At 63.3% G+C, this 55,338-nt stretch carries 54 protein-coding genes and 1 other RNA gene (2 of these 55 cut by a window edge); 22 read left to right on the top strand and 33 right to left on the bottom strand.

Features of this window, described 5'->3' with window-relative positions; all coding sequences use genetic code 11:
* Nucleotides 1-937, top strand: the 3' portion of a protein-coding gene (locus EN818_RS14770; RefSeq protein WP_095808185.1) for a cystathionine gamma-lyase. The gene continues 179 nt to the left of window position 1, outside the view; only the last 937 of its 1,116 coding nucleotides appear in the window; its start codon lies off the left edge, out of view; its stop codon occupies nucleotides 935-937.
* A gap of 5 nt (nucleotides 938-942) precedes the next feature.
* Here the strand turns inward: EN818_RS14770 and EN818_RS14765 are convergent, their stop codons facing one another.
* From EN818_RS14765 to EN818_RS14740, 6 genes are all read right to left on the bottom strand, one after another.
* Entirely contained in the window at nucleotides 943-1,122 is a 180-nt protein-coding gene (locus EN818_RS14765) for a type II toxin-antitoxin system RelE/ParE family toxin (protein ID WP_095808186.1), read from the bottom strand.
* 37 nt (nucleotides 1,123-1,159) lie between these two features.
* Nucleotides 1,160-1,559, bottom strand: an RNA gene (gene rnpB, locus EN818_RS14760) — RNase P RNA component class A.
* Nucleotides 1,560-1,615: 56 nt separating this feature from the next.
* Nucleotides 1,616-2,356, bottom strand: a complete 741-nt coding sequence (locus EN818_RS14755) for a transglycosylase SLT domain-containing protein (protein ID WP_095808252.1) — start codon at nucleotides 2,354-2,356, stop codon at nucleotides 1,616-1,618.
* A gap of 186 nt (nucleotides 2,357-2,542) precedes the next feature.
* Entirely contained in the window at nucleotides 2,543-3,310 is a 768-nt protein-coding gene (locus tag EN818_RS14750) for an N-acetylmuramoyl-L-alanine amidase (protein ID WP_095808187.1), read from the bottom strand.
* A complete protein-coding gene (locus tag EN818_RS14745) occupies nucleotides 3,307-4,026 on the bottom strand; it encodes a DnaJ family molecular chaperone (RefSeq protein WP_095808188.1) in 720 nt (239 codons plus the stop codon). The genes EN818_RS14750 and EN818_RS14745 overlap by 4 nt, the downstream gene beginning before the upstream one ends.
* 131 nt (nucleotides 4,027-4,157) lie before the next feature.
* Complete coding sequence (locus EN818_RS14740; protein WP_095808189.1) at nucleotides 4,158-4,358, bottom strand: hypothetical protein; 201 nt, start codon at nucleotides 4,356-4,358, stop codon at nucleotides 4,158-4,160.
* A 190-nt stretch (nucleotides 4,359-4,548) separates the two neighbouring features.
* Here EN818_RS14740 and EN818_RS14735 point away from each other — a divergent pair, with 190 nt between their 5' ends.
* From EN818_RS14735 to EN818_RS14725, 3 genes are all read left to right on the top strand, one after another.
* Entirely contained in the window at nucleotides 4,549-8,160 is a 3,612-nt protein-coding gene (locus EN818_RS14735; RefSeq protein WP_095808253.1) for a hydantoinase B/oxoprolinase family protein, read from the top strand.
* A gap of 84 nt (nucleotides 8,161-8,244) precedes the next feature.
* Complete coding sequence (locus tag EN818_RS14730) at nucleotides 8,245-9,492, top strand: DUF3419 family protein (protein WP_176478435.1); 1,248 nt, start codon at nucleotides 8,245-8,247, stop codon at nucleotides 9,490-9,492.
* Nucleotides 9,489-10,154, top strand: coding sequence for a class I SAM-dependent methyltransferase (locus EN818_RS14725; protein ID WP_095808191.1), 666 nt, complete (start codon nucleotides 9,489-9,491; stop codon nucleotides 10,152-10,154). Before EN818_RS14730 ends, EN818_RS14725 begins: the two co-directional genes overlap by 4 nt.
* A 6-nt stretch (nucleotides 10,155-10,160) precedes the next feature.
* On the opposite strand, the gene EN818_RS14720 is transcribed toward EN818_RS14725, so the two are convergent.
* Nucleotides 10,161-11,546, bottom strand: a complete 1,386-nt coding sequence (locus EN818_RS14720) for a serine hydrolase (RefSeq protein ID WP_095808254.1) — start codon at nucleotides 11,544-11,546, stop codon at nucleotides 10,161-10,163.
* 293 nt (nucleotides 11,547-11,839) lie between these two features.
* On the opposite strand from EN818_RS14720, the gene EN818_RS14715 reads away from it, so the two are divergent.
* Nucleotides 11,840-12,634, top strand: a complete 795-nt coding sequence (locus EN818_RS14715; protein WP_095808192.1) for a GH25 family lysozyme — start codon at nucleotides 11,840-11,842, stop codon at nucleotides 12,632-12,634.
* 184 nt (nucleotides 12,635-12,818) lie between these two features.
* Nucleotides 12,819-13,997 (top strand): lytic murein transglycosylase, encoded by a 1,179-nt coding sequence (locus EN818_RS14710; RefSeq protein WP_095808193.1) that lies wholly within the window; start codon nucleotides 12,819-12,821, stop codon nucleotides 13,995-13,997.
* 157 nt (nucleotides 13,998-14,154) lie between these two features.
* Here the strand turns inward: EN818_RS14710 and EN818_RS14705 are convergent, their stop codons facing one another.
* The gene (locus EN818_RS14705) at nucleotides 14,155-15,375 is read right to left on the bottom strand and encodes an alanine racemase (protein WP_095808194.1); all 1,221 of its coding nucleotides are present in this window, start codon (nucleotides 15,373-15,375) and stop codon (nucleotides 14,155-14,157) included.
* A gap of 205 nt (nucleotides 15,376-15,580) precedes the next feature.
* On the opposite strand from EN818_RS14705, the gene EN818_RS14700 reads away from it, so the two are divergent.
* On the top strand, nucleotides 15,581-16,501 hold the full coding sequence (locus EN818_RS14700; RefSeq protein WP_095808195.1) for a DMT family transporter: 921 nt from the start codon (nucleotides 15,581-15,583) through the stop codon (nucleotides 16,499-16,501).
* A 370-nt stretch (nucleotides 16,502-16,871) separates the two neighbouring features.
* On the opposite strand, the gene metF is transcribed toward EN818_RS14700, so the two are convergent.
* Nucleotides 16,872-17,789, bottom strand: coding sequence for a methylenetetrahydrofolate reductase [NAD(P)H] (metF, locus tag EN818_RS14695; protein ID WP_095808196.1), 918 nt, complete (start codon nucleotides 17,787-17,789; stop codon nucleotides 16,872-16,874).
* The gene (locus EN818_RS14690; RefSeq protein ID WP_095808197.1) at nucleotides 17,789-18,796 is read right to left on the bottom strand and encodes a metalloregulator ArsR/SmtB family transcription factor; all 1,008 of its coding nucleotides are present in this window, start codon (nucleotides 18,794-18,796) and stop codon (nucleotides 17,789-17,791) included. Before EN818_RS14690 ends, metF begins: the two co-directional genes overlap by 1 nt.
* Nucleotides 18,797-18,945: 149 nt before the next feature.
* Between EN818_RS14690 and tsaA the strand changes: the two genes are divergently transcribed.
* The 3 genes from tsaA (at nucleotide 18,946) to EN818_RS14675 (ending at nucleotide 20,849) form a co-directional block, all read left to right on the top strand.
* Nucleotides 18,946-19,452 carry a tRNA (N6-threonylcarbamoyladenosine(37)-N6)-methyltransferase TrmO gene (gene tsaA / locus EN818_RS14685; RefSeq protein ID WP_129553867.1) on the top strand — a complete coding sequence of 169 codons (507 nt, stop codon included), beginning with the start codon at nucleotides 18,946-18,948 and terminating at the stop codon, nucleotides 19,450-19,452.
* Nucleotides 19,449-19,763 carry a DUF2293 domain-containing protein gene (locus tag EN818_RS14680; RefSeq protein WP_095808199.1) on the top strand — a complete coding sequence of 105 codons (315 nt, stop codon included), beginning with the start codon at nucleotides 19,449-19,451 and terminating at the stop codon, nucleotides 19,761-19,763. The genes tsaA and EN818_RS14680 overlap by 4 nt, the downstream gene beginning before the upstream one ends.
* Before the next feature lie 123 nt (nucleotides 19,764-19,886).
* Complete coding sequence (locus tag EN818_RS14675) at nucleotides 19,887-20,849, top strand: D-amino acid aminotransferase (protein ID WP_095808200.1); 963 nt, start codon at nucleotides 19,887-19,889, stop codon at nucleotides 20,847-20,849.
* Here the strand turns inward: EN818_RS14675 and EN818_RS14670 are convergent.
* Entirely contained in the window at nucleotides 20,837-21,472 is a 636-nt protein-coding gene (locus EN818_RS14670; protein WP_095808201.1) for an MOSC domain-containing protein, read from the bottom strand. The genes EN818_RS14675 and EN818_RS14670 overlap by 13 nt on opposite strands.
* A gap of 167 nt (nucleotides 21,473-21,639) precedes the next feature.
* Here EN818_RS14670 and EN818_RS14665 point away from each other — a divergent pair, with 167 nt between their 5' ends.
* Nucleotides 21,640-22,206 carry an isoprenylcysteine carboxylmethyltransferase family protein gene (locus tag EN818_RS14665; RefSeq protein WP_095808202.1) on the top strand — a complete coding sequence of 189 codons (567 nt, stop codon included), beginning with the start codon at nucleotides 21,640-21,642 and terminating at the stop codon, nucleotides 22,204-22,206.
* 108 nt (nucleotides 22,207-22,314) lie between these two features.
* Here the strand turns inward: EN818_RS14665 and EN818_RS14660 are convergent, their stop codons facing one another.
* From EN818_RS14660 to ettA, 3 genes are all read right to left on the bottom strand, one after another.
* A complete protein-coding gene (locus EN818_RS14660; protein ID WP_095808255.1) occupies nucleotides 22,315-23,436 on the bottom strand; it encodes a beta-ketoacyl-ACP synthase III in 1,122 nt (373 codons plus the stop codon).
* Between the two features lie 129 nt (nucleotides 23,437-23,565).
* Nucleotides 23,566-24,333, bottom strand: a complete 768-nt coding sequence (gene tam, locus EN818_RS14655) for a trans-aconitate 2-methyltransferase (protein ID WP_095808203.1) — start codon at nucleotides 24,331-24,333, stop codon at nucleotides 23,566-23,568.
* Between the two features lie 38 nt (nucleotides 24,334-24,371).
* The gene (gene ettA / locus EN818_RS14650) at nucleotides 24,372-26,021 is read right to left on the bottom strand and encodes an energy-dependent translational throttle protein EttA (protein WP_095808204.1); all 1,650 of its coding nucleotides are present in this window, start codon (nucleotides 26,019-26,021) and stop codon (nucleotides 24,372-24,374) included.
* 263 nt (nucleotides 26,022-26,284) lie between these two features.
* Between ettA and EN818_RS14645 the strand changes: the two genes are divergently transcribed.
* Complete coding sequence (locus EN818_RS14645; RefSeq protein ID WP_095808206.1) at nucleotides 26,285-27,553, top strand: GGDEF domain-containing protein; 1,269 nt, start codon at nucleotides 26,285-26,287, stop codon at nucleotides 27,551-27,553.
* A gap of 40 nt (nucleotides 27,554-27,593) precedes the next feature.
* Here the strand turns inward: EN818_RS14645 and EN818_RS14640 are convergent, their stop codons facing one another.
* Nucleotides 27,594-28,598 carry a ribonuclease gene (locus tag EN818_RS14640; RefSeq protein ID WP_095808207.1) on the bottom strand — a complete coding sequence of 335 codons (1,005 nt, stop codon included), beginning with the start codon at nucleotides 28,596-28,598 and terminating at the stop codon, nucleotides 27,594-27,596.
* 195 nt (nucleotides 28,599-28,793) lie between these two features.
* Between EN818_RS14640 and EN818_RS14635 the strand changes: the two genes are divergently transcribed.
* The 3 genes from EN818_RS14635 (at nucleotide 28,794) to EN818_RS14625 (ending at nucleotide 32,698) form a co-directional block, all read left to right on the top strand.
* A complete protein-coding gene (locus tag EN818_RS14635) occupies nucleotides 28,794-29,726 on the top strand; it encodes an alpha/beta hydrolase (protein ID WP_095808208.1) in 933 nt (310 codons plus the stop codon).
* A gap of 150 nt (nucleotides 29,727-29,876) precedes the next feature.
* Nucleotides 29,877-31,052, top strand: coding sequence for a CaiB/BaiF CoA-transferase family protein (locus EN818_RS14630; protein ID WP_095808209.1), 1,176 nt, complete (start codon nucleotides 29,877-29,879; stop codon nucleotides 31,050-31,052).
* On the top strand, nucleotides 31,049-32,698 hold the full coding sequence (locus tag EN818_RS14625; RefSeq protein ID WP_095808210.1) for a thiamine pyrophosphate-binding protein: 1,650 nt from the start codon (nucleotides 31,049-31,051) through the stop codon (nucleotides 32,696-32,698). Before EN818_RS14630 ends, EN818_RS14625 begins: the two co-directional genes overlap by 4 nt.
* A 51-nt stretch (nucleotides 32,699-32,749) precedes the next feature.
* Here the strand turns inward: EN818_RS14625 and EN818_RS14620 are convergent, their stop codons facing one another.
* Together EN818_RS14620 and EN818_RS14615 are read right to left on the bottom strand one after the other, a co-directional pair.
* Nucleotides 32,750-33,196, bottom strand: a complete 447-nt coding sequence (locus EN818_RS14620) for a CHRD domain-containing protein (RefSeq protein ID WP_095808211.1) — start codon at nucleotides 33,194-33,196, stop codon at nucleotides 32,750-32,752.
* 190 nt (nucleotides 33,197-33,386) lie between these two features.
* The gene (locus EN818_RS14615; protein ID WP_095808212.1) at nucleotides 33,387-34,670 is read right to left on the bottom strand and encodes a cystathionine gamma-synthase family protein; all 1,284 of its coding nucleotides are present in this window, start codon (nucleotides 34,668-34,670) and stop codon (nucleotides 33,387-33,389) included.
* Between the two features lie 124 nt (nucleotides 34,671-34,794).
* On the opposite strand from EN818_RS14615, the gene EN818_RS14610 reads away from it, so the two are divergent.
* Nucleotides 34,795-35,253, top strand: coding sequence for an Lrp/AsnC family transcriptional regulator (locus EN818_RS14610; protein WP_095808213.1), 459 nt, complete (start codon nucleotides 34,795-34,797; stop codon nucleotides 35,251-35,253).
* 128 nt (nucleotides 35,254-35,381) lie between these two features.
* Here the strand turns inward: EN818_RS14610 and EN818_RS14605 are convergent, their stop codons facing one another.
* The 4 genes from EN818_RS14605 to EN818_RS14590 form a co-directional block, all read right to left on the bottom strand.
* Nucleotides 35,382-36,353 (bottom strand): ABC transporter substrate-binding protein, encoded by a 972-nt coding sequence (locus EN818_RS14605; protein ID WP_095808214.1) that lies wholly within the window; start codon nucleotides 36,351-36,353, stop codon nucleotides 35,382-35,384.
* A gap of 41 nt (nucleotides 36,354-36,394) precedes the next feature.
* On the bottom strand, nucleotides 36,395-37,549 hold the full coding sequence (locus tag EN818_RS14600) for an ABC transporter permease (protein WP_095808215.1): 1,155 nt from the start codon (nucleotides 37,547-37,549) through the stop codon (nucleotides 36,395-36,397).
* Nucleotides 37,546-38,424 (bottom strand): ABC transporter permease, encoded by an 879-nt coding sequence (locus EN818_RS14595; protein WP_095808216.1) that lies wholly within the window; start codon nucleotides 38,422-38,424, stop codon nucleotides 37,546-37,548. The genes EN818_RS14600 and EN818_RS14595 overlap by 4 nt, the downstream gene beginning before the upstream one ends.
* Before the next feature lie 192 nt (nucleotides 38,425-38,616).
* Nucleotides 38,617-39,408, bottom strand: coding sequence for an ABC transporter ATP-binding protein (locus tag EN818_RS14590; protein ID WP_095808217.1), 792 nt, complete (start codon nucleotides 39,406-39,408; stop codon nucleotides 38,617-38,619).
* 113 nt (nucleotides 39,409-39,521) lie between these two features.
* On the opposite strand from EN818_RS14590, the gene EN818_RS14585 reads away from it, so the two are divergent.
* Complete coding sequence (locus EN818_RS14585; RefSeq protein WP_176478436.1) at nucleotides 39,522-39,932, top strand: cupin domain-containing protein; 411 nt, start codon at nucleotides 39,522-39,524, stop codon at nucleotides 39,930-39,932.
* Nucleotides 39,933-40,069: 137 nt separating this feature from the next.
* Here EN818_RS14585 and EN818_RS14580 read toward each other — a convergent pair whose 3' ends face one another.
* The 5 genes from EN818_RS14580 to EN818_RS14560 form a co-directional block, all read right to left on the bottom strand.
* Nucleotides 40,070-40,444, bottom strand: coding sequence for a hypothetical protein (locus EN818_RS14580; RefSeq protein WP_176478437.1), 375 nt, complete (start codon nucleotides 40,442-40,444; stop codon nucleotides 40,070-40,072).
* 2 nt (nucleotides 40,445-40,446) lie between these two features.
* Nucleotides 40,447-41,898: a dihydropyrimidinase gene (gene hydA / locus EN818_RS14575; protein ID WP_095808219.1), complete on the bottom strand. Its 1,452-nt coding sequence runs from the start codon at nucleotides 41,896-41,898 to the stop codon at nucleotides 40,447-40,449.
* Between the two features lie 79 nt (nucleotides 41,899-41,977).
* Nucleotides 41,978-42,157, bottom strand: coding sequence for a DUF559 domain-containing protein (locus tag EN818_RS14570; protein WP_245420525.1), 180 nt, complete (start codon nucleotides 42,155-42,157; stop codon nucleotides 41,978-41,980).
* 258 nt (nucleotides 42,158-42,415) lie between these two features.
* Nucleotides 42,416-43,666 (bottom strand): Zn-dependent hydrolase, encoded by a 1,251-nt coding sequence (locus EN818_RS14565; protein ID WP_095808220.1) that lies wholly within the window; start codon nucleotides 43,664-43,666, stop codon nucleotides 42,416-42,418.
* 69 nt (nucleotides 43,667-43,735) lie between these two features.
* Nucleotides 43,736-45,064: an aspartate aminotransferase family protein gene (locus EN818_RS14560; RefSeq protein ID WP_095808221.1), complete on the bottom strand. Its 1,329-nt coding sequence runs from the start codon at nucleotides 45,062-45,064 to the stop codon at nucleotides 43,736-43,738.
* Nucleotides 45,065-45,318: 254 nt separating this feature from the next.
* Between EN818_RS14560 and EN818_RS14555 the strand changes: the two genes are divergently transcribed.
* Nucleotides 45,319-45,948 (top strand): TetR family transcriptional regulator C-terminal domain-containing protein, encoded by a 630-nt coding sequence (locus EN818_RS14555; RefSeq protein WP_095808257.1) that lies wholly within the window; start codon nucleotides 45,319-45,321, stop codon nucleotides 45,946-45,948.
* Nucleotides 45,949-46,216: 268 nt separating this feature from the next.
* Here the strand turns inward: EN818_RS14555 and EN818_RS14545 are convergent, their stop codons facing one another.
* A complete protein-coding gene (locus EN818_RS14545; protein WP_129553864.1) occupies nucleotides 46,217-47,089 on the bottom strand; it encodes a helix-turn-helix transcriptional regulator in 873 nt (290 codons plus the stop codon).
* A gap of 103 nt (nucleotides 47,090-47,192) precedes the next feature.
* On the opposite strand from EN818_RS14545, the gene EN818_RS14540 reads away from it, so the two are divergent.
* Together EN818_RS14540 and EN818_RS14535 are read left to right on the top strand one after the other, a co-directional pair.
* Complete coding sequence (locus EN818_RS14540) at nucleotides 47,193-48,038, top strand: SDR family NAD(P)-dependent oxidoreductase (RefSeq protein ID WP_095808222.1); 846 nt, start codon at nucleotides 47,193-47,195, stop codon at nucleotides 48,036-48,038.
* Complete coding sequence (locus EN818_RS14535; protein WP_095808223.1) at nucleotides 48,035-48,751, top strand: SDR family oxidoreductase; 717 nt, start codon at nucleotides 48,035-48,037, stop codon at nucleotides 48,749-48,751. Before EN818_RS14540 ends, EN818_RS14535 begins: the two co-directional genes overlap by 4 nt.
* Nucleotides 48,752-48,797: 46 nt before the next feature.
* On the opposite strand, the gene EN818_RS14530 is transcribed toward EN818_RS14535, so the two are convergent.
* From EN818_RS14530 to EN818_RS14510, 5 genes are all read right to left on the bottom strand, one after another.
* Nucleotides 48,798-49,256, bottom strand: a complete 459-nt coding sequence (locus EN818_RS14530) for a carboxymuconolactone decarboxylase family protein (protein WP_095808224.1) — start codon at nucleotides 49,254-49,256, stop codon at nucleotides 48,798-48,800.
* A gap of 11 nt (nucleotides 49,257-49,267) precedes the next feature.
* Entirely contained in the window at nucleotides 49,268-49,795 is a 528-nt protein-coding gene (locus tag EN818_RS14525; RefSeq protein WP_135904662.1) for an Rrf2 family transcriptional regulator, read from the bottom strand.
* Between the two features lie 111 nt (nucleotides 49,796-49,906).
* Nucleotides 49,907-51,220 (bottom strand): NAD-dependent dihydropyrimidine dehydrogenase subunit PreA, encoded by a 1,314-nt coding sequence (gene preA, locus EN818_RS14520; RefSeq protein WP_095808226.1) that lies wholly within the window; start codon nucleotides 51,218-51,220, stop codon nucleotides 49,907-49,909.
* A gap of 2 nt (nucleotides 51,221-51,222) precedes the next feature.
* The gene (locus EN818_RS14515; RefSeq protein ID WP_095808227.1) at nucleotides 51,223-52,587 is read right to left on the bottom strand and encodes an NAD(P)-dependent oxidoreductase; all 1,365 of its coding nucleotides are present in this window, start codon (nucleotides 52,585-52,587) and stop codon (nucleotides 51,223-51,225) included.
* Nucleotides 52,588-52,703: 116 nt separating this feature from the next.
* Nucleotides 52,704-53,438 carry a gamma-glutamylcyclotransferase gene (locus EN818_RS14510; RefSeq protein ID WP_095808228.1) on the bottom strand — a complete coding sequence of 245 codons (735 nt, stop codon included), beginning with the start codon at nucleotides 53,436-53,438 and terminating at the stop codon, nucleotides 52,704-52,706.
* 176 nt (nucleotides 53,439-53,614) lie between these two features.
* On the opposite strand from EN818_RS14510, the gene EN818_RS14505 reads away from it, so the two are divergent.
* A complete protein-coding gene (locus tag EN818_RS14505) occupies nucleotides 53,615-54,391 on the top strand; it encodes a VOC family protein (RefSeq protein WP_095808229.1) in 777 nt (258 codons plus the stop codon).
* A gap of 34 nt (nucleotides 54,392-54,425) precedes the next feature.
* Here the strand turns inward: EN818_RS14505 and EN818_RS14500 are convergent, their stop codons facing one another.
* Nucleotides 54,426-54,914: a hypothetical protein gene (locus tag EN818_RS14500; protein ID WP_095808230.1), complete on the bottom strand. Its 489-nt coding sequence runs from the start codon at nucleotides 54,912-54,914 to the stop codon at nucleotides 54,426-54,428.
* 210 nt (nucleotides 54,915-55,124) lie between these two features.
* Here EN818_RS14500 and EN818_RS14495 point away from each other — a divergent pair, with 210 nt between their 5' ends.
* Nucleotides 55,125-55,338: the 5' portion of a DoxX family protein gene (locus EN818_RS14495; RefSeq protein WP_129553862.1), read on the top strand. 185 nt of this gene lie beyond the right edge of the window; only the first 214 of its 399 coding nucleotides appear in the window; the start codon lies at nucleotides 55,125-55,127; its stop codon lies off the right edge, out of view.

The raw sequence follows: 55,338 nt of genomic DNA, 5'->3' as shown, positions 1-55,338 counted from the left end.
GCATGCGCTCGGCCATCTGGAAGATGCGCAATGCGTTGCCTTTCCCTCAGGAATGGCCGCGATTTCAGCGGTCTTCTTCGCGCTGCTGAAATCGGGGGACCGCATTCTGTTGCCTTCGGACGGGTATCACACGACCCGCGCGTTGGCAGAGCGCTTCTTGAAGCCGCTCGGCGTCGCCTATGACGTGAGGGCGACGTCGAACATGCTCGATGCCGGCTTTGCCGGCTACCGCCTGGTGTTCGTGGAAACCCCCTCCAATCCGCGTCTTGATATCTGCGACATCGCCGCCGCCGCCAAGGCCGCCCATGCGCAAGGCGCGATCCTCGTCGTCGACAACACGACGATGACCCCCTTTGGCCAGCGTCCGCTCGATCTCGGCGCCGAGATTGTCGTCTCGGCCGACACCAAGGCGATCAATGGCCACTCGGACGTGCTGTTCGGCCATGTCGCGACCCGCAATCCGGACATCGTCGCGAAAATCAAGGACTGGCGCGAGACCGCTGGCGGCATCCCCGGCCCGTTCGAAGCATGGCTCGTGCATCGCGGCCTCGAAACGCTGGAAATGCGTTTCGACCGCATGTGCTCCTCGGCGGAAACGATCGCCAGGCGGCTCAAGGCACATCCCGCGGTGAGCGGCCTGCGCTTTCCTGGGCTCGAGGGCGACGCCTCGCACAACCTCGCCCGAGCCCAGATGGAGCGCTTCGGCTTCATCATCTCCTTCGAATTGACATCTGAGGAAAAAGCCGAGGATTTCATCACCAGCTGCGCGTTGATCGAATCGGCAACTTCGTTTGGCGGCGTGCACACCGTGGCAGAACGGCGTTCGAAGCGCGGCGACTCCGTGCCGCCCGGCTTCGTGCGCCTGGCGATCGGCTGCGAACCGGTCGAACAGCTGTGGCAGGCGATCGAGGCGTCGTTGAATAGTGTCGGCAGCTAAGGCGATCACGGCGCCGGAACATCGGCTCCGATCTTGCGCCGACCGTGCAGCACGCGAACAATTTCGATATCGCTGTCGCTGACCCGATAGAAGCTAAGATATTCACCTAAGACGATGCGACGAATGCCCGGCGCAATGTCGTCTCGTGGAAAGCCTGAAAATGGTGGAGGGTCAACAACTCCCATCGCCGCTGCAAGCTGTTTGAATAGCTATAAGAACGAAAATGCCAGCTGGCCTGTAAGCCGGGTTCTGTATGGCCCCGCGCCTTGCGGCGCGAGAACGTGGCGGCCATTCATCTTGGGCGCATGTTGCCATGCGCCTCACGCAACCTACCCGGGCGGTGGGCCGGAAACAGCCCTCGAAGGTTTCCCCTCGCACCGCCCCTATTCGGTTTTGCTCCCGGTGGGGTTTGCCGTGCCGCTCCTGTTGCCAGTCGCGCGGTGGGCTCTTACCCCACCCTTTCACCCTTGCCGCAGCGCATACCGCGGCGGTTTGCTTTCTGTGGCACTTTCCCTGGGGTCGCCCCCGCCGGCCATTAGCCGGCACCGTGTCTCCATGGAGCCCGGACTTTCCTCACCCGCAGCCTTTCGGCTCTTGCAGGCGCGGCCGCCCGGCCAGCTGGCAAGGCGTATAAAGGGATTCCCGACTGAAAACGCAACAGAAAAGGCTGCGAATGTCTCAGGCGGGCGAACCCAGTGCTGCCATCTGCACCTTCACCTTGCTGCAATAGGCGGCCGAGATCGGGTTCATGCGCGTCGCGCCATGACCGGCATTGTATTTGAGGATCGTGCCGCAAGTCGTGCCGCCACCCAGACCCTGCGCCATGGCAAGATACTTCATGCCAAATTTGATGTTGGTGTCGGGATCGAAGAGGCCCTTGACCGAACCGGTATAGCCCATCATCCGAGCCGTTGCCGGCTTGATCTGCATCAGACCGATCTCGCCGGCGCCGCCGACCATGTTCGGCCGGTAATTGCTTTCGATCTTGATGACCGCCTTGGCGAGCGAAACGGGCACGCCATAGCTCGCCGCATAGCGGGCGATGATCTCCGAATATTGGCTGTCGCCGGCGGCAGAGGTCGGCGCCTCGACCTTTTCGGGGTGGATGGAAGCCGTCGCTGTCAGGTCGATGACCTGCCGGCTGCGCTTGGCGTGGCGCTTTGCGGTAGACTTCGCCGACTTCAGCGCGGCAACTTTCTGCGCTTTGCCCGGGGTGGCCTTCTGGATCTTTGCTGTCTTGTTCGGGGCCGCCTTCTGGGTCTTCGCTGTTTTGGCAGTCGGCGCTGCCTTTGGCTTCGCGGGAGCTACGGCAAAGCCGCTGTCCGCACGCGGGCTGAGGGCGGCGCTGTTCGCTGGGTTGAAGGCAAAAGTGATCACTCCGGCAGCAACGGCTGCCGCTACAACGGTCAATCTCTGCATGTAGTCCTGTTCTTTTAGAACCGCGCGAAGAATTTCGCGCAGCTTGGCCAACTCAACATCGGAGCATCCTGGGAGGATAGACGTCCGACAACTTTCGGGAGATGCGTTTGGAGAGCGAATTGGCACCAAAGAAGGCGAGGCAATTCACTTTCTATGACAAACTGTAATTTGGGCAGCTCGGATAGATTATCTGGACGAAGCTGCCTTCACCGAGGCCAGCAGCCTTTGCAAGGTGCAGATCGTCGAGTCATCGGCGGCGCCGTCAACCAAACGTCGGCGGAAATGCCGCTGAAACGCAGCGACGACGACTTCGGTCTGGCGATCGAAGTCGCCTGTGATTTCGACGCCGTAGCCGTAAAGCGCCAGCATCGACTGCAGCGCCTCGACATCTGTCCCGCAATCGCCGGCTTTCAGCACCGTGCCTGGCCTGACCGGCGCGGCAGGGACGAGGTGCCCGATACCGGCGGCAAAAAGCGCTTGCCAGGGGAACTTCTCGCCCGGGTCGACCTTGCGTCCCGGCGCCACATCGGAATGCGCGAGCACCCTTTGGGGCGGAACGGAATGTCGGCCGACAATTCCCGCGCACAGGCCGATCACGGCGTCGACCTGCCGCTTCGGGAAGGCTTTGTAGCCCAGGGCATGTCCGGGGTTGACGATCTCGATACCGACCGAGCAGGAATTGATGTCAGTGCGCCCGAACCACGAGCTCTTGCCGGCATGCCAGGCACGGTCGCTCTCGCGCACCATCTGGACGACGCGGCCGTCTTCGTGAACGAGATAGTGGGACGAAACCTCGCTCGCGGGATCGCACAGCCACGCCTCGGCGGCGGGGCCAGTGTCCATGCCGGTGTAGTGGAGCACGATCATGTCGGGCCTGAGCGTCTCGCGCCGGGGGCCGAAATTGGGTGATACCCTCACCTCGGCACCAGGCTGGTCCGGCAGGAAACCGCTCATGCGTGCCTGAGGCCTCGCTCGATCATCTCATAGGCGGCATTGATGGCAGCGACTCTCGTCGTGGCTATCTTGATGAACTCCTGCGGCAGGCCGCGTGCGATCAGCCGGTCGGGGTGATTGTCCGAAATCAGCTTGCGGTAGCGCTTCCTGACCTCCTCGAACGGCTTGCCCCGCTCGATGCCGAGAACAACATAGGGATCGGCGGCGCCCAGATTGACGTGCCGGGACAGGATGGCCTGGTAGTGCACCTCGTCGATCCTGAAGATTTCGGCGATGCGATGCAGGAATTGCCCTTCCCGTTCATGGACCATGCCGTCCGCTTTGGCGATGTGGAACAGCCCGTCGAGAATGTCTTCCAGCATCATGCAATTGGCGTGGCCGGAACCGCACAGCTGAGCCATGCGCTGGGCGTAAATCTCGAACCCCGCGACGTCGCGCTTGGCGAGGTCGTAAAGGCGGGCCACATTGCGTGTTTCGCTTGGCGGCACCTCGAAGATTTCCTGGAAAGCGCGCACCTCGTCCTGAGTGACGACGCCGTCGGCCTTGGCCATCTTGGCCGCGAGTGCGATCATCGCCACCGAAAACGCCACGCGGCGCCGCAGATCCGGGTCGCCGGAGAATACAGTCCGCACAGCCTCCACGACATCGGCGACGCCCGAGGACGCCGACGACGAAACACGAGCGATGAAGTCGCCGAGGCGGTCCCAAATCGACATGCGGCTTCTTAGTGCGAACCGGGCCTCGCTATCAAGCCGGGACGATGCCGCAGGAAAACTCGTCGACGGAGGTCCCAGGCAAGAGGAAGGCCGGCACAAGGCCGGCCTTCATGATTTCATCGGATTGAATTCTACTGCGCAGGTGCAGCAGGAGGTGTTGCCGGAGCCGGTTCAGCGGGCTTCGTGGTGTCAGGAGTGGCCGGCTTCATCGGCTGTTCGTTGGCCGGCGGATTGGTGCTCTGTGTGGTGGTATTGTCGGTGCCGCTGTCGCTACAAGCCGCGACCCCCAGCAGGGCGAGCGCCGAAACAGACGCCAGAATGAGCTTTTTCATGCTATCTCTCCTTCAGCAAACGCTCACATTTCGGTGAGCGGTCGCAGGGGAAATGCATCAGTCACGGCGCCGGTTTCGTAACGTTGCGTTTCCAAATGTAACATCAACTTGTGATTGCTGCAGCTGAAACGGCGAACTAACACAGCAGTCGCTCGCATCGATTGGACGATCAGAAATGCCGAAAGCCGCAATCAACAAGAAATGGGATTTCTGGATCGATCGCGGGGGCACCTTCACCGACATCATCGGCCGCAGTCCGCAGGGACAGTTGCACCCGCGCAAGCTCCTGTCGGAAAACCCTGAAGCCTATGCCGACGCTGCCATCCAGGGCATTCGCGATCTGCTGGGGCTGGCATCGGGCGCCTCTATTCCCGCCAACGTGATCGGCGACATCAAGATGGGCACAACCGTCGCCACCAACGCGCTGCTCGAGCGCAAGGGCGACCGCGTGCTCCTCCTCATCACCAAGGGGTTTCGCGACGCGCTGCGTATCGCCTATCAGGCGCGGCCGGACATCTTCGCCAAGGAAATCATCCTGCCGGAGCAGCTTTACGAGCGGGTGATCGAGATCGACGAGCGCGTGCGCGCCGATGGTTGCGTCGAGCGGCTGCTCGACATCGCCGCATGCCGCCCGGCGATCGAACAGGCCAAGGCCGACGGCATCGATGCGGTCGCGATCGTGTTCATGCATGCCTGGAAACATCCCGACCACGAGAAGGCGGTTGCCAAGATCTGCCGCAAGATCGGCTTCAGCCAGATCTCTGTCAGCCACGAGGTCTCACCGCTGATCAAGCTGGTGGGCCGTGGCGACACCACCGTGGTCGACGCATACCTGTCGCCGATCCTGTCGCGCTACGTGCAACGGGTAGCGGGGGAACTGGGCTCCGGCCCCCGGCTGATGTTCATGATGTCCTCAGGCGGGCTCACCGCTGCCGACATGTTCCAGGGCAAGGACGCGCTGCTGTCGGGTCCGGCCGGCGGTGTCGTCGGCATGGTCGAGACGGCGAAGCTCGCCGGCTTCGACAAGGTCATCGGCTTCGATATGGGCGGCACCTCGACCGACGTCGCCCATTTTGACGGCGAATACGAGCGCGCTTTCGACACCGAAGTCGCCGGCGTGCGGATCCGCGCGCCCATGATGCGTATCAACACAGTCGCCGCTGGCGGTGGATCGATCCTGCATTACGAGGCCGGCCGCTTCCGCGTCGGCCCCGACTCCGCCGGCGCCAATCCCGGCCCCGCTGCCTACAGGCGCGGCGGGCCGCTCGCCGTCACCGACGCCAATGTCATGCTCGGCAAGCTGCAGCCCGATTTTTTCCCGGCGATCTTCGGCCCAGGCCAGGACCAGCCGCTCGATGTCGCAACGGTCCGCGAGAAGTTCGCAGCACTGGCCGCCGAAATCGGCGATGGACGAACGCCGGAGGCGGTCGCCGAGGGCTTCGTCACCATCGCCGTCGAGAACATGGCCAACGCCATCAAGAAGATCTCGGTGCAACGCGGCTACGATGTCACCGAATACCTCTTGAACTGCTTCGGCGGCGCCGGCGGCCAGCACGCCTGCCTGGTCGCCGATGCGCTCGGTATGGAAGCCGTTCTCATCCATCCCTTCTCCGGCCTGCTTTCGGCATACGGCATTGGCCTGTCGTCGATCTTCGCCTCGCGCCAGCAGGCACTGCTCAAGCCACTCGCGGACGAGTCGCGATCGTCAATCGAGGAGCTCATCGCGGCACTTCGTGAAGACGTTGTCGCCGAGCTTGCGGCGCAGGGCATTGCGGAGACCGCCATTGTCTCGAAGCCGATCCTGCAGATCCGCTATGACGGCACCGACACGGCACTGCCGGTGAATTTCGAACACGGCTCGATCTTCCGCGCCAGAAACGATTTCGAGACCGCTCACAAGGCCCAGTTCGGTTTCGTCTACGAAGACAAGCCGATGATCGTCGAGGCGGTCGACGTCGAGGGCAGCGATGCCGTGGCAATCGGCCGTGACGAAAATGAATCAAGTCTCGAAGATGAGGCGGCAACTCCCTGGCAGACCCGGCAATTCTTTGCGGACGGCGGCTGGCGCGATGCCGGCATTTTCCGTCGTGAGGACCTGAAAGCCGGTCACAAGGTCGCTGGGCCGGCGCTCGTCATCGAGCCGAACCAGACCATCATTGTCGAGCCCGGCTGGCAGGCCGAAATCACGGCGAAAAACCATGTGCTTCTGCGCCGCATCGAAAAGAAGCGTCGGCAGGCCGCACTTGGCACCGAAGCCGACCCGGTGATGCTCGAAGTTTTCAACAATCTGTTCATGTCGATCGCCGAGCAGATGGGCGTGACGCTGCAGAACACCGCCTATTCGGTCAACATCAAGGAACGGCTGGACTTTTCCTGTGCGGTGTTCGACCGCCATGGCGCGCTGGTCGCCAACGCACCGCACATGCCGGTGCATCTGGGCTCCATGGATCGCTCGGTCGAAACCATCATCCGCCTCAACTCGGGCGACATCCATCCGGGCGACGTCTTCGCGCTCAACGCGCCCTACAATGGCGGCACGCACCTGCCCGACATCACGGTCGTGACGCCGGTCTTCGACGACACGCGCACCGAAATCCTGTTCTGGGCAGCCTCGCGCGGCCATCACGCCGATGTCGGCGGCACCGCGCCCGGTTCGATGACGCCTTTAGCGACAACCGTCGATGAGGAAGGCGTGCTGTTCGACAACTTCCGCATCATCGATCGCGGCCGTTTCCGCGAGAAGGAGCTCGAGACGCTTCTCACCGATCATCCCTATCCTGCCCGCAATCCCGCCCAGAATATCGCCGACCTGAAGGCGCAGATCGCCGCCAACGAGAAGGGTGTCGCCGAACTCCGAAAAATGGTCGCGCATTTCGGTCTCGATGTCGTGGAGGCCTATATGGGCCATGTCCAGGACAATGCCGCCGAAAGCGTGCGCCGGGTGCTCGAACGGCTGCCCGATAGCTCCGACTATGAATATCCCACCGACACCGGTCAGGTGATCAAGGTAAGGATCACCGTCGACCGCGAAAAGCGTGAGGCGACGGTAGACTTCACCGGCACCTCGCGCGTCATGAAGAACAATTTCAACGCGCCGGAGCCGGTCGCCCGCGCAGCCGTGCTTTATGCGTTCCGCGTCATGGTCGAGGACATGATCCCGATGAACGCGGGCTGCCTCAGGCCGATCAACATCGTCATTCCCGATGGCTGCATGCTCAAGCCCGCCTATCCCGCGGCAGTGGTGGCCGGCAATGTCGAGACCTCGCAGCACGTCACCAACGCGCTGTTCGGCGCCATGGGCGCACTCGCCAACGCGCAAGGCACGATGAACAACCTCACTTTCGGCAACCGGCAGTACCAGTATTACGAGACGATCTGCTCAGGCTCACCCGCTGGCCGAATGAATTCGGGCCGCGGCTTTGCCGGCACATCGGCCGTCCACACGCACATGACCAATTCGCGGCTCACCGATCCCGAAGTCCTGGAACTGCGCTTTCCTGTACTGCTGGAGGATTTCCACATCCGCGAGGGGTCCGGCGGCAAGGGCAAGTGGAACGCCGGCAACGGCACCAAGCGCACGATCCGCTTCCTCGAGAGAATGGAGTGCGCGATCCTCTCCTCGCACCGCAACCGGCCGCCCCAGGGTCTCGACGGCGGCGGCGACGGCCAGGCCGGATCGACCAAGATCCGGCGCAAGGATGGATCCATCGACACGCTGAAAGCCTGCGACCAGACGACGCTCGATCCCGGCGAGGCCGTCACCGTCATCACCCCGACGCCTGGCGGATTCGGCAGGGCATAAATATCAGCGCCGACAGCCTGTCACCCGCCTGTCATAACGCTGCGCTACCCGCTTGCGGTAATGCAAACGGGGAATCGCCTTGCCATGTCGGATGTTTCGGGAGACCTCGTTTTTCGCCGTGGCAAGGAAGTCGGAAAAGCGGTCTACCAGAACCGAGCGTTATCGAAGGAAGGCATTTCCGAGCGGCTTTTCGCCTTCCTGTTTTCCGGGCTTGTCTACCCCCAGATCTGGGAAGACCCGGATGTCGATATGGACGCCATGCAGCTCGGTGCTGGGCATCGCGTCGTCACAATCGCGTCGGGCGGCTGCAACATTCTGGCGTATCTTACCCGCTCGCCGGCCCGGGTCGATGCCGTCGATCTCAACGCCGCGCACATCGCGCTGAACCGCATGAAGCTGGAAGCGGTGCGCCATCTCCCGTCGCAAGGCGATCTGTTCCGCTTCTTCGGCTCCGCCGGGACCAGCCATAATTCGCAAGCTTACGACCGCTTCATCGCGCCGCATCTCGATCCGGTCAGCCGTCACTACTGGGAGCGTCGCAATTGGCGCGGCAGGCGCCGCATCGCCGTTTTCGACCGCAACTTCTATCAGACAGGGCTGCTCGGCCTGTTCATCGCCATGGGTCATCGCGTGGCGAAACTGTTCGGCGTCGATCCGGCCGGCATCATGAAGGCGCAGACCATCGCTGATCAGCGCCGCTTCTTCAACGAGCAGCTGGCGCCGGTCTTCGACAGGAAGCTCCTGCGCTGGGCGACGTCGCGCAAAGCCTCGCTGTTCGGTCTCGGCATCCCGCCGGCCCAGTACGACTCGCTGATCACCTCCGGCGACGGCAGCATGGCGAGCGTGTTGAGGGCGCGGCTGGAAAAGCTCGCCTGCGATTTTCCGCTGAGAAACAATTATTTTGCCTGGCAGGCCTTTGCCCGGCGCTATCCACAGCCCGGCGAGGCCGCACTCCCCGCCTATCTGGAGCAGGCCAACTATAAGACGATCCGCGCCAACATCGACCGCGTTGCCATCCACCATGCCAATCTGATCCAATTCCTGGCCGGCAAGGATGCGGGCGCTATCGATCGCTTCGTTCTGCTCGACGCGCAGGACTGGATGACCGACGACCAGCTCAATGCCCTGTGGACCGAGATCACCCGCACCGCGTCGGCCGGCGCACGCGTCGTTTTCCGCACGGCCGCCGAGCCCAGCCTGCTGCCCGGCCGCCTCTCCAGCTCGCTGCTCGATCAATGGCGCTATGAGGAAGAGGCCTCGCGCGAATATTCGGCGAAGGACCGCTCAGCCATCTATGGCGGCTTCCATCTCTATGTGAAGCGCGCCGCATGAGCGCGACCGACCTGCCGGCCAGCCACGCCGAACTGATGGATGGCGTTTATCGCTGGCAGCGCCACATCTACGATGTGACCCGCAAATATTACCTGCTCGGCCGTGACCGGCTGATTGCGGGGCTGGAGGTGCCGGAAGGCGGCTCCGTGCTCGAGCTCGGTTGCGGCACTGGCCGCAATATCGTTCTCGCCGCCAGCCACTATCCGGACGCCCGCTTCTTCGGCCTCGACATCTCGACCGAGATGCTGGAAACGGCCGGCGCCGCCATCGCACGCGAGGGCCTCTCGGCCAAGGTCAGCCTCGCCCGCGGTGATGCGACCGACTTCGACGCCAAGGCGCTTTTCGGCATCGAGCGCTTCGACCGCGTATTCGTATCCTACTCGCTGTCGATGATCCCTGGTTGGGAAAAGACCGTGGCGGCCGCACTGGCCGCACTTGCCCCAGGCGGCTCGCTGCATGTCGTTGATTTCGGCCAGCAGGAGGGCCTGCCGCGCTGGTTTCGGGCTATGCTGCGCGGATGGCTGCGGAAGTTCCATGTCGAGCCCCGCGCTTCGCTGCGTGACGTGCTGGAATCGGAATCTCAGCGCAGGAGCGCAACCTTCCGTTTCAAAACGCTTTATCGCGGCTATGCCTGGCTGGCTGTGGTTGGCTTTCGGAAATAGCAGGGCCTATTGATGTAGCGCCTTGACCAGCGCCGCTACCATCGTCTGCGGCCGGTAGCCGAGCTTTGCCGGCGTCAGGCCGAGCCGCACCACGACGAGTTGCTCGGACGGAATGATGGCGACGGTCTGGCCATCATGGCCTTCCATCCAGTAGGTGTCGTTTGGCAAACCGGCTGCGATGCCCGCGCCGGGGCTTTCCTCGTCGCCCGGGCCCTCGATCCACACCTGGCCTTTGCCATAGACCTTGGAGGCCGAGGCCGGCTGCCGCATCCAGTCGACGAAGCCGGCGGGGAGGATCTGCGTGCCGTTCCAGACGCCGCCCTGCAGCAAGAACTGGCCGAAGCGCGCCCAGTCACGGGCGGTGGCATAGAGGTAGGACGAGCCGACGAATGTCCCCTGCTCGTCGGTCTCCAGCACCGCGCTATGCATGCCGAGCGGTTCGAACAGCGCCGTCCGCGGCCATGCCAGCGCCTTCGCCTTGTCGCCGAGCGCGTCCTGCCACAGCCGCGACAGAATCAGAGATGTGCCGCTCGAATAGGAAAACGCCTTGCCTACCTCGCTGGTCAGCGGCTTGGCCGCGGCAAAACCCGCCATGTTCGGCTCGAGATAGAGCATGCGCGTCACGTCGGCGACGTCGCCATAATCCTCGTTGAATTCCAGCCCGCTCGACATCGCCATCAGGTCGGAAAGACTGATCGCCGCCCGTCCATCCGCTTTCCAGCCTGCGAACAGGTCCTTGTTGTCGAGCGCCAGCTTGCCGTCCTTCACCAGCGTGCCGACGATCGCGGCATTCACCGTCTTGGTCATCGACCAGCCGAGCAGCGGCGTTTTCGCCGAAAAGCCGTCGCCATAGCGCTCGGCGACGATGCGCCCGTTCTTCACCACCACGAGCGCGCGCATGCCGGCTCCGGCCATGGCCTGATCGTCGACGATCCTTGACACTTCGGGGTTTTGCGAAGCATCCACCCGCTCGCCCTCGGGCCAGAGCGCGTCCAGTTGGACCGCCGCCGACCGCGCAGCGCGCAATGACGTCTGCCTCGCTTTGCCGGTGTTGCCGTCTGGAACTGACGCGCAGCCGACCCCGTCACGCTCGACCGCGATGCTCTTGCCCAACACCCACAACAGGCCCGCCGAGACAAGCCCCCTCTCCTTGTCGACCGACACTTTCATCAGCTTGAGCAGCGGGTGACCCGGCGCCTGGACGTCGACCGCCAGCACGTCGTTCGCGTCTCGGCCGGCGATAAAGACATTGGAGCAGACGATCTTGGCCGAATAGCCGGCACCGACGCGGATCAGATCCGGCGGCGCGAAGTAGAGCCACGCCGCCACCGCGACCACCGACAGCACTGCGAGCCCCAGCAACCCTTTGATGAACCTTACGACAGCCCGCATCTTGCGCCCCCGCATCTTGCGCCTTGGATTTTCCGGCTCGCTTTGTGTCATTGATTTGCCGCCATTGCTTCCGCAAAATCGTCGGCGCTGTCGAGCGCGGTCAATGGATTATCAACCAAGTTCGGCGATCAACAGTGGATGTCGCCCAAAAGTGCCAAGCGGTTTTGGGACAACGACATGCCGGAAGAATACGGGCGGTCCTGTGGGGCGACCGTTCGGAGGGGGCCAGCGCAAGCAACGGCCATCTGCAACGACCCATCAGCGGCCGGCTGAACCCGGCTCGGGGAACAGTGATGCGCCGTCTTGCGGCCGTATTGATGTTGACGCTGCTGGGCGCCTGCTCGACGGTAGACGATCTTTCGCCGCTGTCGCCGTCCAGTTCGGCGACCGTTGCCGTTCGCGCGCCCCGGTTCGAAGACTCCAAGCCGCATGAATGGGACAGCGGCGCGCCTTGGAACTACTCGATCCACGGTACAGACGTCTCCAAATACCAGACCTCCGTCGACTGGCCCACGGCCAAGGCCAGCGGCATCTCCTTCGCCTTCGTCAAGGCGACTGAAGGCGGCGACCGGTTCGACGATTATTTCAACGAGCACTGGGCCCGCACCAAGGCCGCGGGCATACCGCGCGCCGCCTACCATTTCTTCTATTTCTGCACGCCGGCCGCCGCCCAGGCGCGCTGGTTCATAGCCAATGTTCCGAGAGACGCATCAGCCATGCCGCCGGTTCTCGACATGGAATGGAATCCGAAGTCCCCGACCTGCAGGCTTCGTCCCGATCCGGCAACGGTGCGCAGTGAAATGAGCACCTTCCTGCAGATCGTCGAGCGCCACTACGGCAAGAAGCCGATCATCTACACCTCGCTCGATTTTTTCGACGACAACCAGCTTTCCAGCTTCCGCGGCTATCCTTACTGGCTGCGCTCGGTGGCGGGCCATCCGCGCCAGAAATACGGCAGCCACCCCTTCACCTTCTGGCAATACACCGGAACCGGCATCGTTCCCGGCATGGCGGGCAAGGCCGACATCAACGTTTTCAACGGCTCGGAAGCCGCCTGGAACAGGTGGCTACGGCAGAACACCCGTTGACATCGGGCTTTGCGCCTGCTTTTCGAGACCGCGGGGCGGCGATATATGCAACCGCTGATGATGCGGAGCGGTGCACCCAACCGGGTGCCGAACGGCGCTCCTGAACTTTGAAATCTGCGCAAGTTCCTGTCCAGACTCCGGATCGGGTCCAAGAGGGTCATGCGCCGATCTCGAGAGGAAAACGATGCGATTGCGCGTTGACGTCCTGGCGGCGCTGCTGGTTGCCGCTTTCGCCTGGCCCGCCGAGGCACAGGAATGCGGCGGCGATTTCGAAACCTGGAAGCAGGGAGTGGCGGCGGAGGCCAGGGCGGCAGGTGTCGGCAGCGTCGGGCTCGACGCCCTGGAAGCGGCCACCATCGATGAGAAGGTCCTGGCGCGCGACCGCGCCCAGGGCGTCTTTACCCAGACCTTCACCGAATTCTCGAACCGCATGATCTCGGCCTATCGCCTGAAGCAGGGCGCCGCGAATCTGAAAAAATATGCCGATGTCTTCGCGCGCGCCGACAAGGAATTCGGCGTGCAGCCAGCCGTCATTGCCGCTTTCTGGGGCCTGGAGACCGATTTCGGCGCCGTGCAGGGCGACTTCCACACGCTCAACGCTTTGGTCACGCTCTCACATGACTGCCGCCGCCCGCAGTTGTTCCGGCCGCAGGTGGTGCCGCTGCTGACGCTGGTCGACCGCGGAGTGCTGCCGGCCGACGTCAAGGGCGCCTGGGCCGGCGAGGTCGGCCAGACGCAGATCCTGCCCACCGACTATCTCGCGCGCGGCGTCGACGGCGACGGCGACGGCAAGGTCGACCTCCGCAACAGCGTGCCGGACGTGATCATGACCACGGCCAACAAGATCCTGTCGCGCGGCTGGAAGCGCGACCAGCCCTGGGTCGAGGAAGTGCGGGTTCCCGACGACATGCCCTGGGACCAGACCGGACGCACCAACAAGCTGCCATTGAGCCAATGGGCTCAGTGGGGCGTGACCAACCCCAACGGCACGCCGCTCGTCGACAACGGCCTGAAGGCCGGTCTCGCCTTGCCGATGGGCCGGAAGGGTCCCGCGTTCTTCACCTACGACAATTTCGACGTCTATTTGGAGTGGAACCAGTCCTTCACCTACGCGCTGACCGCGGCAGTGCTTGCGACGCGGCTTGCCGGCGCACCGCAATTCGACCCACGCACTCCTGAAACGGGTCTCAGCGGTGATCAGATGAAAGCGCTGCAGACCAAGCTCGAGGCCAAGGGTTACGACGTCGGCACGGTCGACGGCATTCTCGGAACGAACACCCGCGAGGCCATACGCAAGGAGCAGATGCGGCTGGGCCTGCCGGTGGATGGCTGGCCGACGCCGGATTTGCTGGCGAAATTGTGAATGGTGAATAGAGTGAATGGTGAATGGTGAATGGTGAATGGTGGATGGTGAATAGTAACGATTAAGCTTGCGATCTCGCGGTTAAGCCCACGAGCATCTCTCAATCACAGTTTCCTAATTCCCTATTCACCATTCACCATTCACTATTCACCATTCACTAATCCGCCATCGTCTCCAAACTCGCAAACCCCTCCGGCGCATCGCCTTCGTCGAACGGCGTCGTCAACTCGATGAATGTGTCGGGATAGAAGCCGTTGAAGCGCGTTCTGAGCGAGAGCGAGTAGGCGCCGATATGACCGATCTCGATCCAGTCACCGGTGTCGACCGTTTCCGGCAGCCAGAACGGCCGCGACAGTATGTCGACGGAATCGCAGGTCGCGCCGCAGACCTTGAACGGCACGATGTTCTTCTCGTCGCCATTGCGCGTGCGGATCGCGGGGTCCGGAATGAAGCGTGCCGGCAGCGTGATCTTGCCGGTCCATGAATCCGAGAGCGAGGCCCAGATGCCGTCATTGATGTAGAGCCGCTTGCCCTTTCGCAAGAGCACCCGCACGATCAGCGAAAGGCAGCGCGCCACGATGACGCGCCCTGGCTCCGCCACCAGCGGCAACTGGTCGAACTGGTACTCCTTCAGGTCGCCGGACAGCCGCGACATAAGCTGCCCAAGCGACGGCATCTCGATGTGCTTGCGATTGGGATCATGGCCATATTCGGCCGGAAAGCCGCCGCCGACATCGAGCCCGGCAATGTCGAAGGTCAGGCGATTGCGAACCCAGTCGGCCGAGGCCAGCGCCCGCTCATAGGTGTCAGGATCCTCGATCTGGCTGCCGACATGGAAGCAGAGGCCGACCTTGTAGCCGGTGCGGTTGAGCCGCTCTGCAAGCTCGACCGCATTGGCCGGACCTGCCCCGAACTTCTTCGACAACTCGTAGGCCGCATGCCCCTTCGTCTGGATGCGCACAAAGACCGTGATCGCGCCGGGATCGATGTCGAGCGCCCGCACCACGCGCGTCAACTTGGTGATCTCGTCCTCATGATCGAGCGAGATGACGCGAATGCCGTATTTCTCCAGGGCCAGCTTGATGTCCGACTGCGCCTTGATCGGATGCATGTAGAGCATCTCGGCTTCCGCAGAAACGGCGCGGACGGCGGCGAACTCGCCGGGCGAGGCGACGTCGAAGGCGCCGACGCCGGCTTCCACCAAGGTCCTGAGCACGATCTGCTCGCCATTGGTCTTGACCGCATAGGCGGTCTTGCCCGGGAACATGCCCATGAACTGCAAGGCATCGGCCTTCAGAACCTGCGGGCGGAAGCAGTAGACCGGATCGTCCGGGCGAAGCGCCAGTGCCGCTTCGCGAGCATTCTCGAATCGCTGCATGGACGAATCCTCAATCGGGCGCGCACAATTAATCCTAGCTAGCCGCCAAAGAAAACAGTTCTGTGTCTCCCCTTCCCGCGCGACCGGCCCCATCCTTTTCCGCCATGCTGAATTACCGCTCAGGTTTCGGGTGGCCCTTGCCGCCTGAGCGGATATCGGTTGCAGCTGTTCGGCGGCTGAGTTTGCCAGCGGCCTGGAGGTTTTGATGACGATGACGGCCGGCGCCGCGGCGACGCGCGGACCCATGACGCTCAAGGATTGGGCTCAGCTCCTGCTGCTTGGCGCGATCTGGGGCGGCTCATTCTTCTTCGCCCGCATTGCGGTGTCGGAAATTCACCCGCTGGCGTTGGTGCTGTTGCGTGTCGCGATCGCCGCGGCAGCGCTGCAGCTCTATCTGGCGATTCGCGGCCCCTCCTTCCGCCTCGCCTTGCCGCATGCCGGTTTCTTCTTCCTGCTGGGCCTTGCCAACAATGTAATCCCCTTCTCGCTGATCTTCGCCGGCCAGACCCAGCTCGGCGCCGGGATCGCCTCGGTCCTCAACTCGACGACGCCGTTCTGGACGCTGATCCTGGCCAATGCGCTGACAGTCGACGAGAAGCTGTCCTGGAACAAGCTCGCCGGCATCGCGCTGGGCATTGCCGGAACGGCGGTGATGATCGGCCCAGGCCTGCTTGCGGGGCTCGGCGGGCCGGTCTGGGCCAAGTTCGCTCTGATCGGCGCTTCGCTGTCCTATGCCATCGCGCTGATGATCGCGCGGCGCTTCAGAGGTGTCCCCTCACCGGTGATCGCGACCGGCCAGCTCACGGCCTCGACCATCATCATGATCCCATTGGTGCTCAGCGCGCTCGGCCCGGCCGGAGTGCTTTCGGCCTCGCCGCCCGTCTGGGCGGCAGTGCTGGCGTTGGCGCTGCTCTCGACCGCCTTCGCCTATATCCTTTATTTCAATCTCGTCGCCTCTGCCGGAGCCACCAACGCCTCGCTGGTGACATTGATCGTCCCGGTCAGTGCGATGCTGCTCGGTTTTCTCTTCCTTGGCGAGCGGCTGGAACTCTTCGAAATGGGCGGTATGGCGCTCATCGGACTCGGCTTGATTACCATCGACGGGCGTTTGCTCGGTCGATGGTAGCGGTTTCACGCCACACCGCCGCCACAATTTATTCACAACGGCCAAGCCCGGTTTTAGCGAAGAGTTTCAAGGCCTAACGGTAAATCGCAAGTCGCAAATTTCACAATCGCGTCGCATTGCAGCACATTTTCCGCTTGCCTGTGGCCCAAATGCCCCTAGAGTCCTGCCATAGCTCTTAAGAGGAGGCTATGACATGGGACTGACGAGGCCAATCAACGCATTGATGATTTGTGCAGCGTTCGCATTCATCGGAGCCCTTATCATAGGCGTTCTTCCCTGACCCGCCAAAGCCGGGAAGACCGAGCACCGAAAGCAGTCAACCAATTTGAAAAGGCCGGGTTCTACCCGGCCTTTTCCATGTCCGGCTGCTTCATGCGGCGGCCGACCCTGCCGCCTCTGCTTCATGCGAGCGGATGCCGATCATGTGGCAGACGGCGAACACCAGATCGGCGCGGTTCATCGTGTAGAAATGGAAATCGCCCACGCCGCGCTCGACGAGATCGAGCACCTGCTCCGCCGCCACGGCCGAGGCTACCAGCGCATGTGTCTGCGGGTCGTTCTCGAGTCCCTCGAATCGTTCGGCCAGCCAGGCCGGCACCAGCGCCCCGCAGCGTGACGAGAAATTGGCGACCTGGCTGAAATTGTGCACCGGCAGGATGCCAGGCACGATCGGGATATAGATGCCGGCGCGCCGCGCCCGCTCGACATAACGCTCGTAGAGGTCGTTGTCGAAGAAGAACTGAGTGATCGCGCGGGTTGCGCCGTTGTCGACCTTGCGCTTCAGCATGTCGATGTCGGTTGCGAAATCCGGGCTTTCGGGATGCTTCTCCGGATAGGCCGAAACCGAGATGTCGAAATCACCGACGCTCTTCAGCGCTCCGACCAGTTCGGCGCCATTGGCATAACCGTCGCGATGCGGACGGTAAGCAGTTCCCACGCCTGCCGCCGGATCACCGCGCAAGGCGACGAAACGGGTGACGCCCATTTCCGCGAATTCCTGGATCACCGTGTCGACCTGATCGCGGTCGGCATCGACGCAGGTCATATGCGCCGCCGGCGTCAGCGTCGACTCGGTGAGAATACGCCTGACCGTACGGGCCGTGCGCTCGCGGGTCGAACCGCCGGCGCCATAGGTGACCGACACGAATTTCGGCTTGAGCGGCTCCAGCCGGGTGACGGTGTCCCAGAGCCTTGCCTCCATCTCGTCCGTCTTCGGCGGAAAGAATTCGAACGAAACCCGGACCTTGTGGCCAATGTCGGGGCGGCGGGAAAAGCGGAACTGGTTCATCAGGCTGTTTCCCTTGCTTGGAACTGGTCGTTGGACGGATCGGCGATCAGCAGCCGGCGATCGCGGCCGAGCCAGAGCTTGACGGTGAGCCTTGCCTCGGCCTGGCCACGCGGCTCGAATTCCTGGCTGTCCTCGAGGTCGATGCCGGCTTCGGCGAACCAATCGGCGATCTGCCGGTCCGAGAAACCGAGCCGCATATGGGCGTGCTGGTCGCGCAGGAATTCCAGGCTGTGAGGCGCGAAATCGACGATGACCAGCCGGCCCGACGGGCGCAGCAGCCTGGCCGCCTCGCCGATGGCGCGGGCCGGATCGTCGAGATAGTGCAGCACCTGGTGGATCGTGACGAGATCGAAGGCGTTGCGCTCGACCGGCGGCGAAAAAATGTCGCCCTGGCGCACCTGCGCGTTGGCAACGCCGGCCTTGTCTAGATTGGCGCGCGCCACGGTCAGCATCTCGCGCGACATGTCGATGCCGACGCCGCGCCGGTAGAGCGGCGAGAATATCTCCAACAGCCGGCCCGTTCCGGTGCCCAGGTCGAGCATGGACTGGAATGGGCGTTTGCCGACCAGCTTGAGCAGGGCTGCTTCCACCGCCCGGTCCGGCACGTGCAGCGAGCGGATGCGGTCCCAACTCTCGGCGTTTTCCGAAAAATATTCGGCTGCCCGGTCCTGCCGCTTGCGCTTGACTGCTGCGAGCCGCTCCATGTCGCGCACCACCTGCGGATCGGTCTCGCGAATGCCCGAGACCAGACGCTGCACGAAGTCGCGTGAGTTGTCCGTATCCGTCAGCCTGAAGAAGGCCCACGATCCTTCCTGGTAGCGACCGATGAGCCCGGCATCGAGCAGCAGCTTCAGGTGGCGCGAGACGCGCGGCTGCGACTGGCCGAGGATTTCGGTAAGGTCCGACACCGTCAGGTCCCCGCGCGACAGCAGCACCAGGATGCGCAGGCGGCTGGATTCTGCCGCAGCCTTCAATGTATCTACCATCGTGTCGAGCGTGACGTGCATGGGCGGGTCTCGTTGAAAAGATATAAAGATATGTTTATGTCGATTTTGAAGCCCTGGCAAGCGCTATGTCGTTTCCGGACAAGAAAATGGCGCAGCCATGATCCGGGTGTGACCGGCGGTTCCTGCGCGGACTGAAAGGGACGAAGGCGATGTTCAAGACGCGCGAGGGTGAACAGCTCCTGGATGCCGATCCGGCGCACCTGCCGGCCGACAGCCATGTTGTCTTTATCGGCCGCGTCGTCTCCCCGTGGACGAGTCGCGAGGAATGCCCCAAGAACATGCGCGCTGCCCGTGAGGCAGAACGATCGGCAACCCTCCTGATCGATGAGCCCTACCGCCCAGGGCTGCAGAACCTCGACCGCGCGAGCCACATCGTCATCCTATCCTGGCTTGATCATGCGCCGCGGAATCTCATTGTGCAGAAACCCCGCCATGCGATTGAGCCGAAAGGCGTTTTCTCGCTGCGCTCCCCTGCCCGGCCGAACCCTGTCGGGCTGCATGTGGCGAGGATCGTGGCGTTCGATGGCAAGGCCGGCCGCATCGAGATCGACGCCATCGACCTGCTCGACGGCACGCCGCTCATCGACATCAAACCCTACTACGCTTCGACCGACGCTTTTCCGGAAGCGACGATCGCCGGGCGCGACGAGAAATGAGCGCGCCAACCGGCCGCCGCCGCGCCATCGCCAAGGCACTGACCGCGCTCTTGCCGCTCGGGCCATATGCCGACATGGAAAGAATCCGTGCCGACGCCGGTGCGGTGCATATGAAGACGTTGCCGCCGACGATCGCGGTATGGCTGGCGACCATCGCGCATGTCCGCCACGCCCATACCGACTACGAAAAGCTGCTCGCCGAAGGCTATGATCGCGACTCGGCGCGCTTCTTTGTCATCGGGCAGACCAATGAAGTGCTGACCCGCTGGCGAGCAACGCGCCTGCTCGATGAAGACGACGAGGACGGATGAGGCTGAAGCGGCCCCGGCATCCGTAGCCGCCCCGAGACGGCCAAGCAGGACCTGTGGCCTGGCTCTAGTTCGACAGGGACCGGAGGCTAGCCTGCCCTTGCCGCAATGACGAGAGGATCGAAAATGAGCCAAGCCGCCGAGCAAACTGGGTCGCTTCCCCTCCTCTCGGATCGTCACCTCGACCCGCACATCTATCCCGACGGTGTTGCCTTCCTGGATGGACAATATCTGCCGATGTCGCAGGCCAAGGTCTCGGTGCTGGACTGGGGTTTCCTGCATTCGGACGCCACCTACGACACGGTGCATGTCTGGGACGGCCGCTTTTTCCGCCTCGACCTGCATCTCGATCGTTTCTTCGGCGGGTTGGAAAAGCTGCGCATGACGATCCCCTTCGATCGCGACGCCGTCGCCGAAATCCTGCACAATTGCGTCGCGCTGTCCGGTCATCGCGCCGCCTATGTCGAGATGCTGTGCACGCGCGGCGCCTCGCCGACCTTCAGCCGCGATCCGCGCCAGGCGATCAACCGCTTCATGGCTTTCGCCGTCCCCTTCGGCTCGGTCGCCAATGCCGAACAACTGCGCCGTGGCCTGCATGTCGCCATCAGCGACAAGGTTCGCATCCCGCCCGCCTCGATCGATCCATCGATCAAGAACTATCACTGGCTCGATCTGGTGCGCGGCCTCTACGATGCCTATGACCGCGGCGCGGAAACCGCACTGATCCTCGACTTCAACGGCAACGTCGCCGAAGGTCCAGGCTTCAACGTGTTCTGTGTCAAGAACGGGAAGTTGTCGACCCCCGCGGACGCCGTGCTGCCTGGCATCACGCGCCGCACCGTGTTCGACCTGTGTGCCGAGCTGGGGCTGTCTGCCGCAGCGACGGACGTCAGCGTGGTCGCGCTCAAGACGGCGCACGAAGTCTTCATCACCTCGACCGCCGGCGGCATCATGCCGGTCACCACGATCGACGGCGCTCCGGTGGCCGATGGCAAGGTCGGCGCAACGACGGAACGCCTGATGCGACTCTATTGGCAGAAGCACGAGGACCCGGCCTGGTCGAGCCCGGTGGCCTATCAGGCTCTGTAGATCCACTGCTCCGGCACGCGGACCGAAATCTCCTCGCCGGACGTGATGACTCCGGGCTTCTCGACCCAGGCGACGAGGCCGCGCAGCCGCTTCGCCGCCTTCGGGAACAGCAATGCTCCGGCTTCGTGATCGGGCATGCGCGCATTCTCGGCGACGGAGCGGCCGGAGAGACGGCAAGGCCCGTTCTGCGCATCGACCTTGATGGTCACTCCACCCTTGAAGAACAGAAGTGAGCCCGCCGGCAGCATGGACAGATGCGGCACGCCCTCGATCAGCAAATTGGCGCCGATCCATTCCGGCTGGATCGCGGCAACACCCATGCGCTCCGCGACGATGGCAAGCTCGTCCGCCGCCACCAGCGACAGTTGCCTTTCGTTGCGCATCTCGGTGCCGCGCGGATACCAAGGCTCGCGCCCGCCGGAGCGCCGCGTCGCGCCGGCGTGGAAGTCCCCCTCGATGCCGTCGAAGCCAAGCCGCAGTTCCTCCACCGGTCTCGTCTCGAAATGATCGAAGGGCGCCTTGTAGAGCGCCGCCGCTCTCGCCGCGAGCTTGCGGCCCGGCACGATGTCGACATTCGGTTCGCTCACCGGGAAAAGCTCCGGGCTCGTTTTTGTATCCTGCATGTCGCCGGTCTAGACACCCTTTCCGATGCGGTCCAGTCGAAAGCACTGATGGTCCGATCAAGCGGCTTGATGGGCGTTCACGACTTTCTTACCTGAAATGCCATCGCCTTTCCGCATTGCCGCCGCCTGGCGGGATTATGTGACTTTGCGCATCGGAGGAGGAGACCATGCATCCCGCTCCCGCAATGGCCGCGCTCTGGCTGATCTGGGTCGTTACCTGGACGCTTGCAGCTTTGTGGGCCGATCCGGCGCAAAAGCGGGCAGACCTTAGGGCGGAGGCCCGCTATCGGGCGCTGTGGATGGCCGGCACCATCCTGCTGTTCGTGCCGCCGCATGGCTATGCCGGCCGGCTGCGGCTGTGGACGCCAAGCCTTCCCGAGGCATGGATATGCGTTGCGCTGATCGCTGTTGGCCTGATTTTTTCCTGGTGGGCGCGCCTGCATCTCGGCAGGCTGTGGTCCGCCGCCGTGACAGCCAAGGCCAAGCATCGCGTGGTCGAAACCGGACCCTATGGCTTGGTCCGCCACCCCATCTATAGCGGCCTGCTGCTGGCAATCCTCGCTACGATGGCGGAAAAGGGCACCGTTTGGAGCATCGCCGGCGCTGCCCTGCTCATCCTCGGCATTTTCATCAAGGCACGGCTGGAAGAGAGTTTCTTGCGCGGCGAACTGGGCAGCGCCTATGACGACTATGCCAGGCGTGTGCCGATGCTGGTTCCGTTCGTGCCGGCTTGATGCATGTCGCCCAGAAGTGTGCAGCGGTTCTGGGGCAACGACATGCGTGAAAACAAGACCTAATGCACGTCGCCTGAATCCGTTTCAGCGCGATGCGCTTTAAGCCGGCTACAGCATCCGCAGCAACGCGCCGCCAATCGAATAGCCCGCGCCGAAGGCGCAGAGCAGGCCGAAATCGCCCGCCTTCATGTCGGCGTGATTTTCAGACAGCGCCACGATAGCGCCGGCGCCTGCCGTGTTGCCGAGCCGCTCCAGCACCATGGGCGCCCGGTCATGATCGACCTCATGCCCGAAGGAGAGCTTCAGGATCATCGCGTTCATGCGCGCATTGGCCTGATGCAGCCAGAAGCGGCGGATGCCTTGCGGTGTCAACCCGTGCTCGGCCAGGAATTCGACAATGAATTTGTGGCCCGCGACGGTGACTTCCTTGAACACCTTGTTGCCGACCTGCTTGATCAGGTTGCCCTCGAGATCGATCACGTAGGGATCGTCCTGGGCGGTGCGGGTGTGATAGCCGAGATTCGTACGGATGTTGTTCGACATCTGCGTCCAGGTCCGCGTATCGAGCACCTCGAAGCGCCCCGGCCGCTTCTCGCCCTGGTCCAGACCTTCGACGATCATGGCGACCGAGGCATCGCCGAAGATGAAATGCGTCTGGCGGTCGCGGAAATTGAGGTGGCCGGTGATGATCTCGGGGGTCGACACCAGGATGCGCTTGTGCGCACCCGCCCTGATGAGGTTGACCGCGACATGCAGCGCCGCCGCGGCGGAAGAACAGCCCAGCCCCATGTCGAAGCCGGCGCCCTTGGTGCCGAGCGCCTGCTGCATCTCGATGGCGATCGCCGGATAGGGCCGCTGATGATGCGAGGCCGAGCAGATCACCAGGTCGACGTCGGAGGGATCGACTCCGGCGTGGTCGAGCGCCTTTTTCGCCGACGCGATGCCGAACTCGGCTTGCAGCGACAGCGCCTCGTCGGGCCGCGCCGGGATCCGCGGTGACATCCGGGTCGGGTCCAGAATGCCTTCGCGCTCGATCACATGGCGGGTGCGGACACCCGATGCGTGCTCGATGAAGGCGCTGTCCGACTTCTGCAGCAACGCCTCGCCGGTGACGGCACGCCGCGCATTTTCGGTTTCGACCCAGCTGTTGAAGCTCTCGACCAGCTCTTCATTGGTGATGACGGGCTCAGGGATTTCGGCGCCGATGCCGCTGATGATGACGCGATGCATGTCCAACTGTCCGAGGCACGGGCTTGATGCGGGCACCGAACCGGCCCGCGCTACCCTTGTCGCATTTGCCCGGTTTATGCCAGCTTAAACCGCCGCTGGCGGCAGCTCTCGCGGCAAATTGAGCGGCGCTCAGGCCCGCTTGGCGATGATGAAGATGCGGGGAAAGCGCAGCAGCACCTTGCCGTTTGCCGTCTTGGGATAGGCCTTCGCGATCTTCGCCGTGTAGCTTTCGAGGAAGTGCTTTTTCTCCTCAGCATCGAGCGGATCGAGGAACGGCTTCAGCCCGGTCGACTTGACCCATTCGACGATCGCCTCGGCATCGGCCAGCGGATGGTTGTAGATCGTGTGCCAGATATCCACCCGATCCGCGAGCGGCGACAGAAGATCGTAGTAGAACGACACCGGCGGCAGCGGTGCACGCGCCGCGTGCTTGAGCTTGGCCGAGAACGGCATCTCGGCCGCCGCGTCCCGCATCAACTGGTGCGAAGGCTCTGCGAGATTGTCGGGCATCTGGATGGCCAAAGCGCCGCCCGGCGCCAGCAGTCCCACCAGTCGCTGCAACACCGCCGGATGCTCCGGCAGCCATTGGAAGACCGCGTTGGCGAAGATGACGTCGACCGGCTTCTCGGGCTGCCAACTGGCGGCATCGGCGAGCGCGAAATTGACATTGGGCAGCCGTGCCCTCGCCTTCTCGATCATGTCCGGCGAGGTGTCGAAGCCGCTGACCTCGGCATCCGGCCAGCGCTCGACCAGAAGCTCGGTCGAGTTGCCCGGCCCGCAGCCGATGTCGACGACGTGGCGCGGGAAATCGACGGGAACCTGTTGAGCCAAGTCCCGCGCGGGCCGCGTGCGCTCGTCCTCGAATTTGAGATATTGAGCGGCGGACCAGTCAGCCATTCGAGATTACCTCCCTTGTCTCGCCGCTCTCGCTTGGCTTATCGCGTCAGCCGCTTATGCGTCATGCGGTGCGGAGTGGCCGCTTCCGCGCCCAGGCGGCGAAGCTTGTCCTTCTCATATTCCTCGAAATTGCCCTCGAACCATTCGACATGCGCGTCGCCCTCGAAGGCGAGCATGTGGGTGGCCATGCGGTCGAGGAACATACGGTCGTGGCTGATGATGACGGCGCAGCCGGCATAGGCTTCCAGCGCGTCTTCCAGCGCGCTCAGCGTTTCGGTGTCGAGGTCGTTGGTCGGTTCGTCGAGCAGCAGCACATTGCCGCCGCCCTTCAGCATCTTGGCCAGATGCACGCGGTTGCGCTGGCCGCCGGAAAGATTGCCGACCTTCTGCTGCTGGTCGCCGCCACGGAAGTTGAAGGACGAGCAATAGGCGCGGCTGTTGACCTCGTGCTTGCCGAGCTTGATCACCTCGGCGCCGCCGGAGATCTCTTCCCACACCGTCTTGTTCGGGTCGAGCGCGTCGCGACTCTGGTCGACATAGCCGAGCCTCACCGTCTCGCCCTTGCGGATCGAGCCGGCATCCGGCGTTTCCTGGCCGGTGATCATCTTGAACAGCGTCGTCTTACCGGCGCCGTTGGGGCCGATCACACCGACGATGCCGCCCGGCGGCAGCCTGAACGACAGATCCTCGATGAGGAGTTCATCGGCGAAGCCTTTGTTGAGGCCCTCGACTTCGATGACGACATTGCCGAGGCGTTCGCTGGCCGGAATGACGATCTGCGTATCGGTCGGCTTGCGATTCTGCGACTGCTCGACCAGTTCCTCATAGGCCTTGATGCGCGCCTTGGACTTGGTCTGGCGCGCCTTCGGCGAGGACTGGATCCACTCGCGCTCGCGCCAGATCGCCTTCTGGCGGGAGTCGTCCTCGCGGCCTTCCTGGATCAGGCGCTTGGCCTTGGCGTCGAGATATTTCGTGTAGTTGCCCTCGTAGGGGATGCCGCGGCCGCGGTCGAGCTCGAGAATCCAGCCGGTGACGTTGTCGAGGAAGTAGCGGTCGTGGGTGATGATCAGCACCGAGCCCGGATAGTCGCGCAAATGCTTTTCCAGCCATTGCGTGGTCTCGGCGTCGAGATGGTTGGTCGGCTCGTCGAGCAGCAGCAGGTCGGGCTGCTCGAGCAGCAGCCGGCAAAGCGCGACGCGGCGGCGCTCGCCGCCCGACAGGTTCGTCACCTCGGAGTCGGCCGGCGGGCACTGCAGCGCGTCCATCGCCATCTCGACCTGCTGCTCGAGGTCCCACAGGTTGAGCCGGTCCATTTCGTCCTGGAGCTTGGCGGATTCCTCTGCCGTCTCGTCGGAATAGTTCATCATCAGCTCGTTGTAGCGCTCGATGATGGCGGTTTTCCTGGCAACGCCGTCCATGACGTTCTCGCGAACGGTCTTGCTGGCGTCAAGCTGCGGCTCCTGCGCGAGGTAGCCGACGGTGGCGCCCTCGGCCAGCCACGCCTCGCCCTGATACTCCTTGTCGAGACCCGCCATAATGCGCAGGATGGTCGACTTGCCCGAGCCGTTGGGCCCCAGAATGCCGATCTTGGCGTCCGGGTAGAAGGACAGGTGAATGTTGTCGAGCACCTTCTTGGTGCCGTAGGCCTTCGACAGGCCGGACATGTGATAGATGAACTGGCGAGCCACGCGCGCTTTCCCTGGAAACTGAAGTGTCAACTGAATGGGGATTTGCGCGCTATGTAGGCGATGAAGCGCCGAACGGCAATCGCTTTCGGCAGGCGCGGGCGATCCTGGAGGTTTCGCCGCATCGAAGCCTCCATCGCTTACGATCTTTTCGATCTGCGGCGCCGGTCCGCGAAAGCCGAGGTTAACCATTCCCCGTCAGAACGGATGACGTCGGGAAATCGCGGCCAAGATTGCGATTTCCGCAAAAAGATCGGGTCGATGGTTTGCTGAACGGTCTCCTGCTCCTTGCCGAAGCGGTTCTCTATTTCGGCGCCATGGTCACGCTCTTCCGTTTCAGGCGACGCATCGGGCTTGGCGTGTTCGTCTGCGCGATGGGCGTCATGCATTTCCTGGAAACCTATCTCGCCAGCGTCTTCTATGTGGCCCTGCCCTTCGGCATTGTCTCGCCGGGCTCGGCCGTTCTGTTTTCAGGCAAGCTGGTGATGCTGCTCCTGCTCTACATGAAGGAGGACGCCGCGACCGTCCGCCAGCCGATCTACGGGCTGCTGCTCGGCAACGCGCTGATGATCGGCCTGGTGCTGATCCTGCGTCTGCACGCGATCGCGCCGCTTCCCGATGGCCGGGTTCCCGACATCGCCTTCATCGACAAGATGGGCTGGCTGATGGTCTGGGGCACCTCGCTCCTTTTCGTCGACGCCATCCTGATGATCCTGCTCTATGAGAAGCTCGGCGCCTATCTGCGGAAGGTGCCTTTTGCACGCATCCTGGCGTCGGTCGCCTGCGTGCTGACATTCGACCAGGTCGGCTTCTTCCTGGCTCTCCATTTCGTCGCCGGCGCTCCGATCGAGGTCTTTTTCGGCGGCTGGTTCGCCAAGCTGGCGGCGGCGCTCGCCTATAGCAGCATGCTGGTCGCCTATCTCAGATGGGCCGAGGACCATGAGACCGCGCTGCCGCGCGGCCTTTCCGACGTCTTCGACACCCTCACCTATCGCGAGCGCTACGAGGCACTGGTCAAGCATGTCGGCCGCGATGGGCTGACCGGCCTGCTGCATCGCGGCAGCTTCGATGCCGACGGCGCTGCGGCCGTCGCGACGGCCATCAGGACCGCCAAGCCGCTCAGCCTGCTAATCGTCGATGTCGATCACTTCAAGTCGATCAATGACCGCTTCGGCCACGCCGAGGGCGACAAGGTGTTGAAATCGTTGGCTGCCGTGCTGACGGAGACTGTGGGCAGCAGCAATCAGGTGTTCAGGATCGGCGGCGAGGAGTTCGCCATTCTTTGCCCGCAACCGCATTCGCTGGCGAGACTGCTTGGTGAAACCATCAGGAGCGCGGTCAAGAGCTCTGCCCACACCAGCCGCTTCAACATCACCGTGAGCGCCGGAGTCTCCTCCGTAAGTGACACGACGAATTGCCTTGCCGACATCTTCGCTCTGGCCGACCAGCGCCTCTACAAGGCCAAATCGGGCGGGCGCGACCGGGTGATCGGCGAGCCGGGCTCCGAAGCCGTCACTTTACGAAGCCGCCCCTAGGACGATCCGGCCTCGGCGACCAGCACCTCTCATTCGCCGTTTACTGGAAACCGATCGCGTCGACCGTGCCCTTGGGACAGCCGGCCTTGCTGGTCGGGGCCGAGGCCAGAAGCAGATCGCCGAGCTTGCTGTCTGCGGCGATTGAACCGGACAGGCCGAGCGTCAGCTCGCCGATCATGCGCCTGCCGCTGGAAGGATCGACCAGGCACGAGACGCGCACGCGGTCTCCGGCACCGGCGCCGAAGGCATGGTCAAACGCGCTGCGGATCTGTTCCGAGGTCAGCTGCTTGCCGATGCTCCTGGTGAAAAGATCGCGCACCGCCGACGCGTTCACCGCGCGCATCAGATTGAGCGCGTCGGCGAAATATTCCTGCTGGCTTTTGCCGTAGCAGGTGCCGTGCTTGATCCACTCGTGGCGGTCCAGCTTGGAGGCGGTGCCCGGCATCACCCTGTCGAGCTCGGCGCGCGTTCCGGCATCGAGATCGACCGCCGGCAGCTCCTCCCAATGCGCGGGATTGTCATTCGCCTTGTCGCTCGCCGACACCTGGCAATAGAAATTGCCATTCGGCTGCGGCCAAAGCCCATGCAAGGTGAAATGGGTGGCCTCGAATTCGTTCCGGTTTTGGACCTTGCACTCAGGTTTGTTGGCCTTGGTTTCGCAGAAGGCTGGCTGCCAGCTCAGCGCGAAGACATATTCGGGTTTGCCCGAGCTAGGCTGCGGGGATTTGGCCGGGCCGGCGGGCGCCCCCGACGCACTGCCGCCGGTGACGTGACCGCAACTGGTCTTGACCCAGCGCCGCTCCGGGTCGGCGCCCGGCACCTGGATCAAGTAATGCGTGGGCTCGTCCTTGTTGCCGGCGAGCAGTTGATAGCTTTGTCCGGCCATGATTGAGATGTTGCCAGGATTCTTGCCGCTCTTGATGGCGTGGGTTGCGGGACAGGCCGCATCGGCCATGAACGAGCCGCTCATCTTCACATCGGCCCATGCAGTGCCGGTCAGCGCCGCCATGACCAGCGCCAGCGAGAAAGCCAAACCTGTCCGCATGATTATGTCCCGAATGAACGATGCCGCGGGGCCACACTGCCCCTGCATCCGTGTCAGAATTGCGATGGCGCGGATTGCAAGACAAGAGCGATCGACAGGCAATCAACGCAAATCCTTCGCGCCGCATTGACGCAAGTCCGGCGCCATCGCAAACAGGCTCGACATGTGCAGGAAAGCGCGCATCGGAGGGCAGGCATGTCGTTCAGCGAGCAACGCAGGGTGAAATCGCCGACAGGCGCCGAGATCAATCTCTACGTCAAGCTTGCCGAAGCCCGCCCACGTGCGGCGGTCCAGATCAACCATGGGCTTGCCGAGCACGCGGCGCGCTATGCGCGTTTCGCCGATTTCCTCAGCGAACGCGGCTTCCATGTCTACGCCCACGACCATCGCGGCCATGGCGCCACGAAGGCGCCCGACGCACCGCTCGGCAGGTTTGCGGATGTAGACGGCGTGGCCAAACTGATCGCCGATGTCGGCGCTGTTCACGACCTGATCGCAGCCGACCATCCCGAATTGCCGGTGATTGTCTTTGGCCATTCGCTCGGCGCCTCGATCGCGCTGAACTTCGTGCTGCGCCATTCCGAGCGCATCCATGCCGCCGCCATCTGGAACGGCAACTTCTCGCAGGGCCTGCTCGGCAAGTTCGCACTCGGCATCCTCGCCTGGGAACGAATGCGACTGGGCTCAGATGTGCCCTCGCGCCTGCTGCCCCGGATGACTTTCCAGGCCTGGGGCAAGGCGGTTCCCAATCACCGGACGCCGTTCGACTGGCTGTCGCGCGATGCGGCCGAGGTCGACAAATACATTGCCGATCCGCTCTGCGGCTGGGACGCCTCCATCTCGATGTGGCGTGACGTGGTCAATATGGCGCAGCACGCCGGCAACGATTCTAGCTTTGCCAACGTGCGCCGCGACCTCCACGTCAACCTTGTCGGCGGCGAGAAGGATCCTGCCTCGGACTATGGCAAAGCGGTGAACCATCTTGCCGGGCGCATGCAACGAATGGGCTTTTCGAATCTGGTTTCAAAGGTTTACGCCGAGACCCGCCACGAAAGCCTGAACGAGTTGAACCGAGATATCGTCATGAAGGATTTCGCCACCTGGGCGGACAGCGTGCTGAAGTCTTGATCGTGTGGCCCACAGTATGAGTCGTGACACAGCCGGTTACGATTGATAGTGCATGCGCCGAAAAGGGCGCAGCGGTTTGAATGCAGCGGTTTGAATAGAGACATGCCAAGAAAAGATGCGCGGCTGCGCGCCGTCAAACAACGGTGATCCATGACTGAGCCTCCGCTGAAAGGCATCCGCGTTATCGAGCTTGCCCGCATCCTTGCGGGCCCTTGGGCTGGGCAGTTGCTTGCCGATCTCGGTGCCGATGTCATCAAGGTCGAGAGCCCCGATGGCGGCGACGACACCCGCAAATGGGGTCCGCCCTTCGTCATGAGCCACGATGGCGAGAACCTGTCGGCCGCCTATTACCATTCCTGCAATCGCGGCAAGCGTTCGATCGCCATCGACTTCTCCAAGCCCGAAGGTGCCGATACGCTACGCCGCCTCGTCGCTGAGGCGGATGTCCTGATCGAGAACTTCAAGCTCGGTGGCTTGAAAAAATATGGCCTGGATTATGAGAACCTTAAGGCGATCAATCCGCGCCTTGTCTATTGCTCGATCACCGGCTTCGGCCAGACCGGGCCTTACGCGCCGCGCGCGGGTTACGACTTCATCATCCAGGCCATGGCCGGCATGATGTCGATCACCGGCGAGGCCGGCCGCGAACCGCAGAAGGCTGGCGTCGCCATCTCCGACCTGTTCACCGGTCTTTATTCGGTGATCGCCATTCAGGCTGCACTGCGCCATGCCGAGAAGACCGGAGAAGGCCAGCATATCGACATGGCGCTTTTCGACAGCCAGATCTCCGCGCTCGGCAACCAGAACCTCAACTATCTGGTTTCCGGCAAGTCGCCGGTTCAGATGGGCAACGCCCATATGAACATCGCGCCCTACGAGGTGTTGCCGGTTAGAGACGGACACATCATCCTCGCCGTCGGCAACGACGGTCAGTTCGGCAAGTTCTGCGCCGCGGTCGGTCTCAACGATCTGCCCGCCAACCCGGATTTCGCCACCAATCCCGCGCGCGTCGCCAATCGCGCGAAGCTGCGCGAACTGATCATCGAGACGCTGAAGACAGTCGATCGCGATCCGCTGCTGGCGAAGCTCGAGGCCGCCGGCGTACCGGCGAGCCCGATCAACAACATCGGCCAGATGTTCGACGACCCGCAGACGATTGCGCGTGGCATGCGGCTCGACCTCGACGACGGCCATGGCAATCTTCTGCCTTCCGTGCGTGCGCCGATGGTGATGTCGGGCACGCCGCTCGTCTACGAGCGCCCCTCGCCGCGCCTCGGCGAACACACGCAAGAGATCCTTGCCGAATTGGAGAGGTCAGGACGATGAAGACCGGCGGACAACTGATCGTCGAGGCGCTTGAAGCGAACGGCACCGACCGCATCTTCTGCGTGCCCGGTGAATCCTACCTCGCGGTGCTCGACGCGCTGCATGACTCGCCGATCCGCACCATCGTCTGCCGCCAGGAAGGTGGCGCCGCGATGATGGCCGACTGCCAGGGGCGGCTGACCGGCAAGCCCGGCATCTGCTTCGTCACCCGCGGCCCCGGCGCCACCAACGCCTCGGCCGGTATCCACATCGCCATGCAGGATTCAGTGCCGGTCATCCTGTTCATCGGCCAGGTCGCCAGCCACGCCAAGGAGCGCGAAGCCTTTCAGGAGGTCGACTACAAGCGCTTCTTCGGCGACATCGCCAAGTGGGTGGTCGAGATCGACGATGCTGCGCGCATCCTGGAATTCGTCACCCGCGCTTTCGCGGTCGCGACGTCGGGCCGTCCCGGCCCGGTCGTTGTCTCGTTGCCCGAGGACATGCTGACCAGCGAGGTCGAAGCGCCGGCTGCACTTGCCCACATGCCGGTGGAGACGCGTCCCGGCGAGGCCGAGCTCGATGCGCTGGAGAAACTGCTTGGCCAGGCCAAGCGCCCGTTCGTCATCCTCGGCGGCACGCGCTGGGACGCTGACGCGGTGGCGCAGATCCAGACAATCGCCGAGACATGGTCGCTGCCCGTCGGCTGCTCCTTCCGCCGCCAGATGCTGTTCGACCACCTTCATCCGAACTATGCCGGCGACGTCGGCATCGGCATCAATCCAAAGCTGGCGGCGGCGATCAAACAGGCCGATCTGGTGCTGCTCATCGGCGGCCGCATGGGCGAGATGCCGTCTTCCGACTACACGCTGCTGAAAAGCCCCTATCCTGACCAGGCGCTGGTGCACATCCATGCCGATGCTGGCGAACTCGGCCGTGTCTACCGGCCGACGCTGGCGATCAACGCCTCGCCCGCCGCCTTTGTCGAGGCCTTCGCCAGGCGCAAGCCGGCCGGTACGCCATCATGGGCAGCCGAGACGGCGAAAGCGCATGCCGACTATCTCGAATGGTCGACGCCGCCGGAGACCGGCCCCGGCGCCGTACAGATGGGCCCGATCATGAACTATCTGGAAAAGGCGCTGCCCGAGGACGCCATCCTATGCAACGGCGCCGGCAACTACTCCACCTGGGTGCATCGCTTCCACCGCTTCCGCCGCTTCGCCACGCAGGCAGCGCCGACCTCCGGCTCGATGGGCTACGGCACACCGGCAGCGGTCGCCGCCAAGGCGCTGCATCCGGATCGCGAGGTCATCGCCTTTGCCGGCGACGGCTGCTTCCTGATGAACGGCCAGGAGTTCGCAACCGCCGTCCAGTACGACCTGGCGATCATAGTCATCGTCGTCAACAACGGCATCTATGGCACGATCCGCATGCACCAGGAGCGTGAGTATCCGAGCCGGGTCGTCGCCACCGACCTCAAGAATCCGGACTTCGCCGCCCTCGCCCGGGCTTATGGCGGCCATGGCGAGACGGTCGAGAAGACCGAGGACTTCGCGCCAGCCTTCGAACGCGCCAGCGCCAGCGGCAAACCGGCGATCGTCGAGATCAGGCTCGATCCCGAAGCGATCACGCCGACCCGCACGCTGACGCAGATCCGCGATAAGTCGTGACGGCAAGAACGAGGGGGCCGGCTGCCTCGTTCCTGCCCGCAAAAAAGTCCGCTACATCGATCCGGCGGCCTTCTCGATCTGCCCGCGGATCTCGCCATCCTTGTTGGCGGCGGTGTGGACGTTGACATAATATTTGCCGGCTTCGAGGTCGGCCGCCTGCGCATCGGTCAGCGTCGCCGATCCCTTGATCGGGCTCTTCAGCTTCTTGAACGGAATGACGGGCGGAGCGTTCTCACCCGCCGCGGCCGGACCGTGGATATGAGCGGCGACCGCCGGCCCGCTAAGACCGGAATATTTGACGTTCCAGCTGAGTTTCTTGCTGGTGGTGTCGAAGGTGAGCGTGGCTGTTCCCTTGCCCTTGGTGGTGACTGGCGGGCTCTGCTGGCTGCCGTCGAGCGTGGCCGTGTACTTCACGGTCTCGGCCATGGCCGGCGATGCGAGCAGGAAGGCGGTCGAAACGGCGAGCGCCGAGAGCATCGGCAAGAACTGAATGCGCATGAAGGACCTCCGTTTGGCTGGCGCAGCCGCCGCGGCTCCCCGGCATGCGGATGCGTCAACGAGAACGGTTTGGCGCCGCGATGTATCCCGCTACACGCATATTTTACCGCCGCCACGAAAAAAGGAGCCGTCACCCCGTTCGACCTCGGCGCGCAGCGCCCTGCCGCGCACCGACGCGAAAAAGTGGTGCTCAGACGCGTGCCAGCGCCTGCGCCAGGTCGGCGATGAGATCGTCGGGATGCTCGACCCCGATCGACAGCCTGACCGTGGTCTCAAGCACGCCGATGCGCTGGCGCACGTCGAAAGGAATACCCGAATGGGTCATGGCCGCCGGATGGCTGGCCAGCGATTCCGTCCCGCCCAGGCTTACCGCCAGCTTGAATATCTGCAGGCTGTTGAGAAAGGCAAAGGCTGCCGTCTGCCCGCCGCGTATATCGAAAGAGAAGGTCGAGCCGGCGCCACTGCACTGCGCCCGATAGGTGCGACCCGCGGGTGTGTCCTCGCCCACGAAGGGTAGATAGTGCACCTTCTCGACCTTGGGATGGTCGCGCAGAAATTCGGCGACAAGGCGCGCATTGTCGTTCGCTCGCTCCATGCGGATCGACAAGGTCTCGAGCGAGCGGCCGAGCATCCAGCAGGAATGCGGGTCGAGCTGCGTGCCGATTGCGCCGCGCAGCGCCTTGATCGGCTTGGTTATCGCCTTGCTGCCCATGGCAGCACCCGCGATCAGGTCGGAATGACCGCCGACATATTTGGTCAGCGAATAGAGGGACACATCCGCGCCGTGTTCGATCGGCCGCTGGAACACCGGCCCGAGCAGCGTGTTGTCGCACACGATGATTGGCGTCGCCCCTTGCCGGACGCCGATCTCGTCGGCGATCCTCCGCATCAGCTCGATGTCGACAAGGCTGTTGGTGGGGTTTGACGGCGTCTCGATCAGGATGACCGACACCCGGCCTTGGCTGACGGCTGCGTCGGCAGCGGCGCGCACCGCCCCCTCGTCGACCCCGTCCGCGAAGCCGACAGCATTGATGCCGAAGCCGGAAAGCGTGCGCGTCAGAAGCGTTTCGGTGCCGCCATAAAGTGGCTGCGAATGCAGGATGACGTCGCCCGGGCGAGTATAGGCGAGCAGCGTCGTCGCGATCGCCGACATGCCGGACGAGAACAGGATGCAGGCGTCCGTCCCTTCAAAGATCGCCAGCCGGTCCTCGACGATCTCGCTGTTGGGATGGTTGAAGCGCGAATAGACCAGGCCGGAAGCCGTGCCGCTCGGAGGTTCCTTGCGGCCGGAGGTGTAGTCGAAAAAATCGCGTCCCTCTTCCGCCGACTTGAACACGAAGGTCGAGGTGAGGAACACCGGCGGCTTGACGGCGCCCTCCGAGAGCTGCGGATCGAAGCCGTAGCTCAGCATCAGCGTCTCCGGGTGGAGCTTGTGGTTTCCAATGTGGGTTTTGGAAGGGCGCGGCGCGGTCATGGGCTTTTTCCTGCTTTTCGAGGAGTGTCGCACGGCAATTTAAGCCATCCAGATCAGGCAGTCCTTGCTATTTTTGGGCTCGTATGGCTGCCTTCCCGCAATCAATTGCCCGGAGAGGCCAAAAATGCCGCAGAAGATAGCCGACGACTTCGACCGCAAGATCCTGCGTGAACTGCAAGCCGACGCCCGCATCACCAACAACGAGCTTGCCGAGCGGATCGGTCTGTCGCCATCGCCCTGCCTGAGACGCGTGCGGCGGCTGGAAGAAGCCGGCGTCATCAGAGGCTACACCACGCTGGTCGATCCGGCCGCCTTCGGCTGGGGCATGGTCGCCATCGCCACCATCCGGCTCGGCCGTCAAAATGAGGACGAGATCGTCATGTTCGAGGACGCGATCCGCGGCTGGGAAGAGGTGCTGGAGTGCCACCTCGTCACCGGCTCGCGCGACTATGTGCTGAAGGTGGTCACCGGAAGCCTCGAACAATACGAGCGCTTCATCAAGGAAAAGATCGCGCGGCTGAAATGCGTCGCCTCGATCGAGACCAGCTTCGTCATGAACACCATAAAGGAACGGCGTCTCTGACACCGATGCATGTCGCCCAGAACTGCGCAGCGGTTTGGGGCAACATGGCGCAAAAAGAAAAAGAGCGGCTCTACAGAACCGCTCTTTCCAGAGGTCTCGTCCTCAAGCAACAGGACGTTGCCGTAGGCTTACTTGATCGCCTTGTCCGTGATCGCCGTCGTGTAAGCGCCGGAAGGCTCCTTGGCGATGATCTTCTGGTCGAGCAGCGCCTTGGCGGTGCGCTCATAGGTCGCCGGATCGAGCTTGCCGTCCGCGTTGTCGATCAGCTTGGCGACTTCGCCCATCATGCGCTTCTGGTGGTTCTCGTCCTGGCCGCCATTGTCCATGACGATCTCAGCCGCTTCATCCGAATTGTCGACGGCGTATTTCCAGCCCTTCATCGAGGCGCGCACGAAGCGCACCATCTTGTCCTCGAAGGCCGGATCCTTGAGCTTCGTCTCGAGCGCGTAGAGGCCGTCCTCCAGCAGGTCGTTGCCCATTGCCGAGTAGTTGAAGACGGTGAGTTGTTCCGGCTTGTAGCCGGCGTCGATCAGCTGCCAGTACTCGTTGTAAGTCATGACCGAGATGCAGTCTGCCTGCTTCTGGATCAGCGGCTGCACGTCGAAGCTCTGCTTAAGCACCGTGACGCCATCCTTGCCGCCATCGGTCTTGAGGCCGAGCTTGTTCATCCAGGCATAGAACGGATACTCGTTGCCGAAGAACCAGACGCCCAGCGTATGGCCCTTGAAGTCGGCTTCGGTCTTGATCGGCCCGTCTTTCGGGCAGACCAGTTCCATGCCGGCCTTCTTGAACGGCTGAGCGATATTTACGAGCGGCACACCCTTTTCGCGCGCGGCCAGCGCGCCGCCCATCCAGTCGACGATCACGTCGGCGCCGCCGCCGGCGATCACCTGCTCGGGCGCGATGTCGGGACCACCCGGCTTGATGTCGACGTCCAGGCCCTCGGCTTCATAGAACCCCTTGGCCTTGGCGACATAATAGCCCGCGAACTGGGCCTGCGTGACCCACTTCAGCTGCAGCGTCACCTTGTCGGCCGCCATCGCCTGGAAAGCGGCCAGCGACATTGCGCCGGCCAAGGCAGAAACTACAAGTCTTTTCATATTTTTACCCTCTGAGGTTAGCACCCTTGAACCCACCGCCCCTATCCACCACGGACAGAGGGATGCCAAAACGTGACGGCTCTCTCGGCGAGAGCGACCACGCCATAAAAGACCGAACCCGCAAGTGCTGCAACCGCGATTTCGGCCCAGACCATGTCGATGTTCATCCGCCCGACTTCCGTCGAAATGCGGAAGCCCATGCCGACAACCGGCGTGCCGAAGAACTCCGCGACGATGGCGCCGATCAGCGCCAGCGTCGAGTTGATCTTCAGCGCGTTGAAGATGAAGGGCGCCGCCGCAGGCAGCCTGAGCTTGATCAGTGTCGGCCAGTATCCCGAAGCATAGGTGCGCATCAGGTCGCGCTCCATGTGGCTGGACGCGGCAAGCCCGGCGACCGTGTTCACCAGCATCGGGAAGAAGGTCATGATGATGACCACCGCCGCCTTGGACTCCCAGCCGAAGCCGAACCACATGACCATGATCGGCGCGACGCCGATGATCGGCAGCGCCGACACCATGTTGCCGATCGGCAGCAGGCCGCGCCTGAGGAACGGCACGCGGTCCGCGGCGATAGCCGCAAGAAAGCCGGCGCCGCTGCCGGCGATATAGCCGAAGATCACCGCCTTGAAGATGGTCTGCTGCACATCGGCAGCAAGCACCGGCAGCGAATTGGCGATGCGGGCGCCGATGGCGCTTGGCGGCGGCAGCAGGATGAAGGGGATGCCGGCGCCGCGCGTCACCGCCTCCCAGATGATCAAAATCCAGGCGCCGAAAATCGCCGGAATGATCAGCCGCAGCGCCGTCCGAGCCCAGTTGGCCACGGGACGCAGAGAAGACAGCACCGCCACGCAGCGCCATCCGAGAAGCCACGCAGCAGCAAGGAGGAGGAAATACGGCGCCAGTGCCGTCCCTTCGAACCCGCCTATTCCGGCGATCAGTAGCCACGCCGCGAGATGCGCGCCGACGAACAGCACGACAGCCTCGAAGATGGGCGGCAGCCGCGTCATCGAGACGGCTGCCGCGATCAGCAGCAGGCCGAGAATGAGCCCCTTTGTCTCGAGATAGGGGGGTGCGACGGTGGCGGAGGGTTGTGCCAGCGCCGCGGCTTCCGGGCTCGACATCGGGCCAAGCGCCAGCGCAGCCAGGCAGAGCATCACCGCCAGCACCGGTTGCCAGGAGGGTCTTAGCCAATTCATGCCGGCCTCCCGCCCATAGCGCGGTCGACCAGGCGCCCGGCAATGCCGACCACGGTGACCAGCAGCGCCGCCACGATGGAGCCGGCCACGAGTGCCGACCAGATGTCGATCGACTGGCTGTAATAGGCACCGGAGAGCAGCTTGGCGCCGATGCCGGCGACGGCCCCGGTCGGCAGTTCGCCGACGATGGCGCCGACCAGGCTCGCCGCCACCGCGACCTTCATCGAGGTGAACAGGAACGGCACCGATGCCGGGACCCTGAGCTTCCAGAAGATCTGCGAGCGGCTGGCATTATAGGTATGCATCAGGTCGAGATGCATGAGCTCGGGCGAGCGCAGGCCCTTCACCATGCCGACGGCGACGGGGAAGAACGACAGATAGGTCGAGATCAGCGCCTTGGGGATCAGGCCCGTGATCCCGATCGCCGCCAGCACCACGATGATCATCGGCGCCACCGCCAGGATCGGGATGGTCTGCGAGGCGATGATCCACGGCATCAGGCTGCGATCGAGCGAGGCCACATGGACGATGCCGACCGCGATGATGATGCCAAGCGCCGTGCCGAAGGCAAAGCCGAGCAGCGTCGAGGACAGCGTCACCCAGGCGTTGTAGACGAGGCTCCGGTTCGAGGTGACGCTGCGCAGGAAGGTATTCTCGAAGAAATTCACCGCCACCTGATGCGGCGCTGGCAGCGTCGGCTTCGGCTGCGACAGCGTCTTGCCGATAAATTCGATCGTGCCAGGGTTCTGGTTGGCGCGTTGGTCGAGGTCGCGTTGGAACGGCGTGTTGAGGATGACGGCAAAGACGTACCAGACCACCACCAGGCCGGCGAGGATGGTGGTTACGGGGACGATCTTGGAGCGGAAGCTATCCATCAGCGCTCCCCTTCTCCTCTCTCCCGCGGGGAGAGAGTGGCCGGAGCGAAGCGAAGGCCGGGCGCCATCGTCTGGGGTGCTGCAACGTTGCTGTTCTTCGTCATCCTAGGGTGAAGCAAGGAGCGAAGCGACGCGGCGCAGATCCTAGGATGACGGAAGGCGCGGTTGGGCCGGTCCTCATCTCCCACCCCCTCAATCCTCATAGCTGTGCCCTGCCCGCAAACCATCGCGCACGCGCGCGGCGATCGCCAGGAATTCCGGCGTCTCGCGGATGTGGAGCGGACGCTTCCTCGGCAAGGTCGATTCGATGATGTCGGTGACGCGGCCGGGACGCGGCGACATGACGACGATGCGCGTCGAAAGATAGACCGCTTCGGGGATCGAGTGGGTGACGAAGCAGATCGTCTTGTTGGTCGAATCCCAGAGTTCCAGAAGCTGTTTGTTCAAATGATCGCGCACGATTTCGTCGAGCGCGCCGAACGGCTCGTCCATCAACAGAAGATCGGCGTCGAAGGCGAGCGCACGCGCGATCGAGGCGCGCTGCTGCATGCCGCCGGAAAGCTGCCAGGGATACTTCTTCTCGAAGCCGGACAGGTTGACCATTTCCAGCGTGCGCTTGATGCGCTGCGCCTGCTCGGCACTGCTGAGGCCGATGATCTCGAGCGGCAGCGCCACGTTGCGCTCGATCGTGCGCCAGGGAAAAAGGGCTGCGGCCTGAAAGACATAGCCATAGGCGCGTTTCTCGCGCGCCTGCTCCGGCGACATGCCGTTGACCGAGATCGCACCCGAGGTCGGCTTTTCCAGGTCGGCGATGACGCGCAGCAAGGTGGTCTTGCCGCAGCCGGACGGGCCGATGAACGACACGAACTCGCCCTTGCCGATGCTGAGGTCGACATCGGTCAGCGCCTGCACCGGACCGTCATTGGTCTGAAAGGTGAGGCCGAGCTTGCTTGCCAAGACGGCGGCTGGCGACTGTGCGGTCATTGGCTGCGGTCCGCCTGTCGCAGCCGCTGCCGCGCCGGCTGGAATCCGATTGCATTTGCCCTGATGTTGCTTTCCCCTTGTCCAATCCCACTCGATCGACGCCGCCCGGAGCCATGCCGATGTCGCCAGCACCCACTTGTCATGTTATTCGCCCTGATAGCACTTATGAAGGCAAGCAGGGGCTGAGCTATTTCGCCGGTATCGCCGCCGAGACCGTCGGCTCTTCCGGCATCTGCATGCATCTGCTCACCATGCCGCCCGGCGCCCGCGCCAAGGCCCATATGCATGACAACCACGAGACGGCGATCTATGTGCTCTCGGGCGAGGTCCATACCTGGTATGGCGACCGGCTCGAGCACCATACCGTCGTCAAGGCCGGCGACCTCTTCTACATTCCGGCAGGCGTGCCGCACCTGCCGGCCAATCTCAGCGGCGCGCCGTCTTCGGCGGTCATTGCCCGCACCGATCCCAACGAGCAGGAAAGCGTCGTCCTGCTGCCGGAACTGGATGCGCTGGTTGCCTAGAGCAATTCCAGGAAAAGTGTGACACGGTTTTCCGTCGGGAATTGCGGCAAGAGACAAGGCATTTTGCAGCCAAACGGAATCGCTTGGCGTCCCACAAATGCTGTCTCGCTTCGGAATCGAGGGAAAAACTCCAAGCGTCATTTGCACCGCGAGACTTCGCCCATCACGTTACCGTCCTCGCCGGCGATCACCAGCTTCTTGGCATTCTTCTTGCTGCGCTTGATGATGAACTTTATCGGCGACTGCCCCTCTTCGCCTTCCGCCTCGCATTTTGCCGTCACCACTAGCGATCCGTCGGCCTGCGCTTGGCTGTCGCTGAAGGTGCAGGCGCTGGCGGCCGTGATCAGCTCCTTGTCGGTCAGAAGCAGCATCCGATCGGCGGCGACTTCCTGGCCGTTTCTGTTGATGCAGCCATACTTGTCGCCATAAGGCTTGCTGAGGTCGATGCCGGCGGCAACGGCCGAGCCTCCGGCCAGCGCGGCCGCCGCGATTGCGAGAAAAATAGCGCGCACGCTCAAACTCCGGTCGCCGGAATGCCTGAACGCTCCACCTTGCGCGGAGCGGTGATGTCCTTCCAGGTCGACAGCGCCCGGTTGACCGCCGCGTTCGGCTCGCGGGCGACGAACTCGCCATGGCCGATCTTGGCTTTGATGTCCGCCTCTTCGATCGACAGTTCGCCGCGCGAGAAGACGAAGCGCGGCAGCCCCGTCACCTCGAAACCCTCGAACACATTGTAGTCGATCACCGACTGTTGCTTGTTGGCAGAGATCGTCTTCTTGCGCTTCGGATCCCAGACCACGATGTCGGCGTCCGCACCTTCGACGATCGCGCCCTTCTTCGGATACATATTGAGGATCTTGGCGATGTTGGTCGACGTCACCGCGACGAACTCGTTCATCGTCAGCCGCCCGGTGTTGACGCCTGTGGTCCACAGGATAGGCAAGCGATCCTCGAGACCGCCCGTGCCGTTCGGGATCTTGGTGAAGTCGCCGATGCCGTTGCGCTTCTGCTTGGTGGTGAAGGAGCAGTGGTCGGTGGCCACCACCTGCAGCGAGCCGGCCTGCAGGCCCGCCCAAAGCGAATCCTGATGCCACTTGCTGCGGAAGGGCGGGCTCATCACGCGGCGCGCCGCGTGATCCCAGTCCTTGTTGAAATATTCGCTCTCGTCGAGCGTCAGGTGCTGGATCAGCGGCTCGCCGAACACCCGCATGCCCTTCTGGCGCGCGCGGCGGATCGCCTCGTGGCTCTGTTCGCAGGAGACATGCACGACATAGAGCGGCACGCCTGCCATGTCGGCGATCATGATGGCGCGATTGGTGGCCTCGCCTTCCACTTCCGGCGGGCGCGAATAGGCGTGGCCCTCGGGACCGTTGTTGCCGGCAGCGAGCAGTTTTTGCGACAGTGCGGCGACCACGTCGCCGTTTTCGGCATGGACCAGCGGCAGCGCCCCAAGATCGGCGCAGCGCTGGAACGACGCATACATCTCGTCGTCGTCGACCATCAGCGCGCCCTTGTAGGCCATGAAGTGCTTGAACGAGGTGATGCCCCGATCGACGACGGTTGCCATCTCGTCGAACACCTGCTTGCCCCACCAGGTGATCGCCATGTGGAAGGAATAGTCGCAAGCCGCCTTCGAAGTCTTGTTGTCCCACATCTGCAAGGCTTCGAGCAGCGACTGCTGCGGCGCCGGCAGACAGAAATCGACCACCATGGTGGTGCCGCCGGAAAGCGCTGCCCGTGTGCCGGATTCGAAATCGTCGGCCGAATACGTGCCCATGAACGGCATTTCGAGATGGGTGTGCGGATCGATCCCGCCCGGCATGACATAGCAGCCGGTGGCATCGAACTCATGGTCGCCATGCAGGTCGGAGCCGATGGCGATGATCTTGCCGTGGCTGAACACCACATCGGCCTTCCACGTGCGGTCGGCGGTGACGATGGTGCCGTTCTTGATGACTTTGGTCATTCTCTTGTTCCCTTCTTCTGCACTTCTTTTGAGCGCTTCGGCTGTTCTCAAATCATCCGAGAGTTGGCCTGGACTGACGCTACATCACTCCAACTTGCCGCAATATCTCTTCCACGCAGCCGTCAAAGGAGCCCGCCAACTCGCCGGTCGAAAACCTGAGCACACGATAGCCCTGCCGGCCATGCCATGCATCGCGCGTTCGGTCTCTGTCCATCCGCTCCGGCGTAAAATGATGCTCTCCATCAACCTCGACGACCACGCCCTTCTCGTGCAGGACAAAGTCTGTATGGCCCGACGCAGCGCCCGTGCACGCTTGATGGCGACGGGATCGATCGCGGTCGGTGCCAAGGCGAGTACCCCCACCCTCAATCCCTCCCCACAAGGGGGAGGGAGGCTAGGCGTCGCGCTGTCATAGCCCAGTCATCAAAGCTCTGCGCAACAAGGAAAAGCGAGGACGATGCCAATTCCCCTCCCCCTTGTGGGGAGGGGTTAGGGGTGGGGGTACAGCGCCGAACCGTCACTCCACGATCCCCGCCGTCTCGACCACCGCGTGGAACAGCACGTCGGCGCCCGCCGCAGCCCATTCCTTGGAGATGTCCTCGGCCTCGTTGTGGCTGAGACCGCCGACGCAGGGGCACATCACCATGGTCGCCGGCGCGACCTTGGCCGCCCAGCATGCGTCGTGGCCAGCGCCGGAAATGATGTTCATATGGCTGTAGCCCAGCTTTTCGGTGGCCGTGCGCACGCGGCCGACCAGGGTCGGATCGAAGGTCACGGGATCGAAATGGCCCACCGCCTCGACCGAGCATTTCACCCCGAGCGGCTCGCAGATCTTCGGCGCCTCCTGCTCGATGCGGGCGCGCATGCTGTCGAGCTTGGCCTGGTTCGGCGAACGGATGTCGACGGTGAAGATCACCGTGCCTGGCAGCACGTTGCGCGAATTGGGCGAGAACTTCACTTGGCCCACCCCGCCGACGGCGCCAGGCTGGTTTTCCATGGCGACCGTCTGCACCATTTCCAGGATGCGCGCCATGGCGAGCCCGGCGTTGACGCGCATGTTCATCGGCGTCGAGCCGGTATGCGCTTCCCTGCCGGTCAGCGTGAATTCGAGCCACCACAGGCCCTGGCAGTGTGTCACCACGCCGATCTGCTTGTTCTCGGCCTCGAGAATCGGGCCCTGCTCGATATGATATTCGAAATAGGCGTGCATCTTGCGCGCGCCGACCTCTTCGTCGCCCACCCAGCCGATCCGCTTCAACTCGTCGCCGAAGGTCGCGCCGTCGAGATCCTTGCGGCCATAGGCGTAGTCGAGCGTGTGGACACCCGCGAACACCCCTGAGGCGAGCATGGCCGGCGCGAAACGCGCCCCCTCCTCGTTCGTCCAATTGGTGACGACGATCGGATGCTTGGTCTTGATGCCGAGATCGTTGAGCGAGCGCACGACCTCGAGGCCCGAAAGCACGCCGAGCACGCCGTCATATTTGCCGCCGGTCGGCTGCGTATCGAGATGAGAGCCGACATAGACGGGCAGCGCGTCCGGATCGGTGCCGGCGCGCGTCATGAACATGGTACCCATCTGGTCCACGCCCATCGCGAGCCCGGCCTCGTCGCACCAGGACTTGAACAGCGCTCTGCCTTCTCTGTCGGAATCGGTCAGTGTCTGGCGATTGTTGCCGCCGGCAATGCCGGGGCCGATCTTCGCCATCTCCATGATGGAATCCCACAAACGGTCTGAATTGATTCGCAGATTCTCGCCGGGGGCGGCCATTCCAAGTCCTCTCATTTCAATGTCCAACCGGGCGGCGGTTCCCGACGCCACCCGGTTGGTCGAAGCAGATTAGTCTATCGACCTCAGCACGTCCCTCACATGGTCGATCAGTTCGTTGATCTGGCCCTTGGTGATGATCAGCGGCGGCGACAAAGCGATGATGTCGCCGGTGGTGCGGATCAGCGCGCCACGTTCGAACGCCTTGACGAAGGCCGAGAAGGCGCGCTTGGTCGGGCTGCCGGCGATCGGCGCCAGCTCGATCGCACCGATCAGCCCGATGTTGCGGATGTCGATGACGTGCGGCTCGCCCTTCAGCGAATGCAGCGCATCCTCCCAATAGGGCGCCAACTCCTCGCCGCGGGCGAGCAGGCCCTCGTCCCTATAGGTGTCTAAAGTGCCGAGCGCGGCGGCGCAGGCGATCGGATTGCCCGAATAGGTATAGCCGTGGAAGAACTCGATCATATGCTCCGGGCCGGTCATGAAGGTGTCGTGGATCTCCTTCTTGACGAACACCGCGCCCATCGGGATGACGCCGTTGGAGACGCCCTTGGCCGTGGTCATGATATCGGGCGTGACGCCGAAATAGTCCGCCGCAAACGGCGTTCCGAGACGGCCGAAACCGGTGATGACCTCGTCGAAGATCAACAGGATGCCGTGCTTGGTGCAGATTTCGCGGAGCTTCTGCAGATAGCCCTTCGGCGGCAGGATGACGCCGGTCGAGCCTGCGACCGGCTCGACGATTACGGCAGCGATGGTCGAGGCGTCGTGCAGCGCGACGAGCCGCTCCAGCTCGTTGGCCAGTTCGGCGCCATGCTCCGGAACGCCCTTGGAGAAGGCGTTCTTTTCGGGCAAATGCGTGTGCGGCAGATGATCGACGCCGCCGAGCAGCGTCCCGAACATCTTGCGGTTGGTGACGATGCCGCCGACCGAGATGCCGCCGAAATTGACGCCGTGATAACCGCGCTCGCGACCGATCAGCCGGGTGCGCGAGCCCTCGCCACGGGCGCGGTGATAGGCGATCGCCATCTTCAGCGCCGTATCGACCGATTCCGAGCCGGAATTGGTGAAGAACACGTGGTCCATGCCCCGCGGCGCGATATCGACCAGGCGGTTCGCCAGCTCGAACACAATCGGATGGCCCATCTGGAAGGCCGGCGCATAGTCGAGCTCGGCCGCCTGCTGCTGGATCGCCTCCGTGATCTTCGGCCGGCAGTGGCCGGCATTGACGCACCACAGCCCGGCAGTGCCGTCGAGCACCTTGCGGCCGTCGCTGGTGGTGTAGTGCATGTCCTTGGCGGACACGAACATGCGCGGCGCCTGCTTGAACTGCCGGTTTGCCGTGAACGGCATCCAGAATGCGCTGAGATCGTTCGGCGTGACTTTCAGCCGGTTGGACATGACCAAGACTTCCCCTTGTAACCTGTTTCGGTGCGGCTAACGCTTGGTCTTCCCAGCACTTGGTCTTCGCGTCGTTTTCGTGCTACGCAAATTTTGACCGATTGGACAAACGTTAGCACCGCCCTGTCGGCGGTCAAGGGATTACTAGCGGAAATGGGGCATCGGAAGGGCGTTCCACAGGTCAAGGAAAAACTGGTCCAGAGAATTGGTCCAGATCGCCTGCAGGCCGGCGGCCGGCAAGGGTGACGGACACGATGGAAGGTTCAACTCCCCGTCGCACCCGTATCCAGCAGGAAAAGCGTGAACTTATCCTGGAAGCCGCGCTGGAAGTCTTCTCCACCAACGGTTTTCGCGGCTCGACCATCGACCAGATCGCCGAGGCCGCCGGCATGTCGAAGCCGAACCTTCTCTATTATTTCCGGCGCAAGGAAGACATTCACGAGACCTTGATGCAGCGCCTGCTGGACACCTGGCTGGCGCCGCTCAAGGAACTCGACGACATCGGCGATCCGATGACCGAGCTCAGGAGCTACATCCGGCGCAAGCTCGAGATGGCGCGCGACTTCCCGCGCGAAAGCCGGCTCTTCGCCAACGAGATCCTGCAGGGCGCCCCACGCATCATGCCGATGCTGGAGGGCGAACTGAAGACGCTGGTCGACGAGAAGGCCGCCCTCATCAAGAGCTGGATGCGCGCCGGCAAGATCGCCCGCACCGACCCGTGGCACCTGATCTTCTCGATCTGGGCAACGACCCAGCACTATGCCGATTTCGACGTCCAGGTGCGCGCCGTGCTCGGCCCCGACCGCGGCGGCGACGGCCGCTTCGAGGATGCCGCACGGTTCCTGGAGCAGTTGTTCCTGGATGGGCTGAAGCCGAAGGATTAGCGGACGTCCTCGTCGCTTGGCTGTTGCTATTCGTGCAAATTAGCCGAGGCCCTCGTCATTTCGTCATCCACGGGCGGAGTAAGGAGCGTAGCGACGCAGCGCAGACCCGAGGATCCATTCCGTGCCCTCGGAGCTCCGCTACCGTGCAGAATTCTGCATCGCTGCATCCCACGGCTAAGGTAACGGAACGGATCCTCGGGTCTCCGCGTCCGCTTCGCTCCCGCTCTGCCCGTGGATGACGAAGCCGATGGGCCTGTCACCAACCAACTCACGCGCTGCGGCGTTCGCTCGGAAGCCCCTCCAGCAACTTCTTGAGCTTGGCGATCGAGTTGTGCTCGGCGAGCGGCGTATAGACGATCAGCCGCATGTCCGAACCATCGTCGATCGAAAGGCTCATATGTTCGAAGGCCATCGCGCCGGCCGTGGGATGGCGGACATGCTTCACCCCCGCCAGTCTTCGCGCCACATCTCGCCTTGGCCACCAATCCCGGAACTCCGGGCTTGAGCGCATCATGAGCGCGATCAGCCGGTCGAAGTCTGGATCGCCGACATATTTGGCGCTCTCAGCGCGAAACGAAGCGAGCACAACGCGGGCGAGTTCTTCCCAGTCGACCAGCAGCCGGCGGTGATGCGGGCTGGTGAACACCAGATGGACGATGTTGCGGGCATCGCCCTCCAGCAGCTCATAGTCGCCGAACACAGCCGCAGCCGCTCGATTCCAGGCCAGCAAGTCCCAGCGCCGACCAACCACATAGGCCGGCTGCAGGACCAGGCTCTGCAACATATGCAACAGCGTGCCGTCGACCTTTTCGGGCACAGTCACGCGACGCTGTGGCTGCTGGCGGCCGGCAAGGATGAACAGATGCCGCTTCTCGACGCCATCGAGACGCAACGCCTCCGAGAGCGCCGAAAGCACCTCGACCGAAGGCCGCACGTCTCTGCCCTGCTCGAGCCAGGTGTACCAGGTCGTGCCGACACCGGCGATCATCGCCACCTCCTCGCGCCTCAGCCCGGGCGTGCGGCGTCTGCCGCCAGTCGCGAGACCTAAGTCCGCCGGCGACAGCCTTTCGCGGCGCGAGCGCAGGAAAGCGCCAAGCTCGCGGCGGCGACTGTCCTCAGCGGAATGGCTCACGGCATCCATGCCTCTATTATAGCAGTATCGATACCAGGATAAAGTTTGAACTGTTTGCGGTGCGCCCAGCGCCCCATCTTTCGCTCAGAGCAAGTGTAAGGAGGCTCTGATCATGGAACTCAAGGACAAGACCGTTCTGGTCACCGGCTCGACCGACGGCGTCGGCCGTGTCGTCGCCGAAAAGCTGGGTGCCGCCGGCGCGCGCGTGCTGGTGCACGGCCGCGACCAAGACCGAGGCAGGGCGACGGTGGCCGCCATCGAGGCAAGAGGTGGTAAGGCCGAATTTCTCACGGCCGACCTCGCCTCACTGGCCGAAGTGCACCATCTTGCCGATGCCGTGCGCGCCCGCACCGACCGGCTCGACATCTTGATCAACAATGCCGGCGTCGGCACCGGCGGCCAGGATGCGAAAAGGCAGGTCAGCGCCGACGGCTATGAGCTGCGCTTCGCCGTCAACTATCTCGCAGGCTTCCTGCTGACATCGCAATTGCTGCCCTTGCTCAAGGCAAGCGCGCATGCGCGCATCGTCAACGTCGCGTCAGCTGGCCAGCAGGCGATCGACTTCGATGATGTCATGCTGACCCACGGCTACAGTGGCGTGCGCGCTTACTGCCAGAGCAAGCTGGCGCAGATCCTGTTCACCATTGATTTGGCCGAACAGCTCAAAGGCACTGGCGTCAAGGCCAACGCGCTGCATCCGGCAAGCTACATGGATACCACCATGGTCAGGCAGGCGGGCGTCGAACCTTGGAACTCGGTCGAGACTGGCGCCGACGCCATCGTCAACCTCGTGGCTTCGTCGGCACTCGAAGTGCGCAGCGGCCTCTATTTCGACGGCCAGCGGGAATCGCGCGCCGATCCCCAGGCCTATGACGAAAGGGCACGCCATCGGTTGCGGACCTTGAGCCTCGAATTGATCGGACCTGCGTCCTCGACCTCCAGGGAACAGCACTCATGAACACCGAACACTGCGTGATCATAGGCGGCTCGTCCGGCATCGGCCTTGCCACCGCCAAACACTTGGCCAGTCCGACGATGAAAGTCACGATCACCGGCCGCAATGAGGAGAAACTGAAGAGCGCCTGGGAGAGCCTCGGCTGCACGGTCGGCAAGGCCGCTTTCGATGCGAGCAAGCCGGACGAGGTACGGTCGTTCTTCGAACGCCTGGGGCCGTTCGATCATCTCGTTCTCGCGGCGAGTGGCGGCAAAGGGCTTGGGCCGTTCGCAACCCTCGACCTTGCCGACATCGGCAGCGGCGTCGACGAAAAGATCCGCCCGCAACTATTCTGCCTGCAGGCCGCCTTGCCGACTTTGAACAGAGCCGGATCGGTCACGTTCATTTCGGCGGTCTCGGCCCAGCTCGCGATGCCTGGCATCGCTGGCATCGGCGCCGTCAACGGCATGCTCTTGACCGTGGCGCCGATCCTCGCGGTCGAACTGAAGCCGCTGCGCGTCAACGTCGTCGCGCCGGGGGTCATCGACACGCCCTGGTGGGACTTTCTGCCGGGCGAGCAGCGGCAGGCGGTTTTTGCCGAATATGCCGGCAAGACGCCGGTCGGTCGTATCGGTCGTGCCGAGGATGTCGCTTCGGCAATAGCTTTCCTGGTCTCCAACGGCTTTGTCACCGGCCAGGTGCTGACCTGCGACGGCGGCCTGCGCTTTAACGCGTGAACGACGAGGGCGCGCGGATCTTTCGTCCGCGCGCTGGCCGACCCGATCAAGCAGCCTTGGCAGCCGGCATCGGATGGATGGCATGGAACGGGACGCAAAGCCGGTTCCAGGTGTTGATCATGCCAAGCGCGACGGACAGCTTGACCAGTTCCTCTTCCGAGAAGTGTTCGAGCGTCCGGGCATAGAGTTCGTCCGACACGCCGTTATTGGCGATCAGGGTGACGGCCTCGGTCCAGGCAAACGCGGCGCGCTCGCGCTCGGAAAACAGCGGCGATTCCTTCCAGGCCGCCACCAGATAGAGCCGCGTCTCGGTCTCGCCGTCGTGCCTCGCCTCACGGCTGTGCATCTCGACGCAGTAGGAGCAGCCATTGATCTGCGAGGCCCTGAGCTTGACCAGATGCAGCAAGCTTTTCTCCAGCCCGCATTCGTCGACAGCCTTGTTGAGCGCCGACACCGCCTTCATGAGCTCCGGCGCCTTCGCGTAGAACTGCAGTCTCTGTTTCATGACCTTACCCTTCACACTTTGCTTGGTTGAAATTTTTGGCCCGATTTCTGCGGCCGCTGGTGTCGCTCGACGAAAGCGCAGCTTGCAGCGACCGAACGGGGATCGGCATCGCTCATGAAATCGGCAACGATGTTGGAAAGCTTCGCTTCGGCCAGCGCCGCGCGATAGGCGCGCTCGGCCTTCAGCATCGCGGCATTGATGCCGCACGGTTTCACATAGGCCGAGGCGTCGAGCTTTGCTGATCCGCGCTGGCGGATCTCGCCGCATCGGAAGGCAGGGTCGCGCCCTTCGACCGCGAGCACGATGTCTAGCAGCGTGATGCGCTCGGCCGGCCGCGCCAGGCGGTAGCCGCCGGCAGGTCCCGGCACCGATTCCAGGATACGAGCAGTCGTAAGCTGATTGAGATGCTTCAACAGATAGCTCGGCGACAATCCGAAGGCTTCCGCCAGGGCGGCGCCCGATATGGTGCTGTTGCCTTTGACGCCGGCAAGTGTGGCGGCGCAGTGGATCGCCGCTTCGACGCCTTCCCCGAGTTTCATGGCCTGCCGCTCCTATTCATGGATAAGCTTTATCATGGATAATCCTTATCTGCAATAGGAGAGACAAAAACGGCGCCCGAAGGCGCCGCTGTTTCGCTCGACCGCGTGTCGCTATTCCGCGGCCACCTTGGCCATCGGGTTGTTCGGGTGCGTCGTCCAGTTGGCGTAGATCGGTGACACCGGCTTGCCGGTGCGCTGGTCTACCACCCCGGCGGCTAGGGGCTCCATGGTGATGCAGCCTTCCACCGGGCAGACATTGACGCAGAGATTGCAGCCGACGCATTCGGCCTCGATCACCTCGAAATGCCGCTTACCGTCCACCATGCTGGTGATGGCCTGGTGCGAAGTATCCTCGCAGGCGATGTGGCAGCGGCCGCACTTGATGCAGGCGTCCTGGTCGATATGCGCCTTGGCGACATAGTTCAGGTTGAGATACTGCCAGTCGGTGACGTTGGGCGTGGCGCGACCGATGATTTCGTTGAGCGAGGGATGGCCCTTCTCGTCCATCCAGTTCTCCAGCCCGGCGATCATCTCCTGCACGATCTTGAAGCCATAGGTCATCGCCGCGGTGCAGACCTGCACATTGCCGGCGCCGAGCGCCATGAACTCGGCCGCATCGCGCCAGGTGGTGATGCCGCCGATGCCAGAGATCGGCAGGCCGCGCGTTTCCGGATCACGCGCGATCTCGGCCACCATGTTCATGGCGATCGGCTTCACCGCGGGACCGCAATAGCCGCCATGCGAACCCTTGCCGTCGATGGTCGGCTGTGGTGCAAAACTGTCGAGATCGACGCCGGTGATCGAATTGATGGTGTTGATCAGCGACACGGCATCCGTTCCACCTGCGTGTGCCGCTCGCGCCGGCTTGCGGATATCGGTGATGTTGGGTGTCAGCTTGGTGATGACGGGCATGCGGGTGTTTGCCTTGCACCAGCGTACCACCATCTCGATATATTCCGGCACCTGGCCCACCGCCGAGCCCATGCCACGCTCCGACATGCCGTGCGGACAGCCGAAATTGAGCTCGATGCCGTCGGCGCCGGTTTCCTCGACCACCGGCAGGATCGCCTTCCAGCTCTCCTCCACGCATGGCACCATCAGCGAAACGACCACCGCGCGGTCCGGCCAGTCCTTCTTGATCTGCTTGATCTCGCGCAGATTGGTCTGCAGCTCTCGGTCGGTGATCAACTCGATGTTGTTGAAGCCGAGCAGGCGCCGATCGGCGCCCCAGATCGCGCCATAGCGCGGACCGTTGACGTTGACGACGGGCGGCCCCTCTTCACCAAGCGTCTTCCACACCACGCCGCCCCAGCCCGCCTTGAAGGCGCGCTCCACATTGTAGGCCTTATCCGTCGGCGGTGCGGATGCCAGCCAGAACGGGTTGGGCGACTTGATGCCGACGAAGTTGTTGCGGATGTCTGCCATGCTCATGCCCTCCCGTTAGAGGTCAGTGCCCGGTGGATGGATTCGGCGGCGTCGCGGCCTTGTGCCACGGCCGAAACCGTCAGGTCGTCACCGCCGAAGATGCAGTCGCCGCCGGCCCATACCTTCGCCAGCGAGGTGCGGCCTTCGGCATCGACCTTGATGCGTCCGCCCTCAAGCTCGATCTGCTCGCCGCTGCCGTTGAGTTGAGCCGGCACGAAGCTCTGGCCGATCGCCTTGAACACCTGGTCGGCGTTGAGCCTCAGCGTTTGGCCCGTGCCGGCCAGCTTGTCGCCATTCATGGCGGTGTATTCGAGTTCGATCGCCGACACTTTGCCGTTCTCGGCAATGACGCGCTTCGGCTGCAGCCAGTGTCGGATGGTGACCCCGTTGGCGGCGGCCAGATCCTGTTCGAAGCCGGAGGCGTTCATGTGCTCCTGACCGCGCCGGTAGCAGACAGTCACTTCTTCGGCGCCGAGCAGCTTCGACTGCACCGCGGCGTCGATTGCGGTCATGCCGCCGCCGATGACGACGACGCGCCGGCCGACCGGCAGGCTCGAAAGATCGCTCGCCTGCCTGAGTTCCGCGATGAACTCGACGGCGTTGGCGACGCCGTCAGCCTCCTCGCCCTCGGCGCGCAGCGCATTGACGCCGCCGAGCCCCAGGCCCAGGAATACCGCATCGTAGTTGCGGATCAGGTCGGACAGTTGGAAGTCGCGGCCGAGCGCCTTTCCGTTCTGGATGTCGATGCCGCCGATGGAAGTCACGTAGTCGACTTCGGCCTGGGCAAAATTGTCGACACTCTTATAGGCGGCAATACCGTATTCATTGAGACCGCCAGCCTTCGGCCGCGCCTCGAGGATCGTCACGTCATGACCATGGCGGGCCAGGCGATGTGCCGCAGCTAACCCCGACGGCCCGGCGCCCACCACGGCGACCGTCTTTCCGGTCGGTTCGGAACGCGTGTAGAACTGCTTGTTCTCGTCCATCGCGACGTCGGTGGCATAGCGCTGCAGCCGGCCGATCTGCACCGGCTTGCCTTCCGCGACCTCGCGCACGCAGACCTCTTCGCACAGCGTCTCGGTCGGGCAGACCCGGGCGCACATGCCGCCAAGGATGTTCTGATCGAAGATGGTCTTGGCCGATCCGAGCGGATTGCCGGTCGCGATCTGCCGGATGAACAGCGGGATGTCGATCGACGTCGGGCAGGCATTCATGCATGGCGCATCGTAGCAGAAATAGCAGCGATCGGCCTCGACCAGCGCTTCATGTTGATCGAGCGGCGGGTGCAGGTCGGAAAAATTGTCGGCATATTGCTCGGTGGACAGCCGGCCGCCGGCGATGCCCTCGATGAAATGACCAGTCGCCATTCCAGTTTCCCCTTTTGTTTTCATTTTGGGGAAGGCTAGCACGTTTTATTTTTTTATCAATTGGTCAATTTTCGGCCAAGTCCCTGTATTGCTTGCATAAAACTTGAGATTCTTACTCATGTTAAGGCCGCAGCCTCCAATGTCGATGGTTCACCCCTGATCATCGCATGGCCATGGATCGACCTGATCTGATCAGCGACCAGTTCCTGCAGCCGCCACAGATTGCGGTCGTGGATGCCGAAAATCTCGAGGTGGCTGACAGTGTTGTAGAGATACTCCGCCCCGGAGCCGACATGGCCGCACGCGCGTGCCAGTATCTGCGCTACCCTTTCCAGCGGCTGCCGGAGCGACGTGCCTCGTCCGGACACTCCGACCCAGAAGCCCAGCGCCCGCAGCGATCCCCGTGCCGTGCGCACCGGAACCCACCTCACCGAACTGACGCTCTCGTGATCGTCGATCTCGCGCCGCAGCAGCCTCTCGATCTGGGCCGGCTTCTCGCCATCGGGCAGCCGGTAGATCACGCCATCGCAGCGCCCGCCGCGTTCGAGCGCCATCATCAGCCCCGGCTGCCCGGCGCTGCCCCTCCAGCGCACCAGATCCAGGCAGAAAGACCGATGCCAGCCATAGGCGGAAGCGCGCTGGTGCTCGACGGATTCGAAGACCGGCTTCCAGATCAGCGACCCATAGGCGAATACCCACAGCGGGCCTTCACCGGCTTCGCCGCAGAGACGCGCGGCGAGCGCGCGGAAATCGTCGTCGCCCAGTTGCGTCCAATCCCCGCTCGGACCAGGATCGACCTCTTCCCGATGGCACAGCGCCACAAGCTCCGGCGTGAGCGACATCCGACGCATGGAAAATACAGCCCCTCTTTGCCGGCAGCAAAGTCGAAAACCGCAGGATACGCAAGATCGCAGGCTCAACGCCTTGCCGTTCGCTATTTCTGGCCCAGATGTCGGTTTTCCGTCGCCGAGTTCGTCCTAGGATGGATCAACCGCGATCGCTGCCTGAACCGGTGAGGAGACCGACCATGCCGAATGCCCCCAAACCCTTCTTCTGGTACGAATTGCTGACCACCGACCTCGATGCCGCCGAGGCCTTCTACACCGCCGTTGTCGGCTGGCGCGCCGAGCCCTTCGACAGTGCGCCGGGCATGCCCCGCTACATCGTCATGAATTCCAGCGTGCGCGGCGTCGGCGGACTGATGACGCTGCCGGAGGAAGCCGCCAAGGCGGGAATGCCGCCTTCCTGGCTCGGCTATATCTACACCAAGGATGTCGACGCTTCGACGAAGGCGCTCAAGGACGCCGGCGGCGCTGTCCACCGCGCGCCGGACGACATCCCGGGCGTAGGCCGCTTTGCGGTGGTTGCCGACCCGCAGGGCGCGACCTTCATGTTCCTGCAGCCCAACCAGCCCGAACAGCCGCCGGTGCCCGCAACAACGGCAGGCCATATCGGCTGGCACGAGCTCTACACCTCCGACTGGAAGGCCGCCTTCGACTTCTATTCGGGACAGTTCGGCTGGACCAGCGCCGGCCAGTTCGACATGGGCGAGATGGGCACCTACCAGACCTTCGGCGCCGGCCCTGAATCGGGCGGCGGCATGATGAACAAGCCGCCGCAAATCCCGGTTCCGGTCTGGCTGTTCTATTTCAACGTCGACGCCATCGACGCAGCCGCCAAGCGCGTCACCGACAATGGCGGCAAGGTCTTGATGGGGCCGATGGAAGTGCCGAGCGCGCAGTGGATCATCCAATGCCAGGATCCGCAGGGCGCACATTTCGCGCTGCTGGCGCCAGGGCGATAACGCTCGCTCTGCTACAGCATCAACTGGCGCCGGATTATTCCGGCGTCAGCACCGCGACCTTGAGGCCGGGCTTCTTCGCGCCGCTGAGCTGCACGGTGGCCGGACCGGCGGACAGCTTGAAGCGCACGCTCTTGCGAATTCCCGGACAGGTCTTCACGCCGCTGTAACCCGTCGACTTCACGGTTTGGCCGTCCTGCACGACATCGATCCAGGCCTCATCAGACAGGCTGAACTGGAGCTCGCCTTCAGGTGGTACGGTCACGCTTGCGGTCGCGCCGAACGTGCCGGCCGCCGGTGCACGTCCCGGAGGCACTTCAAAGCTGACCGTGTCGACCGCTGCGAGCGAGAAACTCATCGCCTGCCCGACCCTCAATGCGGCGCCTGACTGAGCGGCGGGCGCCGCCGGAAACAGGGCCTGCTCGCGTGTGACCGGCCATTTGAAGGTATCACACCCGGTGTCGCCGGCCATGGCGAAGCTCGGGCTTGCAAGGATTGCGAAAAGGCTGATGACGACTTTTTTCATGGCAAAGGGAGCTCGCTCGTAGCGTGTATCTGCATATATATACAACTACAGAGGGATTTTTGCAACCACCGCGAGAATAAAAATATGGAGAGCGGCAGATCCAAGGGAACCGTTGCCAATCACCGATTGTTGATGGCAGGCCATGGGAAGTGAATGGTCCATTTCGGGCCGATAATTTATGGGCGGCGCAGGGGCAAAATGGAGTTTTAGATGAAGCTTTTTGAAGGGCTCGCCCGTTATCAGCCGCAGGCGCTCGCCGCGCTGCGGATCATGACCGCGCTGCAGTTCATCGAGCACGGCACCCAGAAATTGTTCAATTTCCCGGTCGGCGAGCACGCCGGCAGCTTGAGCGGGCTTCCGCTAGCGGCCGGGATCCTCGAATTCGCCGGCGGCATCCTGCTGGCGCTGGGACTCTTCACCCGCC

The sequence above is a fragment of the Mesorhizobium sp. M3A.F.Ca.ET.175.01.1.1 genome, from assembly GCF_004791945.1.
In the GTDB taxonomy this organism is placed as follows: Bacteria; Pseudomonadota; Alphaproteobacteria; order Rhizobiales; family Rhizobiaceae; genus Mesorhizobium.
Note: the sequence above shows the minus strand (reverse complement) of the source record. Positions and strands in the feature narration are given on the sequence as shown.

Excerpts from the sequence above, each read along its gene's own strand:
- EN818_RS14500 (WP_095808230.1), bottom strand. The coding sequence starts at position 54,914 with ATGAAAAAAGTCGTCATCAGCCTTTTCGCAATCCTTGCAAGCCCGAGC.
- EN818_RS14670 (WP_095808201.1), bottom strand. The coding sequence starts at position 21,472 with ATGCAGGATACAAAAACGAGCCCGGAGCTTTTCCCGGTGAGCGAACCG.
- EN818_RS14560 (WP_095808221.1), bottom strand. The coding sequence starts at position 45,064 with ATGTCCAACCGGCTGAAAGTCACGCCGAACGATCTCAGCGCATTCTGG.
- EN818_RS14585 (WP_176478436.1), top strand. The coding sequence starts at position 39,522 with ATGCCGATGTCGCCAGCACCCACTTGTCATGTTATTCGCCCTGATAGC.
- tam (WP_095808203.1), bottom strand. The coding sequence starts at position 24,333 with ATGGCTGACTGGTCCGCCGCTCAATATCTCAAATTCGAGGACGAGCGC.
- EN818_RS14715 (WP_095808192.1), top strand. The coding sequence starts at position 11,840 with ATGCGCCGTCTTGCGGCCGTATTGATGTTGACGCTGCTGGGCGCCTGC.
- EN818_RS14740 (WP_095808189.1), bottom strand. The coding sequence starts at position 4,358 with ATGAAAAAGCTCATTCTGGCGTCTGTTTCGGCGCTCGCCCTGCTGGGG.
- EN818_RS14600 (WP_095808215.1), bottom strand. The coding sequence starts at position 37,549 with ATGAATTGGCTAAGACCCTCCTGGCAACCGGTGCTGGCGGTGATGCTC.
- EN818_RS14660 (WP_095808255.1), bottom strand. The coding sequence starts at position 23,436 with ATGCATCGCGTCATCATCAGCGGCATCGGCGCCGAAATCCCTGAGCCC.
- EN818_RS14515 (WP_095808227.1), bottom strand. The coding sequence starts at position 52,587 with ATGGCGACTGGTCATTTCATCGAGGGCATCGCCGGCGGCCGGCTGTCC.
- EN818_RS14705 (WP_095808194.1), bottom strand. The coding sequence starts at position 15,375 with ATGCAGCGATTCGAGAATGCTCGCGAAGCGGCACTGGCGCTTCGCCCG.
- EN818_RS14640 (WP_095808207.1), bottom strand. The coding sequence starts at position 28,598 with ATGCGGACAGGTTTGGCTTTCTCGCTGGCGCTGGTCATGGCGGCGCTG.
- EN818_RS14540 (WP_095808222.1), top strand. The coding sequence starts at position 47,193 with ATGGAACTCAAGGACAAGACCGTTCTGGTCACCGGCTCGACCGACGGC.
- EN818_RS14610 (WP_095808213.1), top strand. The coding sequence starts at position 34,795 with ATGCCGCAGAAGATAGCCGACGACTTCGACCGCAAGATCCTGCGTGAA.
- tsaA (WP_129553867.1), top strand. The coding sequence starts at position 18,946 with ATGTTCAAGACGCGCGAGGGTGAACAGCTCCTGGATGCCGATCCGGCG.
- EN818_RS14555 (WP_095808257.1), top strand. The coding sequence starts at position 45,319 with ATGGAAGGTTCAACTCCCCGTCGCACCCGTATCCAGCAGGAAAAGCGT.
- EN818_RS14710 (WP_095808193.1), top strand. The coding sequence starts at position 12,819 with ATGCGATTGCGCGTTGACGTCCTGGCGGCGCTGCTGGTTGCCGCTTTC.
- EN818_RS14630 (WP_095808209.1), top strand. The coding sequence starts at position 29,877 with ATGACTGAGCCTCCGCTGAAAGGCATCCGCGTTATCGAGCTTGCCCGC.
- EN818_RS14635 (WP_095808208.1), top strand. The coding sequence starts at position 28,794 with ATGTCGTTCAGCGAGCAACGCAGGGTGAAATCGCCGACAGGCGCCGAG.
- EN818_RS14720 (WP_095808254.1), bottom strand. The coding sequence starts at position 11,546 with ATGCGGGCTGTCGTAAGGTTCATCAAAGGGTTGCTGGGGCTCGCAGTG.
- EN818_RS14725 (WP_095808191.1), top strand. The coding sequence starts at position 9,489 with ATGAGCGCGACCGACCTGCCGGCCAGCCACGCCGAACTGATGGATGGC.
- EN818_RS14765 (WP_095808186.1), bottom strand. The coding sequence starts at position 1,122 with ATGGGAGTTGTTGACCCTCCACCATTTTCAGGCTTTCCACGAGACGAC.
- EN818_RS14745 (WP_095808188.1), bottom strand. The coding sequence starts at position 4,026 with ATGTCGATTTGGGACCGCCTCGGCGACTTCATCGCTCGTGTTTCGTCG.
- EN818_RS14690 (WP_095808197.1), bottom strand. The coding sequence starts at position 18,796 with ATGCACGTCACGCTCGACACGATGGTAGATACATTGAAGGCTGCGGCA.
- EN818_RS14625 (WP_095808210.1), top strand. The coding sequence starts at position 31,049 with ATGAAGACCGGCGGACAACTGATCGTCGAGGCGCTTGAAGCGAACGGC.
- hydA (WP_095808219.1), bottom strand. The coding sequence starts at position 41,898 with ATGACCAAAGTCATCAAGAACGGCACCATCGTCACCGCCGACCGCACG.
- EN818_RS14545 (WP_129553864.1), bottom strand. The coding sequence starts at position 47,089 with ATGGATGCCGTGAGCCATTCCGCTGAGGACAGTCGCCGCCGCGAGCTT.
- preA (WP_095808226.1), bottom strand. The coding sequence starts at position 51,220 with ATGGCAGACATCCGCAACAACTTCGTCGGCATCAAGTCGCCCAACCCG.
- EN818_RS14510 (WP_095808228.1), bottom strand. The coding sequence starts at position 53,438 with ATGCGTCGGATGTCGCTCACGCCGGAGCTTGTGGCGCTGTGCCATCGG.
- EN818_RS14730 (WP_176478435.1), top strand. The coding sequence starts at position 8,245 with ATGTCGGATGTTTCGGGAGACCTCGTTTTTCGCCGTGGCAAGGAAGTC.
- EN818_RS14590 (WP_095808217.1), bottom strand. The coding sequence starts at position 39,408 with ATGACCGCACAGTCGCCAGCCGCCGTCTTGGCAAGCAAGCTCGGCCTC.
- EN818_RS14530 (WP_095808224.1), bottom strand. The coding sequence starts at position 49,256 with ATGAAACAGAGACTGCAGTTCTACGCGAAGGCGCCGGAGCTCATGAAG.
- EN818_RS14565 (WP_095808220.1), bottom strand. The coding sequence starts at position 43,666 with ATGGCCGCCCCCGGCGAGAATCTGCGAATCAATTCAGACCGTTTGTGG.
- metF (WP_095808196.1), bottom strand. The coding sequence starts at position 17,789 with ATGAACCAGTTCCGCTTTTCCCGCCGCCCCGACATTGGCCACAAGGTC.
- EN818_RS14615 (WP_095808212.1), bottom strand. The coding sequence starts at position 34,670 with ATGACCGCGCCGCGCCCTTCCAAAACCCACATTGGAAACCACAAGCTC.
- EN818_RS14755 (WP_095808252.1), bottom strand. The coding sequence starts at position 2,356 with ATGCAGAGATTGACCGTTGTAGCGGCAGCCGTTGCTGCCGGAGTGATC.
- EN818_RS14525 (WP_135904662.1), bottom strand. The coding sequence starts at position 49,795 with ATGAAACTCGGGGAAGGCGTCGAAGCGGCGATCCACTGCGCCGCCACA.
- EN818_RS14620 (WP_095808211.1), bottom strand. The coding sequence starts at position 33,196 with ATGCGCATTCAGTTCTTGCCGATGCTCTCGGCGCTCGCCGTTTCGACC.
- EN818_RS14505 (WP_095808229.1), top strand. The coding sequence starts at position 53,615 with ATGCCGAATGCCCCCAAACCCTTCTTCTGGTACGAATTGCTGACCACC.
- EN818_RS14700 (WP_095808195.1), top strand. The coding sequence starts at position 15,581 with ATGACGATGACGGCCGGCGCCGCGGCGACGCGCGGACCCATGACGCTC.
- EN818_RS14680 (WP_095808199.1), top strand. The coding sequence starts at position 19,449 with ATGAGCGCGCCAACCGGCCGCCGCCGCGCCATCGCCAAGGCACTGACC.
- EN818_RS14665 (WP_095808202.1), top strand. The coding sequence starts at position 21,640 with ATGCATCCCGCTCCCGCAATGGCCGCGCTCTGGCTGATCTGGGTCGTT.
- EN818_RS14605 (WP_095808214.1), bottom strand. The coding sequence starts at position 36,353 with ATGAAAAGACTTGTAGTTTCTGCCTTGGCCGGCGCAATGTCGCTGGCC.
- EN818_RS14750 (WP_095808187.1), bottom strand. The coding sequence starts at position 3,310 with ATGAGCGGTTTCCTGCCGGACCAGCCTGGTGCCGAGGTGAGGGTATCA.
- EN818_RS14595 (WP_095808216.1), bottom strand. The coding sequence starts at position 38,424 with ATGGATAGCTTCCGCTCCAAGATCGTCCCCGTAACCACCATCCTCGCC.
- EN818_RS14535 (WP_095808223.1), top strand. The coding sequence starts at position 48,035 with ATGAACACCGAACACTGCGTGATCATAGGCGGCTCGTCCGGCATCGGC.
- EN818_RS14675 (WP_095808200.1), top strand. The coding sequence starts at position 19,887 with ATGAGCCAAGCCGCCGAGCAAACTGGGTCGCTTCCCCTCCTCTCGGAT.